The organism is Myroides sp. C4067 (genome assembly GCF_038039665.1).
Classification (GTDB): Bacteria; Bacteroidota; Bacteroidia; order Flavobacteriales; family Flavobacteriaceae; genus Flavobacterium; species Flavobacterium odoratimimum.
Genome location: NZ_JBBPHJ010000010.1, coordinates 1 through 57,671 on the forward strand (window position 1 = coordinate 1; position 57,671 = coordinate 57,671).

Below are 57,671 nucleotides of genomic sequence, written 5' to 3' on the forward strand. Positions count from 1 at the left end.
ACCCATACTCCTGAATCATTGTGTACAATAGTCACTCCTTCGCCTGGTCCTCCAGCTTCGCCTGGTTTACCTGGTTCTCCTGTCTGACCTGGTTGTGACTCTGACTTGAAGCCTGTATCTCCTTTGTCTCCTTTAGGACCTAAGATATTTGTCCACGTATTTGTTGTTGGGTCATATACCCATACTCCTGAATCATTGTGAACGATAGTTACTCCTTCGCCTGGTCCTCCAGCTTCACCTGGTTTACCTGGTTCTCCTGTCTGACCTGGTTGTGACTCTGATTTAAAGCCTGTATCCCCTTTGTCTCCTTTTTCTCCTTTAGGACCTAAGATATTTGTCCACGTATTTGTTGTTGGGTCATATACCCATACTCCTGAATCATTGTGTACAATAGTCACTCCTTCGCCTGGTCCTCCAGCTTCTCCTGGTTTACCTGGTTCTCCTGTCTGACCTGGTTGTGACTCTGACTTGAAGCCTGTATCTCCTTTGTCTCCTTTAGGACCTAAAATGTTTGTCCACGTATTTGTTGTTGGGTCATATACCCATACTCCTGAATCATTGTGAACGATAGTTACTCCTTCGCCTGGTCCTCCAGCTTCACCTGGTTTACCTGGTTCTCCTGTCTGACCTGGTTGTGACTCTGATTTAAAGCCTGTATCCCCTTTGTCTCCCTTATCTCCTTTTATAGCAGCTATAAAAGCTTCTCCATCCTTTCCATCATTACCAGGTAAACTTTGCCAAATTTCTAAAGCAGACTTCCCATCAGCTCCTTTATCTCCTTTAGGTCCCTTTGCTAAATCAACAGTAACAGCATCTCCTTTTTCATTTGTATATGTAAATGTTCCATTGCCATTATCCACCAATGTAGTAACTGTTTCATTTCCTTTAACGATATCGTTAAATGTAATATTCTTTACTTCTCCTTCTTTGGTTACATAAGTAAATGAATTTCCATCATAATAAACATTCCCACCTACATAACTGTTGTTAATTACTTCATACAGTTCTTTCTTAACTACCTCATTGTTAACAATCTCCTTGAAGTTTTTGATTATGCTCTTAGGAAGTTTAATTCTATACCCTTTATTTAGAATAGGATTTCCTTTTCTATCAATTGCATCCTCATTATAGAAAATATAATCTCCAGAAGTTTCATCATACTCTATCTTAGTAACTTTCTCTTTTATTTCTACTTTTTCACCATTATCGCTTATGTAGTATAATTTATCACCTTCATAAACAACATTACCTTTAGTTGTATTAACGATATTAGTAATCTCTTCAACAATATTTTTATTATTGAAAATCTCTTGGTAATTATTAATTACAGCATCAGGAATATCTGCAACAGTAGTTAATCGATTCCATTTATCGATATACCAATAATAATATCCTGGTTTCAAATCATTCTTAACAGTAGCAGTATTGTACACAAGCATGCTATTAATTCCATTTTTAGGAAATTCGCTAATTGTAACAACATCTTTACTGTCTTTTAATGCAATACGTGGAATCAATACCCCCCTATTGGTTGATTCAATAGTTAACTCTGCCGATTTGTTTGGAGTCAAAGTTCCAATCCCTACTTGTGCATTAGCAGCAAAACTACTTACTAATAAAGCAGCTACAGATAGTACTCTTTTTTTCATATATTTCTCTACAATTTATTTTAACCTAACAATACTTGATTTATATTACTACATCCTATTCCGTAAACAGTACTAAAGAATAGAAATACAATTAACTCCTTGTTCAGGAATTATTGACAAGCAAATATATTTGCACCAATTGTTAATAATTGTATCAAAAAGGGAAGAAAATGATTAAATGAAACGTATTGATACGTGCTTTAACGAATGAAACAAAAACACAACACACTACAAATCAATAAAGTAAATAAAAAACTAGTTTTGAAATATTATGTCAGTTCTATTTAACCACTACTTCTCTCTTACCTTTTAGTTTTGCATAAAATGGTTCCATTTTGTTTAATTAATAAAGCTGATTAGTACAAAAAGAGAGGCGAACAATAGGTAAGGAAAATCAAGAAAGTTTGGTTTACTTACAAAAAAGACAAGAGTAATAGGCTATATATTTCTTTCCCTTCTTTTACGTATTCCTCCTTACCAAGTCCTAATTTTAGTCATGAAGAGACTAGAAACTTTCTAATTAAAAAAGTTTTGTTCGGGGCTTGTTCGGAGTTTGTTCGGAAACTCTTCGGAAAACACCCTGTTTTTCCGAACAAATCTTTTTAGCACGAGTCAATTCATTAGTTTTTTTTTGTGTTATTCCAATGTGAAAATAGATTATACAAAAAAACGGCTACCAATTAAAAATTGATAGCCGTTTGTCACTTATACAATTAAGATCTACTTTTAAAACAAGGATAAATCTCCCCTAAACTAAACTTACAGAGTTACTTTATAACTAAGCTATATGGAGATATGTAATTATGCTCTAGCATTACCAGAAAAAAAAATCATCTAAAAACCAACCATTCTATATTCATTAGGTGTTATTCCAACACAATCAACAAAATGCTTTTTAAAAGTATTTACAGATTTAAAACCACAACTATTTGCTACTACATCTAGTGTCCAATTTTCCTTTCTCTCTAATAATCTAAGGGCATGGTTAACCCTATATTTGCCTACTAATTTATAAAATGTTGTATTTAAACAGTCATTAATTACCCTACTAACCGTACTTCTGTTATCCTCAATTATCAATTCGCATAATCTGCTCAAAGAAAAATCATTTTCTAAATAAGATAGGTCTTGTTCAAAAAAATCAGCAATCTTTTTTGCAATTAATACCTCCTCCTCTGTAAAGGCTACTACTGGGGGATCAGTAATTATTTGGTCTTTTACTTCTTCTACATCTAGATCCGTTTTATTCGATATTTTATATGTAAATGACTCTTTTATCAATATTAATTTATTGATTATTAAAGTAAACAGAGTAATACAAGAAATAAACAGAATAACAACATCTATTCCTATATCTATATACTTTATATGTAATGCTATAGTCTCTCTGAATAATAAACCTAATAAAGAATCTACATTAAAAAGTATGAAATCAAACAACAAAAAGAAATTAATAAAATGAATATATCCCTGATGTACTTTATCTTCAATTTTAATTCTACTAATGCGAGTAAAATAAAACAAGAGATACATAATACTAAAAAAGTTAAACAATGAATCTTCTAACCAAATCTCTAAATGAAAGAATGTATGTATAATAATAACAGCTATTCCCAACATTAAAATACTATATAGCTCTGACAATACCATTCTATTATTGGCTATAGGAATAAGAGAAATTAAGATAATACTACCCACCCAAGGAAAAATATTAAACTCCATGCATCCTATCGTACTTGTACAGAAAACTAAACAGAAAGTAATAAAAACCAGTAATAGTACATAAAGTATGTACTCTGATAAACCTTTCTTAGCTATTTTATTAACAAACATAAGTCGCATTACGTATATTTTTTTTAATATAATAATTCACATTAAATAAACACCTGTACAACTTAAGACTTAAAATTATCAAAAAGTCACTTTACGCGAACAGTCATTCAGCACAAATCAAAAACAAAGATGAATTCAAAAAGTTAATAAATAATATATAAATACATTTACAAACAAAAAAAAAGAATATTATTCAATAAAAAAACTCAAAATAAAAATTAAAAACACATATGTTAATCTTTTATTTTAACATATATTATCTTTTAAAATCCAAAGCTATTTAGTATTTCAGAAGTAGTACTTCTAAAAAAATGTCTAAGATCTTCATTACTTACTCAATAAAGCAGAAGGAGGAAAACCATATACCTGAACAAATGCACGATAGAAAGACAACCTAGTATTAAATCCACAAAAACTAGTTAACTCCTCTACTGTCACATCCTTATTTTTTTCTTTAATTAATCCCACTGCATACTCTACCCTTAGCCGGTTTATATATTGTCTAAAGCTTATAGAATTAGATTCTTTAAAGTACTCTGACAATTCCTTCTTATCTATTTCTATGACTTCAGAAAGCTTTTGTAAGGTCAAATCTACATTCAAGTAAAGTTTACTTTCGATTAATTGTTCAAACAACTTCTGACGAATAACCATCATGCGCTGTTCTTTCTCCATAGACAATTGAAGTTCCTTTGTATCCAAACAAACTTCTACTACCTCTATTTCCTTACAGTTTATAGGTGCTTCTGACTCACCAAGCTCTGGTTGACTTGCTAAGTTTGATTCTTCTTGCTCCCCAATTAACAACTGTATTGCTTCACTTTTTATCTTTAATCTTCCTTTGCAATTCTTAATTACATAACTATTCATCGCATCTAAAAAAGCAACAATAATCAAAAGAAGACAATAGAAGATATAAATATAATCAACATCAAAAACTCCTATAGGCTTAAATGTCAACACCCCGTAGAAGAAAGAGCAACTTAACACTAATAAAATATAACTCACAACCACGCTATTCTTTTTAAACTCCAACTCATGTTTTATCATGTATAAATAGCCATAACTTCCATACAACAAACAACTTCCTGCTATCAAAACATACAGTATCGTATCTAAAAAAAGTAAATATTCAGAATAAGGAAAAAATAGCTTAGATAACAAATAGAATACTGGAAAAAATATAAAAGGCAATAAATGCCATAATATCTTAATAGAGACATTATATAATAGTAAAAACAATAGAGGGCCTATCGTTAAAGCAAAATAAGCACTTAAGTGAAAGTCAAAAAAAGCTTTATCTCTCTTTATTAGATACACTAGAAAAGAGGATAGAACTAAAATACAACATAGAAAAAAAATCCTCTTATCTATATTGCGTTTTGATTTATTAAAACTAAAAAGAACAACATAGCTAACAAAAAAAAGGAGAATCAAAAATAGTAGAACCATAATAAATTGTAAATAGGGAAACAATTAAACTCTGTACATAAAATCTTTTTTAAAGAAAAAACCCCTCACTTTTTTTGATCACTTTGATAGACACAATAAAGATTCTGAAATATTCTTTTTAGCCCACAAACTATCCAAAGTGTAAAACTCAACTACATTTAACAAAAATGAATATCTAAATAAATAGGATTTGAAGAGTGTTTATATACTTAAACTTGAAAAACAAAACTAGAAGCCTTATGTTAATTCCATGTATCAAAAAAGACTCTCTCTCCTCATCTAAAGTCTAATGGTACATACTTTAAGAATATCAAACATTAAAAAAGCACAGCTCACACTTACATAGTTTATATTTTTAACAACTAAAAACATTATTATTTAAGTTTCTACATAATAGAACCTGTCTAAAAGTAGATATTAGTATCTTAAGACACTGTTTACTACTTTTTTATCAAAAAACGAAAAAAACATGCTAAAAACAAAAGCGGTACTCTATGTAGAATACCGCTTTAATCAGAATAAAACTGACTATTTTTATTTATCTAATAAAGCTGAAGGTGGAAAACCATACCACTGAACAAAGGCTCTATAAAAAGATAATCGAGTATTAAACCCACAATAAAATGCTAGTTCTTCTACCGTGATATCCTTATTTTTTTCTTGAATCAAATTAACTGCATACTCTACTTTTAATCGATTAATATACTGTCTAAAATTAGCTGAATGCCCATTTTTAAAATACGACACCAATTCTTTTTTACTTATACGAATGACAGTCGCCACTTGATCGATGGTTAGATTAGGCTCTAAATAAAGTTTGGATTCTATCAGGTCCTCAGACAGCTTCTGGCGAATAATGTCTATTCGTTCTTGCTTCTCTGTGTACTCTACTTCTTTTTTATTCTCTCTATGCTCATCAGGTAACTCCTGTAAGAATTCTGACCAGACTACTTGCTTCCCCTCCCCTTTTATAAGATACTCCATTTGATCTAAGGCACTAGGATCTGTTTTTTGTTTTCTACAGCTTAGAGCAACGTTGAGTTCTGTCAATAAAGCTACTCCTATCAAAAAGAAACAGTATATCATATATACATAATCCGTATCTAATGCTTTAGGAGATTTAAAGAAAAGTAATCCAAAAAAGAAAGCACAACTAAAGACTAATACGATATAGGAAATAACAATACTATTGTGCTCAAAACTGAGTTCTTCTTGAACTGCGTAGAGGTAGCCATAACTTCCATAGATTATACAGCTCAATGCTACTGTTGCAAAGAGAATATCATCTACAAATGGCAAATACCACAAATAAAAAGAAGGCACAAAAAAGAAACTCAAAATATCTATTGCTGAAAAAATAATAAGAGGAAGAAAATGGTAATAAATCTTACTCTCCTTATCCTTTAATAACAACAGTAATAATGGGCCTATAGTCAAACCTAAAAAAGCTCCTAGAGAGAAGTTTAGAGCAATTTTATCTCGCTTAATGAAGTAAACTAAAAAGGCTAATACTACTAGAATACAAGAGAGGTAAAACACCTTTTTATCGCCAATCTCCTTGGACATATTATGACTAAAAATAAGGACATAACTAACAAAAAGTAATACTATTAAGAATAATAAAATCATAATTTAAACGCTTGGGGGGAGCTTATATAATTTATGTACAGTTCTATTGGAAATTAAACCTTATGGTTATCTTCTAAAATTTGTCTTTCTCATTCCATTCTGAATTGAAACACAACTACTTTTATCTAACTTATAATCTACATATATGATATCCGTTTATTTAAAATTCAGATACTCTTTTAATTGTACCACAGTATCTTCACTTAATACTTTTCTATTTTTCATTAATACAGCTATCATATATGAACACAAAGTAAGCATACTGATAAATAAGATAATCAACTTAATACCTATATTAAAGTACATAATTTGCTCGGTATGTATACTGTGATAGAACTTATCAAAAACGATTCCAACGTTCAGAAGTACAACATAAAATATGAGAAAATAATTAATAAAGCACGTATATCCTTTTTGAAATCTATTCTGTATTGTAATCTTTTTAGCATAACAATAAAAAAACAAAATATACATCACACAATAAAGGTTAAACAAGGATATTTCTAATAAATTAAAGCTGTGCTCTACTAGATTTACAATCAGAAATACAATTCCGATGATGATGAGCTTATATGCCTCTCTTTTTACCAAAGAATAGGAGAAGGAAGGCAATAAAGAAAGTAAAACAATATTAGCTACTAAAGGGAAAAAGTTAAACGACGCTTCCAAAATCATCTCCTTGTAAAAAGGAATGCACAAAAGAAGAAAGAAAGTTAGAAGAAAGAAAAACAGCTTTACAGGACTATTTTTGTTGACTTTTTTTTTGAATTCTCCCTGTCTCATATAGCTGTTTTTGTTAAAAAAGACATTTTTAAAAACCTTATAATTTATCATATCGTGATGAGAAGGTACAAAAAAGTCACATACACCAATAGTTCACGCACTGCGATAATCCGTGATATACTCTATCTTTTCAGAGCATATTATAAAGAATATGTATAAAGAAGAGTAAATACAAAACTATTATTCAAAATAAAAACAACTAAGCACCAAACCGTACAGAAATGTTAAAATATTTTTTTAACATATGTGATAATAAATATTCGCAATATGCACTATTTATAAAGGCGTTTTTATAGGTTTTACAAGGGATGAGAGGGTATTAAAGAGTTATAAAAACAACAGTTTTACAACTCTTCTATTGGTGAGCCTACTCTCTTAATTTCTGATCTAACTTACTCCAAATAAAAAATAAAAATAGAGAGAGCACAACATAACTAGATAACCAAGGAAGAACATGTAAGTCGCAAAAACGAACACACATTACCGCTATTAAAAATAAAAGAGGGTAAAAGAGTACTGAAACAAAAAAAACTCTCGATACCTTATCTAACCAGTAATATCGTCGTCCGACAACACTCGATTTAGGAGACGCAATCGACATAATAGAAGGGATAAACATAATTATACTCGCTATAAAAGCAACGCTCACTATAATCCATAAAACAATATTCATACTTCTCTAATTTTTCTTATATCGAATACAAAACTACTAGAACTCAATAAATATACTAACCTTTTAACTTGTCCTTATCATATCACGCATACATAGATAGATTCTCATTAAAAACCTTTTTAAATACCTCCCTATCCTTGACCTATTGCCAAAATTTTAAATACCTTTACAAAACACAGTTAGTTTAATCGTTAAAAAAAGAAAGACAAATGAGTCAGAAAGCACAAAATGTGACAGATTATCCAAATAACAACACTATTTTTTCAGTTTGGAAGTTTAAAGAAGGAGCTGAAATAAAACAAGCCTTCGAAGCTTTATGTGGCTTAGTCAATAACCTAAACAATTCATTTAAAGTTAGAGTAAACGCTGGTCCTACTAGTTGTATCTTAGGAGTAAGCCACAACGCTTGGTCAAAGTTAGACTTACCTATCCCTCTACCAAAAGAGTTAAAAGTTTTTGAAGAAATCAAAGGAGATAAACATACTGCTGTATCTACAGATGCAGACCTACACCTACACTTAAGCGCTATTAATTCGGCTATCTGTTATGATATGGCGATGGCGATATCTAAAGTGTTATTACCTGTAGCAGACTGTATAGATGAAGTACAAGGATTTAAATATTGGGATGGCCGTGCGATCATAGGATTTGTAGACGGTACAGAGAACCCTATAGGAGAAGACCGAGATTACTTCGCAATCGTAGGAGACGAAGACCCTCAATACAAAGGAGGTAGTTACTTATTTGTCCAAAAGTATATTCATTTCATGAAGGATTGGGACAACTTATCTACAGAAGAACAAGAGAAAGTAATCGGTAGATATAAAGCTACTGATATCGAGATGGAAGAAGATAAAAAGCCTGCCAACTCGCATACTGCCCTTACAGCCATAGAAGATGAAAATGGTAATGAACTAAAAATCATTAGAGCGAATATGCCTTATGCTAACCCTTCTAAAGGGCAAGCTGGAACTTATTTTATCTCTTATGCATCTACCTTCAGTACAACAGAAAAAATGCTTAAAAACATGTTTATTGGAGAACCAGCAGGTAACTATGATAGAATATTAGACTTTAGTAAAGCCATATCAGGAACGCTGTTCTTCGTGCCTTCTTTAGACATATTAGATGACTACTCAGCTGAGTAATATTGCGTTCTTATAAAAGTAAAAAAGCACTTCTAAAGAGATATTCTATAGAGGTGCTTTTTTATATTCTATACTTCTAAAAACTCTTTCATATCGTGATAGCCATACATCACAACTTCTGGATACTGAGTTCTAAACTCTTTTATACGCGCTAAAGATTCTAATCGCTGTCTATTGTTATCTGCTCTAGCTTCTGTTAATTGGTGTACAGGATGATCTGGATTGCTGAGTTCTTCTCTTAAATAATAGGCATCTCCTATATAAAAATACCACTGCTCTTCTACCTGATAAATAACGCCACAATGTCCTAAAGTATGTCCAAACAAAGGAGTCAAGTACAACTCTACACCTTTTATCTGTACTCTTCTTACTTCTACCCCTCTCCATCGCTCTCCTGTAGCACTATACTGTTTTATAATAGGCTGATGGAGTAAGAGCGTCCTTACATATCGAGGATTGTCTGATTGGTAATTATGATACTCTTCAGAAGCTACATGTAAACAAGCATTCGGAAAATCTACAACACCTGAGATATGATCACAGTCTAGATGAGATACCACCACATCCGTCACCTTTTTAGGATCCAGACCTCGTTGTTTTAATTGCTCATATACAGCCAGAGCAGGATCTAATCGAAGTCCAACAGCCGTTACTAATTCGGGGGAAAATCTAGATTGTACAGGATCGTTATCCTGTACGCCTATTCCTGAATCTATTAAAACTAATTTATTATCTACTTCTAAGACAGTGCAATGCCCTATTGCGCTATCTCCTGTAGGAGCATTAATCTCCACAGCATTTAAATGATATATGTTGACCATATTCTTTCTATTAAATTAATTGAACAAAATTCAACTCCTTTTAAGTCATAAAATAGAATGATAACGCCAATTTATTCTACGCCAATTATTCTAAATGGTACTGACACATCTATCAGTGGAATATCCATAAAATGGCTGTTTTGAAGAAATGCTTTAGGAGATTCTCCTACGAATACCCGAAATTCTCTCCCGAAGTGAGATTGATCTGCATAGCCTACCTTATACGCTATCTGAGTTAATAAAGTAGCCTCACTATTTTGCATGAAGTGTAATGCTTTTTGAAATCGTATGATTCTACTATAAGTATAAGCATCTACCCCTACTATCTCCTTAAACTTTCTTTGAAAACTTCTCCTAGACATATTCACCTCCTCTGCTAAGCTTACTGTATTAGCTAGATCGCAAGTCTTATTTAGCTTTTGTATGATGTAGTCTATCTCTTGATTAGAAGGTGTTATAGCATATCTTAAGAAGTGATTTTCTAAAACTTTAATTGCTTCTTCGATAGATGTACTTTCATAAAGCTGTCTGCACACTTCACTTGGCAAGAGGTCTTCTGCATCTGCTAGCGTATTCGTTAATTCTGTAGTATTAAGACCGAATATCTTTTTAAAAGCAGTAGGGTGCAAATCTACTCCCAATACAGTGGCTTTATGAGCAAAGTAATTAAGACATGGGTTATCGCTCTTCTGTCCATAGATAAAAGACTTCGGTAAGACCTTTTGATTACCCTTATTGTATAATACTGATTGACTCTGAAACAGCTGTATAATGATCCCTGTATTGCCCGAAGCAATTATGCGATATAGCCCTTGACCTTCCCCTTCTGCTAACTCAACTTCCCCATACCAGAATCTACTTACGATAGCGCTGAGCTCTTTTCTAGGCAAACAGTACTTTACTTTCATATCTTACAAATTCTATTCTATCAACTAAACTACTAAAAATAGTATTCATATTGCGTTTATGCCTTCGAAAAACGTTATTTAGGCACTTATCATAAACACTCTAACATAAAATATTCGCAACAAATCACATACTATTTTAACTATTTTAAATAGTTTAACCTCTTATTTAAGCGTAAATTAGCTTATAGTCCATTTTCACTAATCAGGCTACTTCTATGGTTATCCAAAACATACTTACTAACCTTCAAGAGCAAGGAGTATCTCTAGACAACAAAGAATTAGAGGCTTTAACTACTGTATTTTCAACTATTCGTCTCAAAAAAGGAGAACTGTTTTTAGAACAAAACCAACCTTGTGAACGTCTTGGTATCTTGACTGAAGGTAGTCTATATGCTTATTCTATACTAGAAGATGGAACCGAAAAAATTCATGGATTCTATTATCCTGGCGATCAATGCATCGTCTTTAATTATAAGAGTTATCATAAGGATGAACGTTCTAATATGTATATCAAATGCTATGAACCATGTACTTTATATACTATTGTATTATCTGAAGTTAAAGCATTATACCCTTACTTTCCTTTCTTTCAATTAATAGAACAAGCTATTGCTAAACACAACATTAAAACAGCGATACAAAAAATAGAAATACTCCAAAATGAATCTAATACTGAAAAAATAAAAGCTTTTCAAAGATACTTCCCTAGAGTCTTTACTTTTTTTCCTTATTCCTATATCGCTTCTTATTTAGGTATTCATCGCAATACGTTTAATCGCGTTCTTAAAAAGATGTAAGCAACTTTGCATCAAATGGTGCATGTACTTATCACAATATCGCAATATTTTAGCTATAAGAAAATAAGACATCTACTTTTTCATATAACTAACCAACAACAATAGATGATTATCTCATCTAGTATCTATTTTTACAATGTCTTTTTTTCGAATCTGATTGCTTGATTGATAGCAATCCTAATACTATATTAGTTTATAACTTCTGTTATGCACGACAAAACTAATATAGCCCTTTTCAAAAAAAGCCGATAGAGTCATCTATCGGCTTTTTAGCTTTTATATTGCGTTCCTGTTTTTACTTTTATAAATTAGATAAGCTCCTATTATTATTCCTAATAAAGCTAGGAGAACAAAAAATTCTTCTGGTGTATTACCATTGAGTCCACCTATACACATTCCCAAAAAAATTACAGCTATTGTGATAATGATCCATCCAACGATTTTCATACTTCAACCTAAATTTATACCCTCTAAATACAAAGATAAATAATAAGCAGCTTTATTACAGTTGTCTATCCCAATTATTTTCTAGTGCAATCTTATTTGTATAATAGATACAGTGCTTCTCTTGTATTGCTCTTATCTCTCCACATTCAGGGCAAGTTACTTGTGCAGTATCCTCATTCACTCGACTCTGTAAGTCTTCACTATCATCATAGCATTCTCCTCCTATACTACCTAGGGTTATGGTATAAAAATAACCATTACCACTCTTAAATGAGCATTCCCCATCTGTAATATTCTGAGGAGCAAATCTGACATCATCTAACCAACCTTGAGTAGGCCAATTGATTTTAATTAGATAACCTGATTTTACCTCAACACTCAATTGATAGGTTGTACTGCTATTTTTATATGGGTTTTGATACATAATTTCGGCACAGTACACACCATCTTTATAATAGTCACTCTCACCATAAATGGTAAAACCGTGTGACCCGGCACTTTTTTTACAAGCAAATAACAATAGTGTCATACTTGCAAACAACAGAATTATTTGTTTCATTATCCTATTTAAAAAAGACCTAACTAAGCATTACTTAGTTTTAGCACGATAGAACACTCGTCTTTCTGTGACTTAATAAAGGAATTATTAGTCTATTAAAAGTTGCTCTATTTTCCTCGTGCTAAAAGCGGTGCAAATGTATCAAAGGAACTGTGAAGAAAAACTTAAATTTATATACTTTTTTCACCCTTTTAAAAGAGTTTTTTTTCTACTATTTTCATACCCATATTATAAATGCTATATCATCTCTAAAGCCTCTAATATACAGTTATATATATACTCTAGATCCTCATCTGTCGTACAGTAAGGAGGTACTAGATAAATGATATTACCTAAAGGTCTCATCAGTACTCCTCTTTCTAAGAAAAAAGGATATAGTATATCGTGCATATCACTAAAGTAAGAAGTACGTGTTGTCGTCTTCCACTCCATCGCAAAAATAGTCCCACATTGGCGAGCATTTTGTACTTTAGGATGATGTTCTAATTGTCGTATAAACCCTTTGTGTTGCTCTGCAATACGTTTAATATGACCTTGTGTATCTTTAGACAACAATAAATCCATACTTGCTAAAGCTGCTGTACATGCTAAAGGGCTTGCCGTAAAAGAATGTCCGTGAAATAGTGCTTTAGTCTTATCATCAGTATAGAATGCTTGATACAGATCTTCTGTACAAGTAGTAATCCCTAAAGGTAAAGTACCGCCTGTAAGCCCTTTTGAAAAACACATAATATCAGGCGACTCACTAAGGTGATTAGCTGCAAAAAGTTCTCCTGTTCGCCCAAACCCCACGAATATCTCATCTTGGATTAAGAGTATATCCCTTTCTTTACAATAGCTCATTAATGCTGATAGGTGTTCTGCCTTGTGCATTAACATTCCCCCTGCCCCTTGTACTAAGGGTTCATAGATAAAACAGATTGTCTCTTCTGCATGCGTGTCGATGGTCTTCTTTATACTCTCTAGATTCTCTGCTGTGGGCACCTCTATAAATAAAACCTCAAACAACATAGCTCCAAAAGGATCTGTCCATATCCCTCTACCACTCACAGACATTGCCCCAAAAGTATCTCCGTGATACCCCTTGTTAAAAGCAATGATTTTATTCTTCTTACCGCCTTTATTATAATTAGCCTGAATAGCCATTTTTAAAGCAACTTCTATCGCTGTAGAGCCATTATCTGTATAGAATGCCTTAGTCTGATTAGAAGGCAATAAGGCTAATAATCGCTCTGATAACTCTATAGCAGGCTGATGTGTAAATCCTGCAAAGATTACTTGCTCTAGAGTGGTTAATTGTTCTGTCAATTTCTGAGCAATATAAGGATGTGAGTGCCCATGTAGAGTCACCCACCACGAAGATACTGCATCTATATATCTCTTGTCATTCGCATCGTACAGATAGCTCCCTTCTCCTCTTACAATAGGTATAATATTTTGAGCTGTTTTCATCTGAGTATAAGGATGCCAATTCACAGTATAATCGCGTTCTATTAAATTATCTTGTCTATTTTTCATTTGTTATTTTTGTGATGAATCACTTGCTAATTCAAGTGCTGTTAACATAACTGCTTCTTTAGTAATCTCTTCTAATGCCGGTATGTGTATTAATTGTGTATCTCTGTCTATGAAGTTCTTTATCGCCTCTAATGAGTAAGGGTTAAACGCTCCATTCAGCACGAGGTAATCGATAGGAATATTCCTTGTTCTCAATGCTTCTATCGATAACATCGTATGGTTAATACACCCCAAATAGTTTTTAGTCACTAATGCAACAGGAATCTTTAAATGTTGAATTAAATCAATCATATAAGTAGAAGAATTAACCGGAACAAACAATCCTCCTGCTCCTTCTACAATAAGATTATTCATAGTGTCAGGTAGCGTAAAATCACTTAATTGAATATCAACATTTTCTTTAGCTGCAGATTCATGAGGCGAAGCGGGTAACTGTAGCCTGAATCTTTCTCTATGAATAGTCACATGCTCATTCCACTGTTGTATTTTCATACTATCTGACTCATGTAGATCTCCAGACTGAATAGGCTTCCAGTAATCAGCCTTAAAATAATGCGTTAGAATAGCAGAAGTAACTGTTTTACCTATTCCTGTATCAATACCAGTTACAAATAGTTTAAGGGGTTGTGTCATTTCTTTTTATAATTTCAAATAATAAATTCATTTCTTCTTTTGTATTAAAGACATGTAGACAGATCCTCATACGCTCTGTACCTTTAGCCACTGTAGGAGCCTTAACGATATAAGTATTAAGGTTGTGGAACAATAAGTCTGTTTGAAAACTTGGAATATCTCGAATTCCTTTAAGGGTAAGCACCTGTATAGGACTTGGAGTGAGTACAATGCCTTTAGGGGCAACTTCTGCGTAAGTCTTGATAACACTTTCTAATTGTAGTGATAGCATAAGATGCTTCTCTAGAAAAAGATACGCAAGCTTAATACTCACAGCCATCAAAGTATTAGGCGCTGTGCTATAAATAAAAGAAGAAGCAAAGTTTATAAGAGAATCTATCAACATCTTACTTCCCAGCACAGCAGCTCCATGTACGCCCATCGCCTTGCCATAGGTCACGAGAGTTGCCCATACACCAGTCTGTAATCCTAAAGAATGTACTCTACCTAAGCCGTATACTCCTATAGCGTGAGCCTCATCTACTATTAAGTAAGCACCATAACGCTGTGACAACTCTACTAGCTCCTCTAAGGGAGCTAAATCTCCATCCATAGAATAAAGACTCTCTACGGCTATATAAATATCTCCTGTTGCTTTATTAAGTAAGCGCTCTAGATCTTCTAAATCATTGTGTCTGAACTTCCACTTTCTCACTCTTGACAATAGACATCCATCGTGCGCAGACCGATGTATCAGTTCATCTACGATAACAGTATCTCTTGTAGTAGGTAGATTACCTAGTAGAGCTAAATTAGCCTGATAACCAGAATTAAAAAGAAGTGCTCCCTCTACGCTATGCCTAATTGCTATATACTCTTCTACTTCTTCTACCTCCTTTGTATTTCCACTGATTAATCTAGATCCAGTACTTCCACTTAACAAAGTTGGATTATCTACTACCATATCTAATAAAACTTGCTGAAAAGCACTATTTCTACTCAATCCTAGATAGTCATTCGACAGGAAGTCTATTGCTGTTGTATCCCTAAGCTGTAGACTTCTATAGTTCTGGTCGTGAAGTCGCTCTGACAATCGCTGTTGTAGATTATAAGGTAGTGTATTCATACCTTAATTAATCGCTTTAGCAATAGCCTCCATCCACTCTTGACAAAGCGATTCTTCATACTCTACAATGATATCAGCATAGTATTGCCAATCAGGTGAAAACATCTCTAACTGAGAAATCATCTCTTCTAGATGTCCTTGTTCTTCTGCTATAATTGACTTAACCATGACCTTAGAACCAGATCGATCTAAAACACCTTGATAAATAGGATATAATTTGTCCGCTCGTACCTCTATCGCGTACGTAACCAATAGATAAGCAGCGAATTTTAAAGGTGCTCCATGAAGTCCAAGTGACTCTTTTAGATATCGAACGCAGAATACATCTAATCGTTGTAGATACTGTTGAGTCTGAACAGGTGCTAATAGATTAGTGGTATCATAGTGCTCAGGAAAACAAACTTGTAGTTTCTTAATTTGTTTTTTTAAGTAATAGGCATGCCTGTGTTCTTCTGCCGCATGCTTTAATTGTAAAAAGGTAACTTGATACGGATTTTCACAAGCGGATATTTTCCTCGCCCCTGTGTTCTCCATAAAGGATAAGGCATTTAACCATTTGCTGTGTAGCTCATCGCTCGCTACAATAGTTTCTAATAGTTGTTCCATTTTGTGTTCGTTTAAGCCACAAAACTAGAAGGACTAACTGAATCACTACAAGACCACTTTTAAGATAAATACTAGTCCGGATACTATCATACACTCTATCGAGAAGAGAGTACCTCTTCTATCTCCGTGATATATCAGTGCCCCATATGAATCTATTCCATCCTAAAAAGGTCTTTTAACTAATATGTATCAGCTATTCTACACGGTTTATAACTGTAGATAGTAAGATAAAGAAGATTAATTATACATCTACAAACTGAGTTTATAAGTCAGAAGACACACTACATTCATTACTTCTCCCTGCGTTGCATCTTATAGTGCAGTTTTAAAAACGGAATGGTATAAAAACTAAAGTTGTGATCTGTTCGTAGCTTTCCATCAGCATCTACATACATATGGAGGCTCTCATGTAAAGCTCTAACAAATTTCACCCAATGCTTCCCTTTGTGATTCGTAACATAAAAGTAAAACCCTACATCGCCAAATTGTTTACCATTGCTCTGTAAGAGTAAGCTTCCATCTTCTTTAACCTCCTGATTGAGTAGTACTGTGGCATTGCCATTGGGCAACGGAAAAACTACTTTAAACAATTCTTTATCCTTACTAGGAAGATAAGCATGTGTATAAATACCTGAGAACAACGTCTGACCTGTTTCTTTGACCTTTCGATACCAAATCGTCCAGACCGTTTGTTCATCTTTCTGTAGTTTTATTATTTCACTTTCTAGCCCTTTGGCTAGACTCCTAGTATTGGTAGGTATATTCAGTTGCTGTAATCTCTTACTAAACAACCATCCTAATAACGTACCAAAGGGTTTAAAGATTCCCTTCCACTCGCACCAAACCTCGAAGTCGTAATCTGATGTATGGGTGTAGAAGTCAATGATCTGTGGATGCAGTCTACCGCGCTCTGATGCTGTAAAATCTAGTCTATTGATATCTTCTATAAGTCCACTTCCAGCTTGATTAATAATTACATCATACTGACCAGCTAATCTGTCAATATAAGACTTATCTATAATCTTCCTATCACCTATGACTCCTTCTATCCAAGGCGTCTGGGTGATATCAATGCGCTTTCCAAATAACTTTACCCAAAGCTGAGTAACTCTATCTTGTAACATACATCCATTACTTTATCTAAAAGTACTCTTTTTCTTAGAAAAGACCTATTCTGTATCAACCCTAAAAACTCTGCTCTGCTTAATCTGCTATTTTATGAATAACTAGTTACCCTAAAGCCTATCTGCTTTGAGCAACTTCATTCATAAATCAATTGTTTTGTATATCTATCAACGAATTATTCGTCTGCAGGCTGAGTTATTACCTTAGTAGATAAATATGTTCTATAAATATAAACAGCTCCAAAAGAAAAAGTAGCTACAACAAAAGTACCGATAGGCAAACTCATCACCTTCTCTGCAGGAAACACATAAACTAAAAATGGAAACGCATATACCGCAGGCACTCGCATCTGAAATAGTTGAGACAAACCATACATCATAATCAACAATAGAAATGCAAGCACCAACCAGTTCTCGATATACTGATATAATACCACTCCTATACTAATAGCTAATGTAAGAATAGCGATTTGCTTAACCATAATCTTCAGTGAATACATCTTCATATTTAAAGATTCGTACAGTACTACTGCTATAGGAGGAATAATAGCCATCTGCTGATTAACTGAATAATAAGCCACTACCATCCACAACAAATTAATCAAAAGATAGGGATACATCATTTTCGTATTGACCTTCCCTTTTGAGTCAATCCCTTTATTTAAACCTAGTGCATACACCACAATCATCAAGACAAAAGTAGTTACCAATATAGCATAGATAAATGACCACGCATGAGCATTAGTCACAATAGGAAGAAAACCTGTAGCTAATGCTGGAGGCAAACTATAATTAATTACTTTCATCAGCACTAACATCAGTAGCAGTACAATCAACAACTTAGAGATATAAGGAATAGCTAACATATTTAGCCCAAACCCTATTAACGCTGTTAGTGAAGGAAGGATAAAGATCTTATCTGGCTGTCTCAGCCATGCTTTCTCCTGGAATACCCATAGACCTACAGCTAGCGCTGCTATCTCTGGCAAGACAATCTCTGGGTCTTGAAAATACACTGCGCCACATACCATCAATAGTATGAATACAAATGCTAAAATATAGTGGTATACCGTTGTTTTATTTGCTAAGTTCATCATCTTCATTACTTATTTGAAGCAAAATTAATTGAACTCAAGCATAAAGTGCTTATATAATTTTGTGTTTTTGTTATATGGAACGTGATGTTGTAAAATCGTGAAGGAGTGAAATCGTGAAGGCGTAATGTTGTTTATACTATTACATCAACACAAGAATATTAAGCTATATAAATACATTATGGCCAATCTTAATTCTTAATTCCTAATTAAAACCTGCGTTGGCGCGGATTTGCAATCCGTGCCGTATATACCGCTACACGAAGTCTGCTAACTTTGAGTAACTCTTTTAATGATCGTATTTTTTTTGTGAAATCGTGAAGGCGTAATGTTGTTTAGACTATTGCATCAACACAAGTATATCTCATCATCTAAGTACATTATGGCGAAAGCCAAACATTCCTAATTCCTAATTTTGAATTCCTAATTAAAATCACACTTCATCTAGTAACAATCTCTTCATCTCTGTCTCTTGAATCATTGGTAATTCCCAATGTTCAATGAAAGCCTCCATCATCTTACGTCCTCTAGCTTCAATGTTTTCCTTAGTCCAGGTAGGGTATTCTAAAAGGTCTAACTCTAACTTACTTACTCGATACTCATGCTTTACAGCATTCTGTACCTTGTGTTGTATCTTGTCAAAAGGGTTCGCTTCATAGCGGTTATACGCTAAAAACATATTACCTATCGAATGGCTATAACGATCACGATTCACCTTTTGCATGGTATTGATGTCTTTATATGTACTTCTTACCTCATAATCATCTTCCTCTGGATAGACTAAGTACACTTTAGGTTCGGTCTGTTCTAATAAACCTCCCATACTCTCTTCTATGCCTTTTAAGAAATAGTCTAATCCTGCCCAAGTCTTAAATCGTCCTCCTTTATGGATATGACGAATTACCTCTTTCCATCTGAAGTGCTCTACTCTACTCTCCATCAACACATTGATCAAGTATTCATTATTATGCGCGCGTCCACGTAGATAGTAAAAATTAATATCTCTGAAGGTATCCTCTACATTCAGCGTAGAGTTGTTTCCTTGGAGCAAGAAGCACATGATATTATGACGCTCCATCGCAAAGAACAAACGCTCTATATTAGCCAAGCGCTCTTGTAGCTCAAAGTCTGATAGTCCATGATCTTCCTTCACAGGCAAATCTCTCATCAATACAGCCAATACTAGATTAAGCATATACTTACCATATCCTCTAGGAAAATTAGACAATCTTAGTAATGACTTCTGTATCGCAGGAGTAGTCATATACACAAAGTCTCCATCTGTGTCTACAGCATAAGGATTATTAATAAAATACCACAGCGCTACTGCCTTGCGCATACTTTCTAGCCATTGGGTAAGCTCACTATAATCAGCGTAATTTACACTTCCCATCTCCTGTTGATCTAGCTGAAAGTCGATGGTAAATAAATGCTTCTGATAAGACTTAAAGTCTGTAGACACCATCTTAGAATGAGAGAAGTACAACAACCAAAACGCTTTCAAAAAAGCATCGTCATCCATGGCCTGTGTAGGGTTTCGCCCCAGCCATTTATACACTTCTAACCAACTCTGATTAACCTTTTTTCGACTGCGATCTATTGTACTCGCTACTGTCAATTGCTTAGAGACGATATAAAGCACCCTATTCTTCAGTCGCTCTAAACTAGATAATTGTTTCCCTCTAAAGTTTAGTGTTTCAAAAACCATAGACACGTCTAAAGGACGCTCCTTAGACTCATTTAAGTTTAATATAGAAAACAATAAATGCTTCGTGAGCTTCTCTATCCAAAAGACTAATTCGACCTCTGTAAATGCTTTAATTCGTTCATTAAAGAATGCTTTAGCAAAAGATAAGTTATGCGTGTATAAGGTTTCTGTTTCTTCTGCATCATAATCAGTATCATTAAATATCTCTCTAATTAAATAATTATGTGAGGGTACATCTACGTGATAACCGAAGATATAGCGATAACCATCTGCTTCTTTAACCTTAAAATAGTGTTCAGTAAGCTTCTGTTTTAACGGACTGTCTTCTAATGCCATCACTAACTCTGACAACAAAATCAGAATCGTAGTCAGGCGTTGCTGCCCATCTACAATATTATACCCCTCATAGTCACTTCCTTCTATCACTAACTTTCCTCCTCTTACCACGAACCCCTCACGTCTAATACATTCGGTATCAAACTTGCTGAAGTCAGTCACCGTAAGAATACCCGTAAAGTGAAAAGCATTGCGGTTGTGATGGGTATTATTCAAATCTCCCCACAACTCTTCTAACTCCTTCTTCGTCCACGAGTAACCTCGCTGATAATCAGGAATACGAAAGACTTTACCTCTAAAAACTTCTTCGAAAGTGATAATGTTCATACTATAAGTGCTTACCTATTTTAAGGGTTGCAAAAGTAGACAATATCACATAGATGGGCTAATGAATTATAATTAAGGATAGTAGTTTAACAAGTGATAAACACAAAAAAAACTAATATTAAGTGCAATCACCTAAATTCGCCTATTGAGATTGATTTTGAACCTGGTAAAATAGAGTATATTTATACTGCCTTAGGAGAGAAAACACAGAAGAAAGTAACAGAGAAAGGAGTTTTTACCCTAACAGATTATTTAAGAGAGTTCAATATAAAGGGCAAGCTTAGTTTTACCTACAGCAGAAGACTTTTTAAATGCTAATACTCATGCGTATCAATTTAAAGATCATCTAGACAATGTAAAACTGTCTTATAGTAAAAATAATATATTTGAGGCAAGTGAGATTATAGAAGAAACAAACTATTATCCTTTTGGATTAACTCAGAAGGATGATACTTTAATGAAAGACTATAAGTATCAATACAATGGTAAGGATATTACAAAAAGGATTAGACATATTTTTCATTAGAAGGAGGCTAATTTACCTATCAAAATGAAAAGATAAACAACTAAACGAGGATTGTTCTAATCTTATAAATTACTGTACAAATAATGTTAATGTTGCTGATTCAGCTACTTTTGACCAAATTCATATTTCGAAGATAGTGAGCGTAAAACAATGAAGAACCTGTTGATGATAAATTAACAATTAATCTATTAACTAAATAAAATGATACCAAATAAAAAACTAAAAATATTTTCATATAGCGCTTTAGTTCTAATAATATACTTTATTAGTTCAATTCTTATTGATCCTAATGGTTTTTTTATTCAAAATCAAAAAATAAATAGTGTTCCAAAAGAAAAAGCTATAACAAATAAAACTTTTATAGAAATACTTGAACCTCAACTTGTTTACGTAAATCAAATGAAAAAAGATTTTTATGTTTACACATACAACTATAGCTATTTGAAAAGTTATGGAATACTACAATTATTCAAACATAGAGTTATTATAGATAAACAATGTTATTATAAATTCATTATCGCTGATTCTTTAATAGATCTTTCTGAATTTGAGATTCAATATAATGATTTAAAGACTAATCTTTTTAATGATATTGAAGGCTTTAATACAATGAAAAGCAATGATGTTATGATAATAATCAAGTACAAAGATATACTTATGTACAAGGCATTATATTAAAACATCCACTAATAGCTAGCCTTATGATGTGACATATATAAGAAGTAATTCTTTTTATATTGTTGTAAAAGAGGAAAAGACATAGGGAGTTTAGTTTATCAGTATTTACCTTACCAATACCTATTCTAAGGAATGAATAAGGATTAGATGCATGATAAAGCCATACTGTCTCTGTTAAAAAGCCTGTTTTAACGGAGACAGTACGGACTCATAACAGACTCACTACAGACTCATCCGCATTTAAACAAAAAGAGCTACCTCATCAGTAGCTCTTCTCATTTACTCTTTAAGCATTAGCTTATATTCTCGTTTATTACTCTTGGGATTAATATCTATAAACTCATACTGATCAATATTACTCAATACTTGTTCAAATCGCTTTTTTGCTTCTTCTAAAGTCCAAGTCGTAGGAAAGTAAAAACCGTCAAACTTGCTCTCTATAATATCTGCTTTAAACTCGTGGATATAATCATAAAAACCACCATAGGCTAGGGCTATCACCCCTGACCACTGTATAGCATAATGCTTATTCGCTAATGGTGTAAAGTTAATGGTATGATTAGCCGAAAGATCGTGACCTAATAGATAAATACCAAAAGCCAATTCAGACTCTAACATATCATCTGGTAGAGGAAGCGGGTTAAGTACAAACTCTCTATTATCTAATAAATCAAAGCTAAAAGGTGTGGTACCATCAGAAAGAAGAAGTCCTCCTTCATCTGACCAGTACGTAGAAGACAATGTACACTGGTGATAATTATCCCACACAATTCTAGATTGCCACTCGCTCATACTGGTATACTCTGCATCATCGTCGAAGTCCTCTTCCTCATCTTCTATATACTCTTCTCCTTCGCTTAGATAGTAGTATTTTGACTTTAGGTGTAGGTCAAACCACAGTTTGCCTGATTCGTCTAAACGACCAGCCCAAACAAACTCTTCTAACAGATGGGGTTTAGGATAGGCACTGTCGATAAATGTAATTGTACTCATGTATGCACTGCTTAACAAAATATTGATATGGTCAAAGCTACAAATATCTAGAGTAGTAATACAAGCTTTTTCTTTTAAAAACAGAGATAAAACTCTATGTTTATCACGACTTCTATTTTTAAGTAAATCGATAGTGTAACAATCTATAATAGTTCGCTGTTCTACTTTCGAACAACTGTTTCCCTACAAAATCAAAGATAATATTCTTTAAATCTAATAAGGATACGATATCTTCATTGATTAAAAAACCTAACTGTCCACAGAGCAAAATCTGCTTCTCTAAGGTCATACAGCAGTGAGAGATATCGTCTAAGTAACAGACAAAATCTTCTTCTATCTGACTCTTTAATCCCAAACCGATATACAAAGAAATCATCCCACTAATCTCTCTCATCTTAGCGATCGCTCCTAGGTGATCCTCTTTAAAGTTCTCTAAGGTTAACTTATAGATCGTTAACTTTAGTTCTAATGATTTAATCAACATCACGTCTCGCTGATATACACTTACAAAGCTCATAATAAATAGTTTATAGATTAACTATACTCCTACCATTACAATACCAAAGAAAGCATTTCTATGTGAACAAATTGTTATGTTTTAAGCTAGTATTTCAAATAATCTACTACTTCTCTGATGTTTTTTAGCTGTTTATAATTCTCATAAGTTAGCTCTTCCTCTACTACTTCGTGTGCCCAGGTCACATGAAAAGGAACGTGTAGTGCTGACCCTCCAAGTTCTAACACAGGGGTAATATCAGACTTAACTGAATTTCCTACCATCATAAACTCCTGAGGTTGACAAGAGAGCTTACTTACTAAATTTCCATAATCTAATATCTGCTTATCACTCATCACCTCTACATGGTCAAAATACTTCGATAGGGAAGAATTCTTTAGTTTTCGCTCTTGATCTAATAAGTCACCTTTAGTCGCTAGTACTAGCTTATAGTTGCCATTTAGTTGATCTAGTGTTTCCTCCACTCCGTCTAAAAGAGTGATCGGTTTATCAATCAGTTCATGTCCTAACCCCAAGATGCGGTGCATTAACACATCTGTCATTTGAGCTCCTGTAATCTGAGCTCCCGTCTCTAATAAACTCAATAAAAAACTCTTCGCTCCGAAACCATATCGATCTAGATTTCGCATTTCTGTCTCAAAAAGGACTTTAGACACTTCTGTTGCTGGTAAATAATCTTTTAGAAGCTCACAAAAAGTGTGTTCTGTCTCTTGGTAGTATATTTCATTATTCCAAAGTGTATCATCAGCATCAAATGCTATGATCTTTATATTTTTTCTCATAGTCTATTTCTTTATAATATGCCAAATATAGAGGTTAGCTAATAATCTTAAAAAGACTTTTGTCTTTCTTCATTTATTCTACTGATGTTCATCCTCTAATACAAATCCCTTTATCAAATACTCCATTAGCCCACTTTCTGAATTGTGTTGCCTGTACAGAATTAACCCTATACCCCACAGATAGTATCATATCTAAATTATAGAAATCTGTCTTATAATTTTTACCATCAGAGGCAGTATGTGCAAAATTTGCACATACTGAATCCTCTTCTAATTCGCCGTCTTTTAATACATTAGCAATATACTTTGTGATAACACTTCTATCTACACCGAATATCTCACTCATTGTCTTTTGTGACGCCAAAATAGTCTCTTGATTACTATCAACTATAACTTGAACACTTGTTTTACCTTCTTTATTCTGATAAAACAGAAAATTCGAAACGTTGCTCTCTTCTTTCATAGTATATATTTGTAAGCAGTACTTAATCAATACTTTGCAATCTACTCTATTTTATACACTTACTCTTTAAATACATTGCTCTAAATAATAGCAAAAGCCCATCACGTGATGGGCTTTGATTGTTGATACTTACATAATTAATTAGCTAATCTCTTCTAAATGCTGAATACCTAATTCTATCATTTTAGTATTATTCGCAAATAACTTTCGTTTACGTGAATTCCAATTCATTAAGTAATTAGAAATATCTTCTAATGAGTCTACTTTCTTCTCTTGTTTAATAAAATCAATAGTTGACAACAACTCTAATGCAAAATTGGAATAATATCCAGATAAAAAATCTTGTGTTTTATGTACTATATCCAAATACTTTCTATTATTCTCTGTATTTAAATAATCTAACACAGTCTTTTCGTCTTTTAAATTAACTCCTAATATTTCGAAAGGTTTCTTATCCTTAGTAACATATCCAGTGATATAACTATTATTCAAGTAGTACAGTACATGCCTTACTTTGCCAGAATAAGGGCCGTAATGTTGAGCATTAAACTGAAGCTTGAACTCTTCTCTTGCTCCAAACTTCTGTAAGAAATAAGCTATTTTTTCTGCAGAGAATTCTGACACAAACTCTCCTTGCTTAACTAAGTCATACAAAACAGCCAATAACATTGCACGTGCTGGTGTCAAACTCACCGTGTCCTTATTCGTTTTCTCTTGAATCACCCTTGTTGGTTGATAAACTGATATCTCACAATGAACATCTTTAAGATAGTACTCTATTCTCTTCTGTACTTCTCCCCAATCTAAACCACCATTTCCTGCTCCTAATGCTGGAATGGCAATAGATGTGATATTATACTGATTTATGATCTGTTTTAAGTCAACCAACCCAGCTTCTATATAACTATATTCTGATGGTTTTCTCCAAGTGGTTTTTGTAGGAAAATTGACAATTATTTTCTGGCCTCCTAACAATATTTCTTCTTTAAAAACAAATGATTTACCTATAGCTATCTCATTATTGTCACACGCCTTTTTATAAGCTTTAAAATTCTCAGGAAATTGATTTTTAAATTGTAAAGCAATCCCCTTCCCCATCACTCCATCGAGATTCACTGTATTGACTAAAGCCTCTGCTTTACTCTCCAATAAATTTCCTTCTATATACTTTATCATCACTTAAAAATAATAACTTGTTTTTACTACAATTTTACACTCTTCTATTCCTACATTCATCAACTTCTTCTTTGCATCCTCATCATAACAGATGTATCCTAATATAAACTCATTCTTTAGATCTCCATCCAACAACAATTCCGCCTCTTTCCGTCTCTTTTTATCAACATCTAAGTCATCAGACCAATACCTTGAATCTACAGCACTAAAATCAACCAAATCATATATCTCTGACAACCTATCCTTTGAATAACATGTGGTCAAAGCACTATTCGCCTGGCCATCCGTAAAGAAAAAAGCTTGTTCTGAGTCTAACAATTTTTGAACAGAAGTTACACAATACACAATATCTTTTGCACTTACTTGTTTTACTCCAGTATACCCCCGTTGAATAACATACAACATAGGTGTACAAAAACCGAAATAAAAGGGTAAATAACTTCCGATACTCCTTCCTTCTTCTAATAATCTATTATTTCTAACAGAGATTACTTCTGTATTGCCTATTGATGTATAGTCAGGATTGCTATTCTCTGAATCTACATGTGTCAATCCATTCATTGCAATATGACTCACATTATCTATATGTGTCATTCTATACACCCATAGTTTACTAAAGTTAATCATCGTAATTCTTGCAAATTTATATATTTCTTATCTGCAATTTAATGATTATAACGACAAAATACAATTAGACATACTAATTAAACATAACCTAATCAAATACAACAGTATTATTCTCTTACTCTGTCATCATCACCAATCTTTTTCCACTGCTAAGAGACATATCCCATACCTCACTTATCTCTTGCCACGGATAACTTACGGTATCAAGGCGTAACTTCCCTGCTACTGCAAGGTCAAAAGCTTCTGGTAACAATACTTTAAAGAAACGAACCATCTCTTCATCTGTCCAACTGCCTATTCCTGATCCTAATAACATAATGTCCGTTCCCCTCAGTATAGAAGAAGACAACTCCATCATATCACCAGACATCGCTCCTACATTGACAAAACGAGTTCTATGCTGGTACTTGCCTTTACCTTTTAATGCGGTTAATATAGCTGAGGCGCTATCTCCCCATAAGTAATCTATCACCACATCGATAGGTGTTTCTTGATGTACTTGACTAAATGCTGTTACTAGAGTTTCTTTATCCTGATACAGACTGATCGCTTCATCTGCTCCCAGTTCCTTTAATGAGGATAATGCTTCTTCATTGCGGCCTGTCACGATTACTTTACTCGCTCCATAATGCTTGGCCATTTGTACAGCTACTTGCCCTGTGACACCTGTAGCTCCATTGATCAGCACTACTTCTCCCTTTTGTAACCTGGCTCTGACTACCATAGCAATCACAGATCCCATAAGGGCATTAGGCATTGCTGCTGCCATTGCTAAATCAATTCCTTTTGGCAAGGGTACTAATTGATTCTTATCTACGATGGCATACTCACTTAACATCCCCTGCAGTCCAAATCCATAAGCCATCGTTCCGTTTGGAAGCTCACCTACTCCATCTGTTCCGATAACAAAAGGAGCAAAAGGTTTAGTGCTCACTGAATAATGCTTACCACTGGCGATAGCTCTATCGAGATTCTTAATCGAAACTGCCTTGATTTTCATCAACACTTCTTCTGATGAACTTACTTCTACAGGCTTAAAATCGGTAGTATATACTGGATTCTGTCCTTTTTCTTTTACAATAACTGCTTTCATATCTCTTTATTTTATATAGACAAAAGTATTGGATAGCAACCGTGTATATCGATAACAAATGTTATCAAATTAGGACTTTAGTAGCCTGCTTTTGATACGGCTTAAGTGAACCTTAGATATTCCTATATAAGAAGCGATATAATGCTGTGGAATACGTTGTATAAGCTCTGGTCTACTCTCATAAAGTTTGAGATAACGCTCCTCTGGGGTTGACTGTACAAAAGATAAGCTGTGATTCACATAGTCGAATGTTCGCTGAAAAATCACATCTATAAACATATCTCTATACTCTGATATAGCTAAAGATTCTTCTAACAGAGGCCTTATATCTTCTTTATCAGCCACCCATACTACTGTGGGTTCTATTGTCTCAAGGGTAAATTTACTAGGCATCCCTCTCCAAAAACTCTCAATAGATGAGACCATACTGTTCTCTAAAAAGAATTGAAAAGTCACCTCATGTCCGTCTTTATTAATCCACACACGCAGGCACCCCTTACTGACCCAAAATACTTTATTCGCTATCGCTCCCTCTTCTAACAATACTGTTTTAGCAGGATGCACTTCCTCTCTAAAATAAGGTTTATACTTATTGATAAACTCTTGGCTAAGTAAAGAATCTTTATCTACTTTTTCGAACATGACTTACAATGTTTGATAACTTGTATTTATACATTACTAAAGTAATGATTTTACCCCTTCAGGCAAATTATAAAATCAAGCCCATCATACGATGGGCTTATTTATTTATATCCTTAGAAGCAATTTATCCCACTCATTTTCTTCCTCTTCGATAAGACTACTAACAATCTCATTAACAGCATCAATTCTTTCAATTAATGTGTCTATAACCTCTGCTTCTAATACACCTAAGTCCTTAGTCAACATTAAACAGGTATGCAATAGAGCACATTCCCTTCTCGTGCTCTCAAGTTGATCACTTAATATACAGTTTTCAAAGGTGGATAATTCTATACTCAAAGGAATTTTTAACACCCGCTCTCGGATATAAGCAATTAAATCTGCATGATTAGAACTCTGATCTACTACAGACTCCTTATACAGGTAAGTAACTAGGTCCATTGCCTTCTCCCAAGCTTCTAAGGCCTTTTCTGGTTTCTTTTTTAACCCGGATTACGAGATAGACATATAAACGAAAAGTAATTATACAAAATAGCTCTGAATTAGTGAGTAAAGCATACTATAGTATGGTTTTAGAACTAATGAAAGAGATATGAAGTAGAATTACTTTGTAGTATATGGCTAATGCGGAATCAGGGTTTAACATAATGAATAATTTTTAGTTCATTATATTACCTCTAAAACAATACCAACTAAAGATAGTCAAGATGAACAAATCGTTAGGAGAATATTATGATTGATTACTAAGCGCTTAATAATTAACAACAATAATCCGATTAATCACGAAGTCAAAAAAAGGAGTAAAACGGAGTAAATAGAAGTAAAACGGAGTTCGATATTTATATCTAAACGCAGTGGATATAATGACTCACAAAGTTTAAGTGCTATAAATTTGCTCTTTTCTTTCCGGGTTGTTCCCAAAAAGTACGGTTTTAGGGAGGTCTTGAAAGCATTTCGGAAACAAGACTAAGCCATGACAGCAATCTGAAAACATTTAAAACAAGTTTTCACAAAACAAAATCATCCCAAATTATCTATGAAAATACCACTGATAAAAATCGGTATTAAAAGTATCAATCTTACAGTTCGGAATAATCTGTTTTAGCACTCCTTCTTGATGCTGTTTACGCAAGAAGCGGTTAAAGAGTACTGGATGAGGAAAACGTTCTTTTAAAGTCTTATTTTTACGTATTTCATCGTATAAGTCGGTAGAACGCAACTCTACTTTAGTAGGTTGATCTGCAAAGTATTGATTCAATTGATCTCGGATAGTCACTAACAATTTAATATCACTAGGCATTCTAGTAAATACTGTTGGACGAGTATGACTTTGACTCTCTTCTGTTTCTTCCTCCTCGTCTTCGTGCTCATCCTCTATCTCATCTAAAGACTCATATACAGGCTCATAAACAATCTCTTCTTCGGGTTCCTCTATCGTATCTAATACCACCTCTATCTCTGCTACACGATGCTCATCTATCAAATCGTGTAACTTGTACTGTAACTCCTCTAGATAAGCTCTATACACCTCATCTATCAGTAAGTTGGGTTGTAATAGTATAGCAGCGCCTACATCTCTACACTCTACTAGTTGAGGATACTTTTTATAATTAGACACATAGTTAAAGGTTAATTTATGTCTCTCCATCTGAACTGCAAAGCGCATCCATAGATCAACATTCAATGGAGGCTCTCCATCTGCTTTTAACCAATCATTGTATTTCCAATTTAACACCCACCCTTTCTCAAAGGTATTCATCACATACTTAGAAGTTGCATAAATAGTCACCTCTGCTCCTTCTTTAATCTGCTCTAACCCCTTCACAATAGCCATAAGCGAAATACGAGATTGAGAGTTTTCTATAAACCCTTCTGCAAATGTTTTGCATTGATCACCTATACACAACATATTAGCATACGCCTTAGCGTCACTAGAGGTATCTATCTTTACGCGAGTATATAGGTCTATTTTATATTTCATATCTATTAAGGGTATTTGAGTACTTAAAGATAAGGACTTCTGAGTAAATCACAATAGAAAACCTCATAGGAATTAAGAATATTCCCTCTTACATATTTATAACTTAAAAAGTGTTTTTCATATCAATATCTCAAAATGACAAAACAAAACTCTCATTTTCAAAACACAATACGCTAGGCTATAGCTATAAGGATAAAACATAAAACTGCTCTCTAAATAAATATAAAGTTGTTAATTTACAGTATGGTTTTGGTGGTATATAAAGTACTTATAAACTTAAAAAAATGTTATGGAAGAGCATGGAAGTATTCTTATTTATCAGACAGAAGATGGCCTCACTAAGATAGAGACCCGTTTAGAGAACGAAACAGTATGGCTAACTCAAGCCCAAATGGCAGAATTATTTCAAAAGATAGAACTGTCATTACCAAACACATAAAGAATGTATTTGAAGAAGGTGAACTAGTAGAACAAACCAATGTGCAAAATTTGCACATTGCAAATTCAGACAAACCTGTTAAGTTTTATAATCTAGATGTAATCATATCTGTAGGTTATAGGGTAAAAAGCATTCAAGGAACTAAGTTTAGACAATGGCCAACTAGATGACATCTCCAGAGTAGAAGAAGATTTTATAGAGTATATCTTAAAAACAACGAAGACAATAGCCAATAATATGTAAATAAAACACCCAAAGCTTTTGACTTTGGGTGCTTTGTTTATGTTATAACTTAATGTCCTACTTAGATTTCTTCTTTGTTTTCTGAACTAATTGAGGCATTACTCTTCACATGTTGTAATAACCAATTATATACCTCCATGTGTCTATATAGATCCTCTACACTACCATGCGTACCTCCTTTGACTACTTGTAGTTCTACAGGCGCTTTTTTATCACACTTTTGGATTGCAGTCATTATCTTCTTAGACTCTTTTAGTGGTACGATAAAGTCTTTATCACCATGAATAAGTTTAATAGGGATATTAGTCACTGCACAGGCATCTCTTTCTTCACCTCCTCCACAGATAGCAATAGCAGCAGCTATACGATTAGGATACTTACCAGCATATTTCATCGTACCATATCCTCCTAAGCTCATTCCGGTTACATAAATGCGACTCTCATCGATATTATAATTTGCAATCATATAACTTACAATTTCGTCAACCTTATCCGCATTCCATGGCCCAGAAGGCAATTGAGGAGCTACTAAATAAGCAGGAATGTCCAGTCCTTTCTCTATTCCTTTTAGCGCGCCATATCTCTTTACTCTATCTATATTAGTTCCTGAAAGACTTCTCCCGTGTAAGAAGATAATAAGAGGATTCTTTTCTTCTACGACTTTAGGTTCGTTTAACCAAAATTGATAAGTCGTTTTATCCAAAATAGCTTTGGGTTGAGCAAAGGTCGTCAATGAGACTAGACAGATTAATACCGTGAGAAATTTCATAACTTTTTTTGAAAGTAAATATACTTGTAATCTGGTAATTTCAAAACAAAAAAATCACTGTAAGTATTGAATATATTGAGTTTATCCTTATGTAAAGTTAGATAACTAACATCTAAACACTTAGTATTTCCACAACATTAAACCAGCCTGATACCCTGCCCCTAATGTCCACATTAAAAAATAATCTCCTTCCTTTAGAGGTGTTCCTTCTTTCTGATATTGATGTAAAGCTAAAAAAGGACTAGAAGCTCCTGAATACCCATACTCTTTCGAATAAAAAGGTACTTTTTCTTCTGGTAATTGATAATGTGATTTAATAATCTTAATGTTTTTCAGTGATAACTGAGAGAATAAGAATAAACTGATATCTTCTATTTTTAGATTGTTCTTTGCTAAGAAAACTTCTATTTTATCTAAAGCAAACTCTACACTTCCGCTTCCATCAAATGATGTATCCCACATTGTCAATTCATCAGATAAAGAACAAGAATGTCCTTGAGGCGGATACAGAACAGTATCACAAAAACTACTATCTGTATGATACATAACGTCTACTAATCCAGATGTAGTAGTCTCTTTCTCTACTATAAATGCAAAAGCAGAATCTGAAAAACAAAAAGCTGTTACAGGGTTTTGGCTATCTAAAATACGAGATAACTGATCAGAACAAACTACTAAAGCATTTTTAGCTCTACTACTGCTATTGAGATAATGCGTCACTTGATCTAATGCTACAAAAGCCCCAATACAATTAGCGTTAATATCATAACACATTGTATTATTCTTTCCTTGCAAAGCTTGGTGTATAAAAATAGAGTCACAAGGTATCTGATGCTCTGGAGTACAAGTCACAAAGACAATAATATCTATTTCTTCTATTGAGATACCACTTTGTTTTAAAACTCCTTTTGCCGCCTCAATTCCCATAGAAACCGTAGTTTCATTTGACTCTTTAGCGACTACAAATCGATTATGTCTACCAAGTGCTTCTTGTATCTTTTTCATAGAGACACCTTGGCTTTCGAATTGTTTAATTACTTCCTCATTACATTCAATATTAGAGGGATGATAAAAATACGTGTGTTGCAATTTCATATTAAAATGTTTTTTGATTATTACTTTTTTTAACCATTTATAAAAGTATTACTTTTTATAAATAAAAAATAATAAATATGCAAAACAACAACCATAAAGCACATTTAAATTGCAATAATTATAAATAATAAAAACATTAAATAGCAATAATATAAAATATTTTAACTCATATTAATTAATTCTTTTTAACTAGTACACACATTTCGGTTATTAAAAATAATAGTATACTTTCAAAAATTATTATCTCCTCTAAGAATAAAAGCTTAATACTAGATAAGTACTAAGCTTTTATTCTCACTTTATTTTATATTCTAATTCTATTAATCACTTATAAAGCAAATTACGTGCTGAATCACCAGCGATCACTAATCCTGCTGCCATCATGATAATATCCTTTAAGACTAGTCGTCCAGCACCTGATAAATAAGGGAATCCATAGTTAGGTGTAGAAAAATCACCTCCTAAATTAGGCACATATACTTCTGGGGTAGTAATTAGAAATGATAGTGTGACCAAAGACATTCCTAATGTTAATACCCCTCCTAAAAAACCGAGTCTAGGATACCATATCCCTAATAATACGAGTATCCCTATACTTACAATCACTGTACCTAGAATATACGAAAACACATAAGTACCATTCTGTTTATGCCAATCAATGTTCTTCTGCACTACTTTGCCCTCGGGATTTTTATGTTGAGTATATTCATATACTTCTTTGTCAGATTCATCTAATACTGTTTTTGTTGAATTCTGATAAAAAAAGCTCATAAAAGGACTATTCGTTACAAAAGGTACAATACCATCCGCTTCATATTGAAAAGCTTTTAGCCCTCCTATCCAAACCATGACAATACAGATAGATAAACGAAGAAAATGAATCGATTTCTCTTGTAAACTACTAAATAATACTAAAATTTGTTTCATTGGTTTTATTTTATTTTTCAACAAAACTAGAAGGTTTAGCAGAGAGATAACATGGACTATTCCTTCTATTCCATAGACTTTTTTGCCACTACTGATATTCCTACTTGTTCTCTGAATATCTTAGGAGATACACCTACTTCTTTCTTAAAATAACGACTAAAATAAAACTCATCCTCAAATCCTAATATCTTAGCTATCTCTTTTACACTCTTATAAGTCAGATGAAGTTGTTTTTTTGCTTCCAAAATAAGGCGTTCCTGGATTAATTTAGAAGGTGTTTTTCCATAATGCTTTCTAACCTTTTTACTAAACACATCAACAGATAAATGATACTGCTCTGCATAAAATGCTACTGCTCTAGACTCCATAAAATGCTCTTCTAGCATCTCTTGAAAGCTAACTATATCTTCTAAGAACAGTCCTGAAGTCTTTTGTTTCTTATTGATCAACTGTTTCTCCTTACTACTCAGGGCTAATACCAATTGTAAATACGTCTTGAGAATCGGAATATCATAAGCAGACTGTTGGTGTTCTAATTGCTCTATTTTATCAAAAAGCTGAGTCAATTCTAGAAATAAAGATGACTGAATAGGAACATAAGGAGCGTCAAATAATGCGTTAAACAAGACCCCATTACATGCTACCTCCTCTTTGTGATATTCTATACAATAGAAGTCTCCATGAAACTGTATAGTCTTCATTGACTTAATTTCTACTTTTTCCCATGTCAACAACTGATAAGGAGATAAAAATAAGATATACTGTCCAGAGCAAGAGTATCTATTAAAATCTAAAGAAAAAGTAGCTTCACCATCTATAAGAATAGCAAAATAATAAGGCTTATTTATAGGAGATAACGCTCCTTCTAACTGCTGCGTGTTTACTTTTATAGAATAATGCATAATACTAAGCTTTCGTTAGTTCTAAATTAGTCATATTCATTTTTCATTTTATATGTCTAGTAAAGATAATAGGAAGAAAACGCTCTGAAAACATTTTATGATTCTTCTAAGAATAGATATAGCAGAAGACCTTCTTATATAACTCCCCTACACAAACAGAAAAAGCCCAGTATCTAACGATACTGAGCCCTTTCAACACACTTAATTTAAATCCCGATTCGATTATAAGCGAGCTCGCTATAATGATGAAGAATCTAAACCTTATAAAAAACTATACTATTTACTTTTCTCGATTTTGTATGTCTTTTGTGCGATATGCTCTCTACCAAACATATCTGTCACCTTCACTTCTACTTTATGCTCTCCTACCCCAATATTAAAAGGTAACTTAGCACTCCATAAATGAGATGATTTAATCGGGTGAGAAGGTTTCTTTCCAGTTAATAGTTTTTCTGTCAAATCATACTTTTGAACTGCTGCATAGAAGCTTGGGTCAAAACTCTCTTCTTTCTTCATCTCTTTCCACTCTCCTCCATCTATTCTATATTGTACTAGATCTTTCTCTGTTCCCATAAAGACATTTGTATATACCTGATAGTTATTCGATTTCTTATCCGCAATAACCTTAGGCATAAACAATTCCATTTTATAATCATCTGATTCCCCAGACACTTTATAATCTAACTCATACTGATTCCCCTTAACTACTAAAGTAGCATATCCTCTAGGGGTTCCATCTCTCATAGTAGAAGCAGGCACACCTAACTCGTTAAACTCGCCTGAGTACCAGTCGCCTGACGTTGTCCCAACATTATACTCATGTAATGGTTTTATACCTGACCATCCTTGTTCTTTCGTATAGAACTGATGCATCTGATAGTGAGTATGTGCAGACAATAGTAAGATATTCTCATGCTCTTTTAAAATATCTAACAACTGTTGTCTAGACTCTTGATCGAAGTGTTTTTCGTTTCCAACAAATAATGGAATATGAAAAGAAATTACCACTAACTTATCTTTAGGAACGAACTTCAGATTGTTCTTCACAAAGTCTAATTGATCTTGTCTAAAACCACCTAGGTACCCTTTCTTTTTAATTGGGTGAGGATATAGAATATCATCTAATACGATAAAGTGAGCATCCCCATAATTAAATGCATAATTAGCTGGTCCGAAGTTCTTCTCAAAGGTCTCATCAGAATAGATATCTTCAGTTGCCTCATAGTTCATATCGTGATTTCCCATCACATTATACCATGGTAGCCCTACTTCTTTCATCACTTCTTTATAAGGCGTATGCAAGTCTAATTTATCTCCTACTAGATCACCTAGACTGATACCAAAAGAGATTCCTTCTGTCTTATTCTTTACCTCATCTACTACTGCTTTTTTAAAGTAATCTAATTCCTCTAGACTATATGGCTGAGGGTCTCCAAAGATAAAAGCCTTAAAATCTGCTGACTCCTCTTGTGCAATCAATCCAAAGTTTACTTCTTTTGGCAATTTTCCTGTTGGAGCTACTCCTTCATACTTAGTTCCTGTTGGTGATCCTTTAGGTTTATGCGTTACATAAGAGGCAGGTAGATTATATTGGTCTAACACAGTAGCGTATTGACTTGGTTTAATCACAAAGATTTGATTATCCCCTGTTAAAGGCAGTTCATACAGTCCTTTATCATCAGTCTGTACGACCTCCACTCCATTAGATACCGCTACCCCTGCTAATACCTTTTCACTTCTATCTTTTTTCCCGTTCTTATTAGCATCCTCGAATACATAGCCACGCACACTAGTCTGTCCGATGGCTAATGCTGCCGTAAATAAGAAGGCAACAGTAAAGAATCTTTTTTTCATTATATATGGTTTATGTTGTTACAAATAGAGCGTATTAAAGTATTTCGTTACGAAAAAGAATATTTAATGATTTGATAATATCCCCTTACTGTTCAGAATGTCACTTTTTTTCAATGCCCAAAATTAGCGATGTCTTCCTATACGAATCTTACGCTATTGTTAAGCTTACGTAACTTAATTAATTTAAAAATTACAATCTTCCGAATTTGACTACTATTATTTTAAAGAGTAGCCTTCTTTATAATATTAATTCTATCTTTAGATACTTAGTAGTTGTTGTTTTAACTCTTTTGAAAGAAATTTAAAATCCAGTTCCAATAATTCACTAATAAAGGGGCAAATATCTATCAAAGCCATTTGTTCGATCACCACTCCTTGTTTTATTCCTTTTCCAAAAGCAACAAATCCAGTTTGCATACTTTTATCGCTATTCAAAAATCCGTGTGCTCCACCTTCTTTATTTAACTTACTCAATACTTCTCCTTTAAGGCCTCCACCAAATGTTGTGTGATCTAAACCTGTTAAGGCTAACTCTGCCTCTGGATCTGCACCAAGCTTTTGTAGCTCTTCTTTTGATATCATGCGATAGCGGTTTCTAATTTCTTGTGGTTGTTTTTCTAATAAAGTTTTAACCTTTTCGATTGTTTTTACTTTATTCTTTCCTTGCACTCTCAAGAAAGCAGAACCTCCTTGGGTATGAAACATTGCTTTCCAGTCCATTGTTTTTGCGTCGTCTAACAGTCCTGCATCCTTTAACCAAATATTAGGTTGTAAACGGTGTGTGATTTTCTCAAACCCATGATCTCCTGTAATAATTATTACATAGTTATCTTTCAGTTTTGAACGATCTAATGCCTCAATAATTGTTTTGATTGCACGATCAGCTCCAGCAACACTGGCACGTACCAAAGGACTATCCAAACCATCTTGGTGCTCATAGTGATCTGTACATGGAAAGTGAAGGGTTAATAGATTCGGTTGATACTGCTGAATCATATAACTTCCCATACGTGCAATATTCTCATCCATAATCAGCTCTTCTTCTGTCATTGCCCAATCTTTAGCTCTTAATGTTCCTGTTGCTTCATTTTGTATCTCGCGCCACAAACTATAAGGTGTAGTATATAAAGCTGTAATACTTCTTCTATCGTATCCGTTAGTAAGATCCCATATATCAGGAACATTATAATCGATAGGCGCATTGACTGTTACAGGCCAAATTACATTAGCAGAAGTCAGTTTTTTTTGCTTCACCACATCATATAGTGTTGGTATTTTAATTGCACTATAATCCCAATACCACTTTTGAGAGCCTGTAGCAGGGTCAAAAATATTGTTATATACTATTCCATGTTGAGCAGGAAGTTCTCCTGTAATAATGGTTGTGTGATCTGGATAAGTAACAGAAGGGAAGATAGGAGTAACTGCCTTAGCAGCTACTCCATTTTTCATTAACTCTCGTACTGTATGCATTCCCCATTGCTCTTCTAAATAGAAATCTGGTCTAAAACCATCGATTGTAATTAATACAATATGAGGTGTTTTTTCTTGAGCTATAGCGGTTGTATTTAAACCACAAAAAAGCCCTATCGCAATTAGTATTTTTTTCATATTAATCTATCGTAAAAGTTGCCATAACAGGCCAATGATCTGAAGGCCATATTGCGCCAAAACTTGTTCGTATTACTTTTCCTTCTATTAATTTGAAAGGAGAAGAATAAAAGATATAATCTAAAGTAGTTGAACCTGTTGGCCCCCATTTGTGAAATGTTTTTAATGATTCGTCTACAGCATTCAACAATTTTGGTTGCGTTGTTGTTTTTAAAACATTAATTTCTGTAGTATGAGGTTGTCCATTAAAATCTCCTATACAAATTACAGGGCGATTCTGGTAATTTTGTTCGATAATATTAACGACATCTTTAGCCATTTTTGTTCTATCTTCTGAAGAAACAGTTGTCCAATGACTATTCGTTACAAAATATTCTTTTTGCTTTTGCTTGTCAAATAACACCACCCATGCACCACTTCTATTCTCAGTATATTTCATTTGATAAGTAGCACTCCCTCTCAAATCAAAACGATCTTTTTTATAGAAGATCACTTTAGGTGATCCGTATGAATTAGCTTCGTCCATATAATACCCATAACCTTTGGCTGCCATCTGTTGTTGCATCCATGTTTCAAACCAATTATCAGAAAACTCTTGCAACCCAACAATGTCTGGCATTTCGTCTATAATCACTTGTAAGATATACTCCTTTCTACTCTCTAATGAATAGGGATCTGTAGCATCGTGATGACGAATATTAAAAGACATGACACTTACATTTCCTTTTGAAGGCTCAGGTACTTCTGGTGTTGTATTTCCTTCTGCAAATACTGTTACTCCATTGGCTCTCTCGATGTCTGTTAAAGAAGATTCTCCTGCACAATAACTTAGCTGTACAATAGTAGAATTTCTCAGTACCTTCCATTCCTTTCTATCTGTAGAACCACCTAACTTGATAAAATCTCCTACATCCGAACCTGGTTGACTAAACAAATGTACATTGGAACCTTGTCCAAAAAACGGTTGTGCTTTACCTTCTTTATTTTTTGTTGCATAACGGTCATTTTGTTCTGGCACACGATATCCCCAATTGTTAACCGAATCATATACTCCGTCTAATGAGGTACCATAAAAAACAGCGTCTAAAGGAATTGATTCTCCTGTAACTGTTGTTCCTTTGAACACTGCAACACCATCTGCTACATTCTGACCATCTTTCCCTAAGTTCCCTAAGATTCCTCCATTAGGATCTCCAAAACCGTCTCCTGCTTCTAATTTATAGTCTTTTGTAGCAATCCAATTAGACGTACTGATATCTGTACTTTTTCCACAACTGCCATAACCTGAAAGTACCTTTGACTTTCCTCCTACATAAAAGAAGGTTCCCTTTTTTGCCTTTCCTGATACTAAATCAAACTTATAGGTTACATTTCCTCCTTGTGCCCATCCTCTATCTCCAACAATACCATTGTTTGCCATAACTACACTATAAGGTGTACGCTCAAAATCAATATCCTCTAAAGCCATTAACTGTACATACTCGTACCCTCCAATATGATTTACAACTACTTTACCTCCATCATAAGTAGAGGATGTGCCATTAGCTGCTGCATCTGTTCCTCGCGGATCGGCCTGTATTCCAGTAATTACAATAGGAGAATTTTGAAGAACAACATCTTTTGGAGCAATATCTAATTTGATCTTGACTTCTTTGTCTTCATTCTTTATTTCTACCACTACTTCGTTAACTTGATTTTCGTAACTACTCTTTAACCTATAGCTTCCAGCAACCAAATCGCTAAACACAGCTGCTCCTGTTGTTGAAGATTCCTGTTTTTTTATCTCCTTCTGCTTTTCGTCATATAAAGTTACTTCTGCCTTAGCTAAAGGAGACTCTATCTTATTTACCACCAAGGCTGTTAGAGTAAACAACTTTGTAGGATCCTTCTTTGGGTTTTTATTTGTATAATCATCTTCATAATTACAAGAGATACAACAAAGTAATAAAACCACTACTTGAATTATTCTTATTATTTGACTTTTCATTTCTATTACAATTAAATTACCAACCTTGATTCTGACTTAATTTACTATTTAATACAATTGCGCTATATGGAATTGGGTATACATACTGATGGTTTTCATAGATACGTTTTAGATTGTCCATAATTATAAGTGTCCCAGAATCACCATTAGACAACTTGTACTGATTGTTATCAATAATATAGTAGTACACTCCTTTTTGTGGATTTGCAGGTACTTTTGTAACAAAAGAAACATCTGACTTACCATCCCCATTCATATCTAATGGTGTATTCATGGCTGGTACATACATGCCCTCATAGCTTTTGGTTAAAAGCCCTCCTAACTTCCAACGTCTTAAATCATCATATCTAAAGCCTTCTAACACCAGCTCTATTCCTCTTTCTCTTCGAATTTCTAATAAATTTGCATCTGATATGTTTGGAAAAAACTCTTGTTTTAAATAGGCATCTGCGACTGTTGGTATGCTACTATTGGTAATACCTGCTCTTTCTCTTAGCAACTTGATTGTTTTGTCCCAATCAGCACCTGTAAATTCTTCTAATTCGGCTTTTGCTTCAGCATAATTCAACAGAACCTCAGCGTACCTAATTAAAGGCAGTGTATTATTATTTTCTGCTACTCCATCTGTAGCAGAAGAATCTAAGGTTAATTTTTTGGGCTGATAACCTGTATAAGTATAGGTGAAATCAGGAGCAGCAGCTTGTCCATCTCTTTTGTAATCTCCCATTCGAATGGTTTGTTCTAAACGTTGATCTCTGCCTTTTACTTCTTCCCAAAAAGGTATAGTTGCATGCCCAGCTTTATCTGTAAAGCGAGTGCCATCTATATTTAAATAGGTATTGATAAACGATTTAGTCAAATTAGAGCGATTCCCATACGTTGCACTGGTATAATACCAATTTGCATCATTAAAGATTCTATAAGCTGCACTTGCATTAGCCGCTAATATCACTTCTGAAGCTTCTACAGCTTCTTTATTAAATAAGTTTCGATAGCTTTGATTCCCTTGCGCTGTATTTAAGCGATAAGAAGATGTTTTCATTAATTCATCTGCGGCATTAGCAGCTTGTTTTAACCACTCTGATGAACTACCAACCAACCCTAAATCTGTATGATATTTTCGATACGTTCCTTCAAAAAGACATACTCGAGATTTAAAAGCTAATGCAACTTGTTTGGTAATTCGTGAAGCACTATTATCTTTTCCTCCTTCAATAGCACTAATTGCAAAATCTAAATCTTCTAAAACCTTTTGCATCACCAATTCTCTTGTATCTCTTGGTTTATACAAATCGGGATCATCTACTGTTAGTGTTTTGTCATACCAAGGCACATCGCCAAAACGCTTTACTTTATCAAAGTAAAACCACGCTCTGAAAAAGCGAGCCAATCCTTCGTAATGTGCTTTCCGTTTATCTATGATCTTAGCTCCTTTTGATTTTTCTAAAAAATAATTGATATTTCTCAAATCACTCCAACTCCAACCCCCACTATCATAGGCTGTATAAGTACCTGTTAAATAGTTATTGATTGTTCGACCAATAACATAATCAGACATATTATCTCCACGAACGACATCATTTCCGTTAGGTAATATTTTATAAAAAGAATTGCTATATAATTCTAAATCTTTTTCTGTTGTAAAAGCTACATCTGGTGAAAGTTTATCAAAGGGTAATTGATCCAAGTCGTTTGAACAAGAAGTTGTGATAAACAAACCTGCTAAAGCAGTTATTAATATTATTTTTTTCATTGTTTGCTTGTTTTAAAAAGTAATATCGATTCCTAAAGAGAATGTTTTTAACATCGGATAACGCATTCCATTACCAGCGTTTGGTGACAATTCTGGATCTGCTCCATCAATTACTTCAGGGTCCATTGTTTTTAAGACTCTAAACATGGGTGAATAGGTCCATAAGTTTTGTCCTGAAAAGAAAATTCTTAGACTCTCTATTTTATTCTTTTCTAACATCTGTTTGGGAAAGTTATATCCTATTGTTAAGTTCTTTAAGCGGATATAAGCTGCATTTTGGATATACTTGCTTTGTTGTACTTGTAGCTCTCCTCTATTGTTAAGAGCAACATACCCTCTCATCCTTGGAAAATAAGCATCTGGATTCTCTTCAGACCACATCATATCATTCATTTTTGTTGGATGCCAACTGTATGGTCTATTGTATGCACCCCAAAATAAAGAGTTGTCTGCTCCAGGCCAAAAATCGCGTTTACCTACACCTTGAAAAAAAGCAGATACGAAGAAATTATTCCACTCTAAATCAGTATTAAAACCGAAGTTAAAACGAGGTGCTGAATTTCCAATAATTTTTCTATCTCCAGGGTTATCTACTGTATTATCGCCTATATTAATTACTCCATCTCCATTTAAATCTGCAAATTTGATATCTCCAGGCATTAATATATTTGCTGCAGAAACACGGATATAGCTTTGATCTGCATGATTATTAATATCATTCTGATCAATAAAATAACCCGCATTTTCAAATCCCCATATTTCTCCTATCTTCATTCCTTTGTAATATGTATCTAATGAATTTGTTGGATTATTAAATTTTGTAATCTTAGACTGATTGTCTGAAAGAATAAATCGGAACTTATAAGTCAAAGGTTTATTAAAGTTGATTTTATCTCTCCAAGCAATCGACAACTCCCATCCTTTTGTTTCTAAATCAGCATAGTTTCCTTTAGGTTCTGTTGCTCCAAATACTTGTGGCAGAGGCGTACCTTGTGTATACATATCTGTTGTAACTCGTTTGTACCAATCAAAAGAGGTTGTTAATCGTCGGTTAAACCATTCTGTATCAAAACCAATATTGAATGTAGTAGCCTTCTCCCATGTTAATCCATTAGGAATTACATTTGGTTTATTGGTATACAATGGATTTTTTCCGTTTAATAAAACATTTAATTGATTAACAGACATCGTTTCTAAATACTGATAAGGAGAGATATTTCCATTTCCTAATGAACCATAAGAAGCTCTGAATTTCAACTCAGGTAAAATATCTGCTAAACGACTGTTTTGCCAAAAGTTCTCTTGTGATAAACGATACCCTACAGAAGTTGATGGAAAGAACCCCCACTGTTGATTCTGTGGGAATTTTGAAGAACCATCATATCTCCCGTTTACTTCTATAAAATACTTTTCTCTGAAATTATAGTTCAATCGAAAGAAAGCCCCTAAAGTCGCCCATTGATATCCTCCTCCTTTTAAAACAATATTCTCTCCAGTTGCTAAACCAAAATCAGGTAATAAAGAATTCGTTAACTCATTGCGTTCTAAAGTGCGCTTGTCTAAACGCAATTTTTCGTAATTATATCCTACTAATCCTTTCAAATAGTGACTACCGAATTGCTTTTTATATTCTGCATAAAGATTCATCCCCTTATAAGTCGTTTTCTCTTGCAACTCTTCTAACTTATTCTCTCCTCTTTCAAGTAACTCTCCTGGTTTGGTACTATATGGCACTGGAGTATATTGTTTCGTTTCTACTTCATTTAAATTTCTAAAAGTAAAATCTCCATATAACTTCAAATCATCTTTAATTACGTCAGCAACAAAACTTGTTGTATTTCTCAATTGTTGTCTGTTTGTATCTGAATAATTTCCTCCTGAAACAAAACTACCAAATACAATTGCCGCATTGTGTGTTAAGGTTCCATCAGGATTAAACATCATCGCTACAGGGAAGGCCTCGTCTGATATTCTACGCCAAACTGGTGTATCTGAAGGGTGATTTAAGATTGGAAAGAAATAATCCATTTCAGCATATTCAAAGTTATTTTCTAACTTCAACCAACTTGTTGCTTGTAAAGACCCTTTTCCTCTTAAATTATACATATTAAATTTATCGGGGTTATATCTAAAAATACCGTCTTGAGAATTTATTCTACCTGATAAGTAATAGCTTGCTTTTTCCCCTCCACCACTAGCACTTAAATTATACTCTTGTGCTGTAATCATATCTGCATACAACTCTTTCATCCAGTCTGTATTTCCATAGTACACATATTTTCCAGTTACAGGATCAATATCTACTTTACTCAAACTTGGGTTTTCGTCATGTTCCTTTAGTTGTTGCAAATATTCCATAGAAAAAGGAAATACGCTATTTGCTTTAGACGGATGCATTTTGTAATCATTCCAAGAATAATAAGCGTCGTCAAATTGTTTCGCCCATTGGTATCCATTAGTCACTAAATCAGGTTTAACTGTATGATCTAAAACCGAAAAAGAGGTAGAAAAGTTAATCTTTGACTTTTCATTTTCAGATGCTTTAGTGGTAATTAGAACTACTCCAAAACTTCCTCTTGCTCCATAAATAGCTGCAGAAGCAGCATCTTTAAGAACAGATACACTTTCTATATCATTGGGATTTAATAAAGAAGGATCACCAGGTACTCCATCTATTAATACCAAAGCATTCCCTCCTCCTCCAATTGAAGTTGTACCACGCACATTAAATGTTGCACTTCTGGTAGGTTTTCCATCTCCTATGATAAGGTTTAGGTTTCCTATTTCTCCTTGTAATGCTTTAGCTACATTAGAAACAGGGCGATCTTTAAACACCTCTGCTCCTACTTGATCTACAGCTCCTGTAACATTTACTCGTTTTTGCTTTCCATATCCCACCACTACTACTTCATCTAAATTAGTTTGGTCTTCTACTAAAGCTACTTTTAAATTAGTAGCTGCTATTACTTCAACTGTTTTATATCCAATAAAAGAAATTTGTACTCTATCTTTTCCCACTACAGCATCCAAAGCAAAATTTCCGTCCAAATCTGTACTTACACCTTTGTCCGTTCCCTTTAATATAACTGTAGCTCCTGGGACCCCCAATCCTTGTTCGTCCATTACAATTCCTTTTATCTTTTGTGTTTTTACTTCTCCTAATTTTACAGAGATAGTTGAACCTGTAATTTGATAAGTAATTCCATATTGTTTAGACATATAATCTAAAATACCTTTTATGTCTTTAGCGTCAATATGCATATCCACTTTTTTGGTCAAAGCGGTTACTTTATCACTATAAATTAAAGTGTAATTTGATTGTTTTTTAATGGCGTTAAAAACATCTGTAATAGAAGCTTGATTCAACTGAATTGAAATCGGTGTCGCTGCTTTTTGTTGTGCATAAGTGTTTTCTGCACTTAATAAGTGTAAAAAAAGCAAAGCAGTAGCTAATGGAGTATATAATTTCTTACCTCCTTTGAATAATTTGAGATACATAATTGTTATCTTTGTTTTTTAGTTAATTGTTCTGCTGGATAATTAATTATCACTTCTAAACCTGTTCATCGCTGCCACTTTGTACAGGTTTTTTCTTTGTAGTTAATTGTAGTTGTGTTATTTCATTTCATAATATTGTGGTTAGACATAAACTATTTGAGGTGTACTATAATCTTCCCATCACTTTGCTTCTTATATTGAAGACCGTATATAAATTGCAAACTTTGAAGGATGTCTTCAATTTTATCGCTTGTAAAATCGCCACTAATTGTTGAAGTTGGTAAATTAGTTGATGCTAACTGCAAATGCGTATTGAAACGCCTATTCAATACTGTAATTACTTCTTGGATCCCCATTTGGTTAAATTTGACTTCTCCTTTATACCATTGATTAAACTGCTGTTCTTGTATAGTCGCTTTCTGTAATGAACTTACTGCATCTGTCCAAGTCACTTGTTCATCTTTTGCCAAAATAACCTGTTGCTTAGTTTGTTTGTCTTCTACTTTTACTTTTCCTTCATAAACACTTACTTGTACTGTTTCATTAGGACTATCGTTTACATTAAACTTTGTTCCTAATACTTGTGTTCTTAATTTAGGGCTAACAACCAAAAACGGAGTATCTCTTGAAGTGTGTTTTACTTCAAAAAAAGCTTCTCCTACTAATTGTACTTCACGAGAATTTCCGTTAAATGTTTTAGGGTAGATTAATTTACTATTTGAATTTAAGTGTACATAGGTAGAGTCACTTAAATAAAACTGAAGCTGTTGTCCTTTAACTGCAAATTGCTCCACATATTCTATTTCTTTTGTTGAAGGGAAAAGAAAATAATAAGATAATGATAAAACAATTGCTACTGCTGCTGCTATCTTATAGTACATTGCAAAAGACGTTTTTGGGACTGGTTTAATTTGAAGGTTTATTCTTCTTTTCATCCTTTCGCCAACAGCTGTACTTACATCTTTTGGAAGCACACCTTCCATTTGCATGCGATCAAAATACTGATTAACTAAAGATTCTTCTTCTTTATTACTATTTCCTTCTGCGTATTTTGACAATATTCTTTTAAACTGTTTTATCATTCTTAGTATGCTTTATACTATGATGTTCTTCTATTTTAAAAAACACCTATGTATCAAACCATACTTAACGATTAGATAATACAGCTAAACTTTACTTAACACATAATACTTAACAATACAGAAAAATGCATATCTGTAATATATCTTGTATTTCCTCGCAACAGTTTTAAAGCCTTGTTCACTTGATTCTCTACTGTACTTTCAGAGATATTTAGACGAGAGGCAATCTCTTTATAAGACAATTGCTCATAAAAACGCATTTTAAAAATAGTTAAGCATTTATCTGGTAGAAGTGAGATTGCAGTTTGATTAATTTCGTTCAATAATTGTTGTTTTACTTCTTCAAACTGTATCTCGTCAAGATCTGGAACTAAAGAAGCTATATTCTCTATTTGTACTTGATTGAAGTTTCTATTACTCAATGCTTTTGCACACTGATTTCGAACAGCTTGAAAAAAATAAGCCCTTGGTAGTTCTACATTAATGGTATTCATGCGGCTCCAATAATCAATAAAAACCTCTTGTACAATATCTTCTGCTATAACTTTATCCCTTGTTACGTTAAGAGCAAAAGCATATAACTCAGACCAATGCTTTTCATATAAAGCATCAAACATTTTCTCTTTACTTATCATTATATGTTGTTACTTTTAGTAGGTTTTCGTGTAGGATCAAATGTAATATTATAGCCTGTCTTCAATTTTATTAAATCGTTAAGATTACCACCTACTATTTATTTCATTTTTACTCGCTAAGTTTAATTAACAAACAATTCCTATTTCTTATTATTATAACATAATTATCACATTTACTTATTAATATTTTTAATTATTTATCCAGACTCTTACTTTCTTGAAATGAAGTCATCTTGACTTTTTAGTTTTATAAAACTTTTTCAGTCCTAAAGCAATGAAGTTCCACGCCATCCAACTAGAAAGTATTGTGTCGAACCTATTGAATAAAGAACGAAGGCTATATAACCAATAATTCGTTCTTTCAAAGGAATTCTAGCACTTTTATTGCCCAAAATGCCCATTTCAGGAGGAAATGTGCAAGAATACAGCAAGCAATCTCCTAGTAGACCAACATATAATAATCTCTATAAGAAGACGTCGCATAAAACGTAACAACTCCTATCTTATAGTTATTTCTTTACACTTCCTTAACCATACACTAACTTATATTCTCACTTAAACTCTCTCTCTTTTATCAGTATATCAATACTATACCTTGTAAAACACACACAATATATCCTTACAAAAACACTACTTTTTAGAAATAATGTCCTTATTACATAAAAAAGCTTAATGCTTTAGTAAAGTTAGAGAAAGAACATTACTCTTATTATAAGATAATTTTGGTCTCAAAATAATATAATAATGACTAATAAAGATAGATTCGTAAACAACTTGTATACGTCTTATTGGGAGTCTCTGTATATCTATGCTAATAACCTAACTCAAAATACTGCACAGACAGAAGATATCATTCAAGAAGTATTTATTGATCTTTGGAAGAGATTTGATACCTTACATATTGAGAATTTTAAAGCCTATCTTTATACAGCTGTTAAATATAAATGTCTAGAATATTTGCGCAATAGAAAATTTACTTCTGTAGAACTAGAGACTGCTTATGAGGCATTATCAGAATTTGAATTACTTACTGTAGAGGAACAAGAACAATTTAAACTTTACCTACTAGAACAAGTCAAATTAAAAGCTGCAGAAATATTACCAGAAAAATGTTTAGAAATTTTTCAGTTGAGATATTACAGTCTGAAGTCTTATTCTGAAATTGCTCAACTCCTAAACTTGTCAGAAAACACAGTTAAAAACCAATTAAACAAAGCATTATCCTTATTAAGAGCTAATCTTTCTTATTCTGTAGAAGCCTTTTTCTTCTTTCTTTTATTTGTTAAGTAATTGTTACCTATATTAAGTAATCATTAAATCAAGTTTTTCGCATAGTACCATTTATAGAATAGCACACTTTATAGATATAAGCACTATTCATGGAAAACAAGATTAGAAATATTATAGATCAATATTTAAAGAAAAACTCATCTGATCAAGAAAATCAATTTTTAACTTCTTGGTTAGAAAGATTACAACAAACAGGTACTTCTACCATCGCAGACAAAGAAACTGTTGAAAACAGATTACGCAATAAAATAGTAGCTAGTCAGAAAGCACATACTCGACGCATGCGCTTTAGACGCACTGCTACCTGGGCTGCTTGTCTTACAATACCTTTATTAAGTGGTGTCTTTTTATGGAATCAATATAGTTCTTCTACTAATCTATATTATGCAGAAAAGACCACGAGTATTACTTTAGATGACAACACTATTATTATACTAGAACCTGGTACTACATTAGAAATTAACGATGAATACAATACCTCTAATCGTTCAGTAAAACTAAAAGGTACTGCCTTATTTAAAGTAGCCAAAAACAGAGATCTTCCTTTCCTAGTCAAGTCTGATCACCTTAACACTACAGTTCTAGGAACAACATTTACAGTGAGTGATAAGACTTCTAATAACCATAAAGTTCACGTAATAGAAGGAATAGTATCAGTAGAAAACCCTAAAGATTCTTCGTTAAGAATATTACACGCTAATGATAGTTTGGTATGGCATAATGATAGACTCGCTCATAATACTTTACTCGCTCACACTTCATACTTTGACTTTAATAATATCCCTTTAGATAAAGCAATCAATCAGTTGGAAAAATACTACCGTATCCCTATCCACATTGATCATCGTGTTAACACCCAAGCCATCTTACATGGACGATATCCAAAACATGAGTTGTATGCTATTCTGAGAAGTATCTGCTTCTTAGAAGACCTTACCTATAAAAAACAAAATAAAGAGATCTCAATTTTTAAAAAATAACTAAACATTTAAAAACCTATTATGCACTTAAACCATGAAAAACAACTACAAAAAAATTAAGTTTCCTGTAATAGCGCTAGCTTGTCTGATGTGGTCAAATATTACTCTAGGACAATCATCTTCTCAAATTAATTTAGCACTACCTAAAAGTGAATTAACAATCAATGAATTAATAAAAACAATAGAGAAACAAACTTCTATTAAGATTTACTATACTGATGAATTACCTCAGAGTACTAAGGTAAACTTTAGTAGTAAAACACTTACTCTTCAACAAATATTAAGTTCATTACAAGCCAAAGTTAATCTATCTTATAAATTAGAGGACAATCTACTTTCTATCAAAAAAGGAAACTCTTCTATCGCTTTAAGTATGCTTAAAGGAAGAGTATTGGACAACAATGGATTTACATTACCTGGAGCAACCATAGAAAACTTAAGTAATATACAGTCTACCATTACTGACTTAGATGGAAACTTTGATATCAAAGCAAATCCAAATGACTTAATAAAAGTCTCTTTTATTGGTTTTCAAGATCAAATGGTAAAGGCTTCTTCTATGATGAATATCAAAATGAGAGAAGAAGCGTCTAATCTAGATGAGATTGTAGTAATTGGTTATGGGACAGCTAAGAAGAAAGATATTACAGGTTCAGTAGGACAAGTTAGTGGAGATGCAATAGAACAGCGAAATACAACACAGCTTTCGCAGGCTCTTCAAGGACAACTATCAGGAGTAATGGTAACGCGTAACTCAAGTAAAACTGGTGCTAAAGCTAATATCAAAGTTCGTGGTGTGACTACTATAGGTAATACAGATCCATTAATTGTTGTAGATGGAGTGGCACAAGATGATATGGATCAAGTAAACACTAATGATATCGAAGAAATATCTGTCTTAAAAGATGCAGCAGCAGCTTCTATTTATGGAGCTAGAGCAGCAGCAGGAGTTATTTTAATTACAACTAAACGCGCTAAAGATAACGAATTTCACTTCTCTTATAAATCTGATTACGCCTTTGAAAAACCTACGATGATGCCTAAGTCTGTTGGTTATAAACGCTACATGGAGATGATCAATGAAATGTCTTGGAATGATGCAGGTACAGCTCCTGGAGGAGAATATGGTATCTATAGCAAACAAGACATAGACAATTGGTATCAGAAGAGCTTAGAGAACCCTAATAAATACCCTATTACAGACTGGCAAGATCTATTGCTAAAAGATTCTGCTGCAAAAGAAAGACACTCCTTCTCTCTTTCTGGTGGTGGTGAGCGAATTAAGACGCGTGCAAGTGTAGATTATGAGAATATCAAAGCAATTTATGATATTGAGAATTACAAAAGAATTATGACTCGTGTAAATAACAACATCAAGGTTAATGATTTTATCTCTGGAGATATTGATTTATCATATAATACAACCCAACAAACTTCCCCTGTTAATGACCCTGTATGGGAAGCTATGCGTTATGCTCCTGTATATGCTGCTACTTGGCAAGATGGAAGAATAGCTGAAGGAAAATCAGGTTCTAATGCCTATGCTAGTTTGTATCATGGAGGAACTAAAAGACATCACTCTGATAAAATATACGGAAGAGTAGCCTTGAACTTTACGCCAATTCAAGATTTAAAAGTTTCATTAGTTTTAGCCCCACAACTAGCTTTTGATAGAAGAAAGAACTTTACAAAAAAAATAGAATATTATGATGCTGAGAACCCTGAGCGCTTCTCAGGCTATATAAATGGTCATACAAACAATACTTTAATTGAGAATAGAAACGAAAGCAAAATACTGACAAAACAAGTGCTTGCTACTTACACTAAAGATCTAAAAAAACATAGTATTAATCTATTATTAGGGTATGAAGATAATTATTCTTCTATAGATAATTTAGGCGCTAAAGCAATGAATATGGAATTGCCTAATTTTCCATATTTAGACCTTGCTCCTGTAGAATTTATGACTAACTCTGGTGATAAAACAGAGACAGCTTATCAATCTCTTTTCTCTAGATTAATCTATTCATTTGACAACAAATATCATTTGCAAGCTAATATTCGTAGAGATGGTTCTTCACGCTTTCACAAAGATCACAGATGGGGGATATTCCCTTCTTTTTCTGCAGGATGGACAGTATCAGAAGAAAACTTCATGAAAAACCAAAATGTAATAAGCTACTTAAAACTTAGAGGTTCTTGGGGTACTCTAGGAAATGAACGAATCGGAAACTATCCATATCAATCTTCAATCAATTTTTCTAATACCTTATTCTATAAAGACAACCAGATTATCTCTGCTCTAACTGCTGCTCAAACGCAATATGCTATCCAGAACATCACTTGGGAAACAACAGAATCAATTGATTTTGGTTTGGATATTAATTTCTTAAGAAATCGCCTTAGTATCACAGCTGATTATTATAAAAAGAAGACACGAGATATGCTATTAGAGTTAGAGATTCCTGCTTTTATGGGATTTGAAAACCCTCAACAGAACGCTGGTAATATGCACACTGAAGGTTGGGACTTAGATATTAATTGGCGAGATCAGATTGGTGACCTAAAATACTCTATAGGAGCTAATCTATCAGACTCTAGAACCACTATGGGGGATTTGGGAGGACGTATCGTTATGTCTAATGGAAAAATCATAAGACAAGGAACTTCATTTAACGAATGGTACGGATATATTTCTGATGGTCTATTTCAAAATAAAGAACAAATAGATAATAGCCCTAAACTATCTAATGCTGTAAAACCAGGAGATATTAAATATCTAGATATAAGTGGACCTGATGGTGTTCCTGATGGAATCATATCACCAGATTATGATCGTGTGCCTTTAGGTTCTTCACTACCTCGTTACATATTTGGTGGACATATTAACCTTGATTACAAAGGAGTGGAATTAGGAATAGCTTTCCAAGGAGTTGGAAAACAAAAAAGTCTATTGACAGAAAACCAAATCAGACCTTTCCAATCTTCATGGACAAGTCCAATGCAAGAGATAGATGGTCAATACTGGAGCCCATACAATACTGTGGAACAAAATCTAAATGCTAAATACCCTAGATTATCGCATATAAGCGCAGAAAACAACAATTATAAAATGTCTGATTTCTGGTTAATTAATGGAGCTTATTTCCGTATTAAGAATATCACTTTAGCTTATAATTTCCCTAAAGATTTAGTAAACTCAGTGCATTTAGACAAGCTTAAAGTATTTATTTCTCTAAACGACTATTTTACATTCAGTAATTTTCCAAAGGGATATGATCCAGAATCAGCATATAATGCATACATCGCTAAATCATTCAACTTCGGGGTATCTGTTAACTTCTAATATTATCTAAAATGAAAAAAATACTTTATATACTTAGCTTACTTATCTTTACATGCAGTTGTGCTGATTTAGATTTAAACCCTCCTTCTAGTGCTTCTTCAGAAAATTGGTATTCTGATAAAAATGAATACGAACTTTCTATTAATGATTTTTACAGAGAATACCTTTGGAATCTTGAAACAGGCTGGGCTGGTGAACGATTAACAGATAACTGGTCTCAAAGACAAGTAATGAATGAATATGCTGCTGGTACCATTAATAGTGAATGGGGTACAAGTGCTGCATTGTGGAAGAATACTTATAAAGGAATTGCTAGAGCAAATACTATATTAGAAAACTTAACGCAAAACAGAGGTAATCTATCAGAAGTAGATAGAAAACAGTTTGAAGCTGAAGCACGTGCCTTTAGAGCTATATTCTACGGTAGATTACTGTTTTTCTTTGGCGATGTTCCTTTTTATACTCAAACGCTTACGATAGAGGAGGCTTTCAAAATGGGAAGAACTGATAAAAAAATTATTTTACAAGAAGTGTACAATGATTTTAACTTTGCAATCAATAACCTACCTATTAAGTACAATGGAACACAGAATTCAAGATTGACAAAAGGTGCAGCATTAGCGTTTAAGGCAAAAACAGCATTAAATCTTCACGATTATGAAATAGCACGTAAGGCTGCTGAAGAGTGTATAAAACTAAATAATTATAAGCTACACAGTAATTATGGAGAATATTTCCTTTCTAAAACTAAGAATTCTTCTGAAACTGTGTTTGCTATTCCACGTTCTGCTCAACATAATTCTATATTCTCAGTTAAGAATTTCTATACTAGAAATGCTGGTGGAAGCTCTGTAGCACAACCTTCTTGGGAATTATTTGCTACTTATCTATGCACGGATGGGAAAACAATAGATCAATCTCCTCTTTTTGATCCTCAAAACCCTTTTAAAAACAGAGATCCGAGATTAAAAGAAACTATAGTAGAATTTGGTACTGATCACCTTGGATATATTTATGATCCTAACCCTTACTCTACTAATGTCCTTAACACTACAACAGGTAAGCAAGTAAAAAATAAAGACACAAGATCTGTAGATACCTATGCTTCTTATAATGGATTAACACTAAAAAAAGGAGTTGATACAGACTGGTCTGATGATTCTTATTCTGATGCTGACATTGTTATTATGAGATATGCTGATGTACTACTAATGTATGCAGAGGCAAAAATAGAACTAAACCAATTAGATAGCGAAATGCTTAAAGCGTTTAACCAAGTAAGAGCACGCGCTTATAATGACTCTGGTATTACTGCTCCATTACTTACTATCTCATCACAAACTGAAATGAGAAAATACCTTAGAATAGAAAGAAGAGTAGAATTTGCTTGGGAAAATAGAAGAATTGAAGATATTATGCGTTGGAAACATGCCGAAATCGCCCTAACTAGACCAAATTATGGTATGTTAGACCCTGACAAACTAAAAAAAGAAGTAGTTGATAAAGGACTGTGGTTCTGGTCAGAAACACCAACCATAGATGAAAATGGATTACCTGTATTTGACGGATTACTTAGTAAAGGAAAAATAAAAGTATTAGCCACCAGGGCTTTTGATAAGAATAAGCAATACTTATGGCCTATTCCGTCAAAAGAAATTATTATCAATTCTAACCTTACCCAAAACCCTGGTTATTAAAATGAAGTGTTTGTATAGTTTATATTTCCAAATAGGGGTGCTTTTTTTATTAGCATCCCCTATTTCTTTTGCTCAACAATATGCGACAAAAGTAGAATTAGACCAGCCAAACTCTTGGTCTATGATTTTAATTCCTGATATTCAAAACTATTCTAAATATAGCCAAAATCAACCTATACTAGACCTTATTAATAGATGGATAGAGGCTAATATAGATCAACTAAATATTAAAATGGTACTGTGCACTGGTGACTTAGTAGAACAAGATGATGTAATCCTTCCTGGATTAAATGGAAATCTCTCTTCTAAGCAACAATGGGAGTTTATAGATAAATCCTTTACTATCTTAGATCATAAGATTCCTTATATTCTAGCAACAGGAAATCACGATTACACCATAGACTCTAAAGGAACGAGAACTACCCAATATGACAAGTACTTCCCTATAACTAAGAATTACTTAAATCAAAAACATCTTGTACAACATGGACTTAATGAGCATAACTTACCTACGCTAACGAATGCCATGTATGAGTTTAAAGGAATTAACAATAAAGATTACCTGATTGTCAACCTAGAATACGCTCCACGAAACACAACCCTAAACTGGGCAAATGAAATTCTAAAATTTAAACAATATGAAAATCATCAAATCGTCTTGTTAACACACGCCTATCTCAATCGCAATGATACAAGATTAGAAGGAGATAACAAATGGATAATCTTTGAACCTTACTTTAAGGATAAAAAAGAAAGAAAATCAGACAGAATATTACTCCCTGAATCTAATAATGGAGAACAGATTTGGAATAAAATAGTAAAAGAAACAAAGAATATGCAATTAGTCCTATCTGGACATATTTCGGGAGAAGGATATAGAGTAGATAAAAACAACTTTGGACAAGAAGTACACCAGATGCTCTTTGATATGCAATCAGAAGGTGGCGGCCATCAAGGTAACGGAGGAGACGGCTTTATAAGAATATTAGAATTCTATGACGACAATAGAACTATTAAGGTTAAGACCTTCTCTCCTCTATTTGGTATCTCCCCAAAAACAGCTCATTTAGCTCATAAAAGAGATGAAAGAAATCAATACCTAATTCATTTAGATTAATCAAATCCTTTCAACAACAAAAATCGCCAAGACTATTTCTTGGTGATTTTTTATTTATACCTCATCCTCTTAAAAACACCCTCTTAATGCCCAGTCATAAGTACTTCCTGTCATTTCTATATTACAAGTCCCAATACTATACTGTTCAGATCATCTAATATTAAATTCTGAATACTAGCCAAAGTTACTTTCACTCTTAAAACTCTCTTCCTAAAACCCTCCCAAAACCTTAAAATTGCGATGATTTAAAGTGAACTTATAATTTACATAAACACTGACTTCTTTGTAATGCTTGGTTTTAATTATTTGTATTTAATTAGTTTGCTCTGAAGTAATTACCTTAAACCATAGCACCCTAATATAGCAAGTACTTATTCCTCTGATTCTTTTTCTATACACATAACTTACATACACATCTAAATCTTCTAAAGGTTAAAATAAATTCATCTTTGATAGTCCAATAAATACTATTAAAAATCAAACCTTTTAATTACATCCAACGAGCGTGCAAAATATCTAAAAAAAGCAACCCTCAGGTTGCTTTGCTATTTTAGTTTACTTCTACTTCTGGTCTTACACTCTTATTGACTATATAACCTATTATATACCCCACATAATTGATAAATCCTTCTAACCTGTGATTATCCTCTACATAAATCACAGTACTATTAGAAGCATTATTCTTTACATTAAAATTACTAAAGTCAATTACCTCATCTTCTTTAGCCATAATCACTAAAGCATCCTCTACATTGTTTATTTTTATTAAACTCTCTTGAAGATTCTCTGTAAACTGTAGATCCGCATTAAGGCGTTTATCATAATCTAGCAATGGACTAGTTAGTACTAATATTGTCTTTAACCCTAGCGCTTTTCGAGCTTCTCTTACTTGGTACGCTAAATTAGCTCCTGTAGAGTCTCCTACTAAAATGATCTGTTCAATCTCTGCTGTCTGTCTTACAGCTGTTTGTAATAACAACTTAAAATCTGTGTTCTCATCCCATTCAAAGACCGCAGCCGGAAAGTCTGGTAAAGACTCTTTTATGTTATAAAATTTACGTGATTCTCTGTTTGATCCATATCCATGGATATATAATAAAAAAAGGTTGTCCATTATCTATATTTAATTATCGAATAGTAATTCTTTATACTACCAAGGGCTAAATGTACATTTATCTTCTACATATTCCACCCTTTTTTTAAAAAAATATCTCTACAAAGTCCATTTAAATATTTATTATGCAATAAGTCCAAAATAAAAATCGCATTATTAACATTTCTAACCTAAATAAATTTGTATCTTGTTAGAAGATTTCTTGTCCCTTACAGCTAACGATAATGCATAATAAAAAACAAAACCATTATGAAAAAAGCTAATCAACAAGTATTACACGCATTGCTATCTAGCGAAGAGCTAGCCTGTGTCTTAGAAAACACAAAAGATACAATACAAGAAGATGCTATATTTAACTTCCTTCTAAAAAACAATGTGATCCTCCAAGTAGATGTAAATCAAGCTAACTTAGACAGCGATGCAATCTCATTTCTTATCCACCGTATGAATACATTAGGAGAAGAGTTTATTGTCAACGAGAAGAAATTAGATAAAAAGGTCTCTAAAGCTATTAAAAAGGGAAAAATACAACAAGAAGACTCCCTTTCTTATATGATTAATCAAATTAGAAAAAAGCTTCCTAAAAGCTATACTATCTTTAATCTAGAAAGAGGTGATGAAGCCTACTATATAGGGGTAATCAAAAAAAAGGAACTCAAAAAACTTAGCAAATTAACTCTAGATTTTGGTATTTTTCACAAGTT

47 protein-coding genes and 1 pseudogene (1 of these 48 running past the window's edge) are annotated in these 57,671 nt (G+C 33.4%); 11 read left to right on the top strand and 37 right to left on the bottom strand.

The features are described from left to right. The 5 genes and pseudogenes from AABL87_RS08895 to AABL87_RS08915 form a co-directional block, all read right to left on the bottom strand. Positions 1–1,649: pseudogene (locus AABL87_RS08895) on the bottom strand (hypothetical protein); the annotation flags it as partial. An 834-nt stretch (positions 1,650–2,483) separates the two neighbouring features. After that, positions 2,484–3,371: an AraC family transcriptional regulator gene (locus tag AABL87_RS08900; RefSeq protein ID WP_232297403.1), complete on the bottom strand. Its 888-nt coding sequence runs from the start codon at positions 3,369–3,371 to the stop codon at positions 2,484–2,486. 438 nt (positions 3,372–3,809) lie between these two features. Further along, the gene (locus AABL87_RS08905; protein WP_232297404.1) at positions 3,810–4,490 is read right to left on the bottom strand and encodes a helix-turn-helix domain-containing protein; all 681 of its coding nucleotides are present in this window, start codon (positions 4,488–4,490) and stop codon (positions 3,810–3,812) included. 978 nt (positions 4,491–5,468) lie between these two features. Then, positions 5,469–6,500 carry a helix-turn-helix domain-containing protein gene (locus AABL87_RS08910; protein ID WP_232297405.1) on the bottom strand — a complete coding sequence of 344 codons (1,032 nt, stop codon included), beginning with the start codon at positions 6,498–6,500 and terminating at the stop codon, positions 5,469–5,471. 219 nt (positions 6,501–6,719) lie between these two features. Then, positions 6,720–6,869, bottom strand: a complete 150-nt coding sequence (locus tag AABL87_RS08915) for a hypothetical protein (protein ID WP_232297406.1) — start codon at positions 6,867–6,869, stop codon at positions 6,720–6,722. 1,359 nt (positions 6,870–8,228) lie between these two features. Here AABL87_RS08915 and AABL87_RS08920 point away from each other — a divergent pair. Beyond that, a complete protein-coding gene (locus AABL87_RS08920; protein WP_016649177.1) occupies positions 8,229–9,167 on the top strand; it encodes a Dyp-type peroxidase in 939 nt (312 codons plus the stop codon). 68 nt (positions 9,168–9,235) lie between these two features. On the opposite strand, the gene AABL87_RS08925 is transcribed toward AABL87_RS08920, so the two are convergent. Both AABL87_RS08925 and AABL87_RS08930 read right to left on the bottom strand, forming a co-directional pair. Next, positions 9,236–9,988: an MBL fold metallo-hydrolase gene (locus AABL87_RS08925; RefSeq protein ID WP_341277202.1), complete on the bottom strand. Its 753-nt coding sequence runs from the start codon at positions 9,986–9,988 to the stop codon at positions 9,236–9,238. A gap of 71 nt (positions 9,989–10,059) precedes the next feature. Further along, the gene (locus AABL87_RS08930) at positions 10,060–10,896 is read right to left on the bottom strand and encodes an AraC family transcriptional regulator (protein WP_341277203.1); all 837 of its coding nucleotides are present in this window, start codon (positions 10,894–10,896) and stop codon (positions 10,060–10,062) included. A 215-nt stretch (positions 10,897–11,111) separates the two neighbouring features. Here AABL87_RS08930 and AABL87_RS08935 point away from each other — a divergent pair, with 215 nt between their 5' ends. After that, positions 11,112–11,693 carry a Crp/Fnr family transcriptional regulator gene (locus AABL87_RS08935; RefSeq protein WP_341277204.1) on the top strand — a complete coding sequence of 194 codons (582 nt, stop codon included), beginning with the start codon at positions 11,112–11,114 and terminating at the stop codon, positions 11,691–11,693. A 502-nt stretch (positions 11,694–12,195) separates the two neighbouring features. On the opposite strand, the gene AABL87_RS08940 is transcribed toward AABL87_RS08935, so the two are convergent. The 8 genes from AABL87_RS08940 to AABL87_RS08975 all read right to left on the bottom strand — a co-directional run bounded on the left by AABL87_RS08940 (position 12,196) and on the right by AABL87_RS08975 (position 21,150). Then, positions 12,196–12,699 (bottom strand): acetyl-CoA carboxylase, encoded by a 504-nt coding sequence (locus AABL87_RS08940; protein WP_341277205.1) that lies wholly within the window; start codon positions 12,697–12,699, stop codon positions 12,196–12,198. A 237-nt stretch (positions 12,700–12,936) separates the two neighbouring features. Next, positions 12,937–14,217 carry an adenosylmethionine--8-amino-7-oxononanoate transaminase gene (gene bioA / locus AABL87_RS08945; RefSeq protein ID WP_341277206.1) on the bottom strand — a complete coding sequence of 427 codons (1,281 nt, stop codon included), beginning with the start codon at positions 14,215–14,217 and terminating at the stop codon, positions 12,937–12,939. Between the two features lie 3 nt (positions 14,218–14,220). After that, positions 14,221–14,850, bottom strand: coding sequence for a dethiobiotin synthase (bioD, locus tag AABL87_RS08950; RefSeq protein WP_016649170.1), 630 nt, complete (start codon positions 14,848–14,850; stop codon positions 14,221–14,223). After that, positions 14,834–15,955, bottom strand: coding sequence for an aminotransferase class I/II-fold pyridoxal phosphate-dependent enzyme (locus tag AABL87_RS08955; RefSeq protein ID WP_341277207.1), 1,122 nt, complete (start codon positions 15,953–15,955; stop codon positions 14,834–14,836). The genes bioD and AABL87_RS08955 overlap by 17 nt, the downstream gene beginning before the upstream one ends. A gap of 3 nt (positions 15,956–15,958) precedes the next feature. Then, the gene (locus AABL87_RS08960) at positions 15,959–16,561 is read right to left on the bottom strand and encodes a hypothetical protein (RefSeq protein WP_341277208.1); all 603 of its coding nucleotides are present in this window, start codon (positions 16,559–16,561) and stop codon (positions 15,959–15,961) included. Between the two features lie 290 nt (positions 16,562–16,851). Next, complete coding sequence (locus tag AABL87_RS08965) at positions 16,852–17,685, bottom strand: hypothetical protein (RefSeq protein ID WP_341277209.1); 834 nt, start codon at positions 17,683–17,685, stop codon at positions 16,852–16,854. Between the two features lie 176 nt (positions 17,686–17,861). Beyond that, complete coding sequence (locus tag AABL87_RS08970; protein ID WP_341277210.1) at positions 17,862–18,782, bottom strand: hypothetical protein; 921 nt, start codon at positions 18,780–18,782, stop codon at positions 17,862–17,864. A gap of 430 nt (positions 18,783–19,212) precedes the next feature. Then, a complete protein-coding gene (locus AABL87_RS08975) occupies positions 19,213–21,150 on the bottom strand; it encodes a DUF262 domain-containing protein (RefSeq protein ID WP_341277211.1) in 1,938 nt (645 codons plus the stop codon). A gap of 727 nt (positions 21,151–21,877) precedes the next feature. On the opposite strand from AABL87_RS08975, the gene AABL87_RS08980 reads away from it, so the two are divergent. Beyond that, on the top strand, positions 21,878–22,354 hold the full coding sequence (locus AABL87_RS08980) for a hypothetical protein (protein ID WP_016649164.1): 477 nt from the start codon (positions 21,878–21,880) through the stop codon (positions 22,352–22,354). 279 nt (positions 22,355–22,633) lie between these two features. Here the strand turns inward: AABL87_RS08980 and AABL87_RS08985 are convergent, their stop codons facing one another. The 10 genes from AABL87_RS08985 to AABL87_RS09030 all read right to left on the bottom strand — a co-directional run bounded on the left by AABL87_RS08985 (position 22,634) and on the right by AABL87_RS09030 (position 30,628). Then, positions 22,634–23,347: a hypothetical protein gene (locus AABL87_RS08985; protein ID WP_341277212.1), complete on the bottom strand. Its 714-nt coding sequence runs from the start codon at positions 23,345–23,347 to the stop codon at positions 22,634–22,636. Positions 23,348–23,465: 118 nt separating this feature from the next. Further along, positions 23,466–23,864 carry a four helix bundle protein gene (locus tag AABL87_RS08990; protein WP_006265637.1) on the bottom strand — a complete coding sequence of 133 codons (399 nt, stop codon included), beginning with the start codon at positions 23,862–23,864 and terminating at the stop codon, positions 23,466–23,468. A gap of 86 nt (positions 23,865–23,950) precedes the next feature. Beyond that, positions 23,951–24,646 (bottom strand): HAD family hydrolase, encoded by a 696-nt coding sequence (locus tag AABL87_RS08995; protein WP_341277213.1) that lies wholly within the window; start codon positions 24,644–24,646, stop codon positions 23,951–23,953. Between the two features lie 88 nt (positions 24,647–24,734). Further along, a complete protein-coding gene (rhuM, locus tag AABL87_RS09000; RefSeq protein ID WP_341277214.1) occupies positions 24,735–25,109 on the bottom strand; it encodes a RhuM family protein in 375 nt (124 codons plus the stop codon). Positions 25,110–25,250: 141 nt separating this feature from the next. After that, positions 25,251–26,285, bottom strand: a complete 1,035-nt coding sequence (gene darG / locus AABL87_RS09005; protein WP_341277215.1) for a type II toxin-antitoxin system antitoxin DNA ADP-ribosyl glycohydrolase DarG — start codon at positions 26,283–26,285, stop codon at positions 25,251–25,253. 3 nt (positions 26,286–26,288) lie between these two features. Beyond that, positions 26,289–26,912: a type II toxin-antitoxin system toxin DNA ADP-ribosyl transferase DarT gene (gene darT / locus AABL87_RS09010; RefSeq protein WP_341277216.1), complete on the bottom strand. Its 624-nt coding sequence runs from the start codon at positions 26,910–26,912 to the stop codon at positions 26,289–26,291. Between the two features lie 115 nt (positions 26,913–27,027). Next, positions 27,028–28,005, bottom strand: a complete 978-nt coding sequence (locus AABL87_RS09015) for a quinone oxidoreductase family protein (RefSeq protein WP_341277217.1) — start codon at positions 28,003–28,005, stop codon at positions 27,028–27,030. 69 nt (positions 28,006–28,074) lie between these two features. Further along, a complete protein-coding gene (locus AABL87_RS09020) occupies positions 28,075–28,647 on the bottom strand; it encodes a Crp/Fnr family transcriptional regulator (RefSeq protein ID WP_341277218.1) in 573 nt (190 codons plus the stop codon). A 105-nt stretch (positions 28,648–28,752) separates the two neighbouring features. Continuing rightward, a complete protein-coding gene (locus AABL87_RS09025; RefSeq protein WP_445929834.1) occupies positions 28,753–29,088 on the bottom strand; it encodes a hypothetical protein in 336 nt (111 codons plus the stop codon). A gap of 589 nt (positions 29,089–29,677) precedes the next feature. Continuing rightward, the gene (locus AABL87_RS09030; RefSeq protein WP_006263985.1) at positions 29,678–30,628 is read right to left on the bottom strand and encodes an RNase H family protein; all 951 of its coding nucleotides are present in this window, start codon (positions 30,626–30,628) and stop codon (positions 29,678–29,680) included. A 289-nt stretch (positions 30,629–30,917) separates the two neighbouring features. Between AABL87_RS09030 and AABL87_RS09035 the strand changes: the two genes are divergently transcribed. Next, on the top strand, positions 30,918–31,067 hold the full coding sequence (locus AABL87_RS09035; RefSeq protein ID WP_341277219.1) for a hypothetical protein: 150 nt from the start codon (positions 30,918–30,920) through the stop codon (positions 31,065–31,067). Continuing rightward, positions 31,001–31,237, top strand: coding sequence for a RhuM family protein (gene rhuM, locus AABL87_RS09040; RefSeq protein ID WP_050809782.1), 237 nt, complete (start codon positions 31,001–31,003; stop codon positions 31,235–31,237). Before AABL87_RS09035 ends, rhuM (AABL87_RS09040) begins: the two co-directional genes overlap by 67 nt. A 134-nt stretch (positions 31,238–31,371) precedes the next feature. On the opposite strand, the gene AABL87_RS09045 is transcribed toward rhuM (AABL87_RS09040), so the two are convergent. The 11 genes from AABL87_RS09045 to AABL87_RS09095 form a co-directional block, all read right to left on the bottom strand. Beyond that, positions 31,372–32,079 (bottom strand): carboxylesterase family protein, encoded by a 708-nt coding sequence (locus tag AABL87_RS09045; RefSeq protein ID WP_006263987.1) that lies wholly within the window; start codon positions 32,077–32,079, stop codon positions 31,372–31,374. Positions 32,080–32,199: 120 nt separating this feature from the next. Further along, the gene (locus AABL87_RS09050; RefSeq protein ID WP_006263988.1) at positions 32,200–33,174 is read right to left on the bottom strand and encodes a ketoacyl-ACP synthase III; all 975 of its coding nucleotides are present in this window, start codon (positions 33,172–33,174) and stop codon (positions 32,200–32,202) included. Between the two features lie 324 nt (positions 33,175–33,498). Continuing rightward, positions 33,499–34,101 carry a reactive chlorine resistance membrane protein RclC gene (gene rclC, locus AABL87_RS09055; RefSeq protein ID WP_341277220.1) on the bottom strand — a complete coding sequence of 201 codons (603 nt, stop codon included), beginning with the start codon at positions 34,099–34,101 and terminating at the stop codon, positions 33,499–33,501. A gap of 65 nt (positions 34,102–34,166) precedes the next feature. Continuing rightward, positions 34,167–35,003: a helix-turn-helix domain-containing protein gene (locus AABL87_RS09060; protein ID WP_006261486.1), complete on the bottom strand. Its 837-nt coding sequence runs from the start codon at positions 35,001–35,003 to the stop codon at positions 34,167–34,169. Between the two features lie 276 nt (positions 35,004–35,279). Then, positions 35,280–36,857, bottom strand: coding sequence for a calcineurin-like phosphoesterase family protein (locus tag AABL87_RS09065; RefSeq protein ID WP_341277221.1), 1,578 nt, complete (start codon positions 36,855–36,857; stop codon positions 35,280–35,282). A gap of 258 nt (positions 36,858–37,115) precedes the next feature. Continuing rightward, positions 37,116–38,468: an alkaline phosphatase family protein gene (locus tag AABL87_RS09070; RefSeq protein WP_006263991.1), complete on the bottom strand. Its 1,353-nt coding sequence runs from the start codon at positions 38,466–38,468 to the stop codon at positions 37,116–37,118. Position 38,469: 1 nt separating this feature from the next. Then, positions 38,470–40,455, bottom strand: a complete 1,986-nt coding sequence (locus AABL87_RS09075) for an endonuclease/exonuclease/phosphatase family protein (RefSeq protein ID WP_341277222.1) — start codon at positions 40,453–40,455, stop codon at positions 38,470–38,472. A gap of 16 nt (positions 40,456–40,471) precedes the next feature. Then, positions 40,472–42,208: a RagB/SusD family nutrient uptake outer membrane protein gene (locus AABL87_RS09080; RefSeq protein WP_006261489.1), complete on the bottom strand. Its 1,737-nt coding sequence runs from the start codon at positions 42,206–42,208 to the stop codon at positions 40,472–40,474. A 12-nt stretch (positions 42,209–42,220) separates the two neighbouring features. Further along, positions 42,221–45,706, bottom strand: coding sequence for a TonB-dependent receptor (locus AABL87_RS09085; protein ID WP_006258189.1), 3,486 nt, complete (start codon positions 45,704–45,706; stop codon positions 42,221–42,223). 152 nt (positions 45,707–45,858) lie between these two features. Further along, positions 45,859–46,788, bottom strand: coding sequence for a FecR family protein (locus AABL87_RS09090; RefSeq protein WP_006258190.1), 930 nt, complete (start codon positions 46,786–46,788; stop codon positions 45,859–45,861). Positions 46,789–46,883: 95 nt separating this feature from the next. Continuing rightward, positions 46,884–47,423, bottom strand: coding sequence for an RNA polymerase sigma factor (locus tag AABL87_RS09095; protein ID WP_006258191.1), 540 nt, complete (start codon positions 47,421–47,423; stop codon positions 46,884–46,886). A gap of 744 nt (positions 47,424–48,167) precedes the next feature. On the opposite strand from AABL87_RS09095, the gene AABL87_RS09100 reads away from it, so the two are divergent. The 5 genes from AABL87_RS09100 (at position 48,168) to AABL87_RS09120 (ending at position 55,853) form a co-directional block, all read left to right on the top strand. After that, positions 48,168–48,713 carry a sigma-70 family RNA polymerase sigma factor gene (locus AABL87_RS09100; protein WP_006258192.1) on the top strand — a complete coding sequence of 182 codons (546 nt, stop codon included), beginning with the start codon at positions 48,168–48,170 and terminating at the stop codon, positions 48,711–48,713. Positions 48,714–48,802: 89 nt separating this feature from the next. Then, positions 48,803–49,693, top strand: a complete 891-nt coding sequence (locus AABL87_RS09105) for a FecR family protein (RefSeq protein WP_341277223.1) — start codon at positions 48,803–48,805, stop codon at positions 49,691–49,693. Between the two features lie 34 nt (positions 49,694–49,727). Continuing rightward, positions 49,728–53,039, top strand: coding sequence for a SusC/RagA family TonB-linked outer membrane protein (locus AABL87_RS09110; protein WP_341277224.1), 3,312 nt, complete (start codon positions 49,728–49,730; stop codon positions 53,037–53,039). A gap of 11 nt (positions 53,040–53,050) precedes the next feature. Then, complete coding sequence (locus tag AABL87_RS09115) at positions 53,051–54,736, top strand: RagB/SusD family nutrient uptake outer membrane protein (RefSeq protein ID WP_006258195.1); 1,686 nt, start codon at positions 53,051–53,053, stop codon at positions 54,734–54,736. A gap of 1 nt (position 54,737) precedes the next feature. Further along, a complete protein-coding gene (locus AABL87_RS09120; RefSeq protein WP_006258196.1) occupies positions 54,738–55,853 on the top strand; it encodes a metallophosphoesterase in 1,116 nt (371 codons plus the stop codon). A 550-nt stretch (positions 55,854–56,403) separates the two neighbouring features. On the opposite strand, the gene AABL87_RS09125 is transcribed toward AABL87_RS09120, so the two are convergent. After that, positions 56,404–56,967 carry a YqiA/YcfP family alpha/beta fold hydrolase gene (locus AABL87_RS09125; RefSeq protein WP_006263999.1) on the bottom strand — a complete coding sequence of 188 codons (564 nt, stop codon included), beginning with the start codon at positions 56,965–56,967 and terminating at the stop codon, positions 56,404–56,406. A gap of 249 nt (positions 56,968–57,216) precedes the next feature. Here AABL87_RS09125 and AABL87_RS09130 point away from each other — a divergent pair, with 249 nt between their 5' ends. Continuing rightward, on the top strand, positions 57,217–57,671 hold the 5' portion of the coding sequence (locus AABL87_RS09130) for a hypothetical protein (RefSeq protein ID WP_006264000.1). Its footprint extends 181 nt past the window's final position; 455 of the gene's 636 nt are visible here — the first part of the coding sequence; it begins with the start codon at positions 57,217–57,219; the stop codon falls past the right edge of the window.

Coding starts and splice junctions, on each gene's coding strand:
- AABL87_RS08900 (WP_232297403.1), bottom strand. CDS start 3,371: ATGGAGTTTAATATTTTTCCTTGGGTGGGTAGTATTATCTTAATTTCT.
- AABL87_RS08910 (WP_232297405.1), bottom strand. CDS start 6,500: ATGTCCAAGGAGATTGGCGATAAAAAGGTGTTTTACCTCTCTTGTATT.
- AABL87_RS08915 (WP_232297406.1), bottom strand. CDS start 6,869: ATGTACTTTAATATAGGTATTAAGTTGATTATCTTATTTATCAGTATG.
- AABL87_RS08920 (WP_016649177.1), top strand. CDS start 8,229: ATGAGTCAGAAAGCACAAAATGTGACAGATTATCCAAATAACAACACT.
- AABL87_RS08925 (WP_341277202.1), bottom strand. CDS start 9,988: ATGGTCAACATATATCATTTAAATGCTGTGGAGATTAATGCTCCTACA.
- AABL87_RS08930 (WP_341277203.1), bottom strand. CDS start 10,896: ATGAAAGTAAAGTACTGTTTGCCTAGAAAAGAGCTCAGCGCTATCGTA.
- AABL87_RS08935 (WP_341277204.1), top strand. CDS start 11,112: ATGGTTATCCAAAACATACTTACTAACCTTCAAGAGCAAGGAGTATCT.
- AABL87_RS08940 (WP_341277205.1), bottom strand. CDS start 12,699: ATGAAACAAATAATTCTGTTGTTTGCAAGTATGACACTATTGTTATTT.
- bioA (WP_341277206.1), bottom strand. CDS start 14,217: ATGAAAAATAGACAAGATAATTTAATAGAACGCGATTATACTGTGAAT.
- bioD (WP_016649170.1), bottom strand. CDS start 14,850: ATGACACAACCCCTTAAACTATTTGTAACTGGTATTGATACAGGAATA.
- AABL87_RS08955 (WP_341277207.1), bottom strand. CDS start 15,955: ATGAATACACTACCTTATAATCTACAACAGCGATTGTCAGAGCGACTT.
- AABL87_RS08960 (WP_341277208.1), bottom strand. CDS start 16,561: ATGGAACAACTATTAGAAACTATTGTAGCGAGCGATGAGCTACACAGC.
- AABL87_RS08965 (WP_341277209.1), bottom strand. CDS start 17,685: ATGTTACAAGATAGAGTTACTCAGCTTTGGGTAAAGTTATTTGGAAAG.
- AABL87_RS08970 (WP_341277210.1), bottom strand. CDS start 18,782: ATGATGAACTTAGCAAATAAAACAACGGTATACCACTATATTTTAGCA.
- AABL87_RS08975 (WP_341277211.1), bottom strand. CDS start 21,150: ATGAACATTATCACTTTCGAAGAAGTTTTTAGAGGTAAAGTCTTTCGT.
- AABL87_RS08980 (WP_016649164.1), top strand. CDS start 21,878: ATGATACCAAATAAAAAACTAAAAATATTTTCATATAGCGCTTTAGTT.
- AABL87_RS08985 (WP_341277212.1), bottom strand. CDS start 23,347: ATGAGTACAATTACATTTATCGACAGTGCCTATCCTAAACCCCATCTG.
- AABL87_RS08990 (WP_006265637.1), bottom strand. CDS start 23,864: ATGAGCTTTGTAAGTGTATATCAGCGAGACGTGATGTTGATTAAATCA.
- AABL87_RS08995 (WP_341277213.1), bottom strand. CDS start 24,646: ATGAGAAAAAATATAAAGATCATAGCATTTGATGCTGATGATACACTT.
- rhuM (WP_341277214.1), bottom strand. CDS start 25,109: ATGAAAGAAGAGAGCAACGTTTCGAATTTTCTGTTTTATCAGAATAAA.
- darG (WP_341277215.1), bottom strand. CDS start 26,285: ATGATAAAGTATATAGAAGGAAATTTATTGGAGAGTAAAGCAGAGGCT.
- darT (WP_341277216.1), bottom strand. CDS start 26,912: ATGATTAACTTTAGTAAACTATGGGTGTATAGAATGACACATATAGAT.
- AABL87_RS09015 (WP_341277217.1), bottom strand. CDS start 28,005: ATGAAAGCAGTTATTGTAAAAGAAAAAGGACAGAATCCAGTATATACT.
- AABL87_RS09020 (WP_341277218.1), bottom strand. CDS start 28,647: ATGTTCGAAAAAGTAGATAAAGATTCTTTACTTAGCCAAGAGTTTATC.
- AABL87_RS09025 (WP_445929834.1), bottom strand. CDS start 29,088: ATGGACCTAGTTACTTACCTGTATAAGGAGTCTGTAGTAGATCAGAGT.
- AABL87_RS09030 (WP_006263985.1), bottom strand. CDS start 30,628: ATGAAATATAAAATAGACCTATATACTCGCGTAAAGATAGATACCTCT.
- AABL87_RS09035 (WP_341277219.1), top strand. CDS start 30,918: ATGGAAGAGCATGGAAGTATTCTTATTTATCAGACAGAAGATGGCCTC.
- rhuM (WP_050809782.1), top strand. CDS start 31,001: ATGGCTAACTCAAGCCCAAATGGCAGAATTATTTCAAAAGATAGAACT.
- AABL87_RS09045 (WP_006263987.1), bottom strand. CDS start 32,079: ATGAAATTTCTCACGGTATTAATCTGTCTAGTCTCATTGACGACCTTT.
- AABL87_RS09050 (WP_006263988.1), bottom strand. CDS start 33,174: ATGAAATTGCAACACACGTATTTTTATCATCCCTCTAATATTGAATGT.
- rclC (WP_341277220.1), bottom strand. CDS start 34,101: ATGAAACAAATTTTAGTATTATTTAGTAGTTTACAAGAGAAATCGATT.
- AABL87_RS09060 (WP_006261486.1), bottom strand. CDS start 35,003: ATGCATTATTCTATAAAAGTAAACACGCAGCAGTTAGAAGGAGCGTTA.
- AABL87_RS09065 (WP_341277221.1), bottom strand. CDS start 36,857: ATGAAAAAAAGATTCTTTACTGTTGCCTTCTTATTTACGGCAGCATTA.
- AABL87_RS09070 (WP_006263991.1), bottom strand. CDS start 38,468: ATGAAAAAAATACTAATTGCGATAGGGCTTTTTTGTGGTTTAAATACA.
- AABL87_RS09075 (WP_341277222.1), bottom strand. CDS start 40,455: ATGAAAAGTCAAATAATAAGAATAATTCAAGTAGTGGTTTTATTACTT.
- AABL87_RS09080 (WP_006261489.1), bottom strand. CDS start 42,208: ATGAAAAAAATAATATTAATAACTGCTTTAGCAGGTTTGTTTATCACA.
- AABL87_RS09085 (WP_006258189.1), bottom strand. CDS start 45,706: ATGTATCTCAAATTATTCAAAGGAGGTAAGAAATTATATACTCCATTA.
- AABL87_RS09090 (WP_006258190.1), bottom strand. CDS start 46,788: ATGATAAAACAGTTTAAAAGAATATTGTCAAAATACGCAGAAGGAAAT.
- AABL87_RS09095 (WP_006258191.1), bottom strand. CDS start 47,423: ATGATAAGTAAAGAGAAAATGTTTGATGCTTTATATGAAAAGCATTGG.
- AABL87_RS09100 (WP_006258192.1), top strand. CDS start 48,168: ATGACTAATAAAGATAGATTCGTAAACAACTTGTATACGTCTTATTGG.
- AABL87_RS09105 (WP_341277223.1), top strand. CDS start 48,803: ATGGAAAACAAGATTAGAAATATTATAGATCAATATTTAAAGAAAAAC.
- AABL87_RS09110 (WP_341277224.1), top strand. CDS start 49,728: ATGAAAAACAACTACAAAAAAATTAAGTTTCCTGTAATAGCGCTAGCT.
- AABL87_RS09115 (WP_006258195.1), top strand. CDS start 53,051: ATGAAAAAAATACTTTATATACTTAGCTTACTTATCTTTACATGCAGT.
- AABL87_RS09120 (WP_006258196.1), top strand. CDS start 54,738: ATGAAGTGTTTGTATAGTTTATATTTCCAAATAGGGGTGCTTTTTTTA.
- AABL87_RS09125 (WP_006263999.1), bottom strand. CDS start 56,967: ATGGACAACCTTTTTTTATTATATATCCATGGATATGGATCAAACAGA.